Annotated in this window: 38 protein-coding genes, 1 tRNA gene and 1 pseudogene (1 of these 40 only partly in view); 23 read left to right on the forward strand and 17 right to left on the reverse strand. The window is 63.7% G+C overall.

Features of this window, described 5'->3' with window-relative positions; genetic code table 11:
- From ACYVG8_RS07020 to ACYVG8_RS07030, 3 genes are all read right to left on the reverse strand, one after another.
- Nucleotides 1-19, reverse strand: the start of a protein-coding gene (locus ACYVG8_RS07020; protein WP_028499702.1) for an ECs_2282 family putative zinc-binding protein. 176 nt of this gene lie to the left of the window's left edge; 19 of the gene's 195 nt are visible here — the first part of the coding sequence; it begins with the start codon at nucleotides 17-19; its stop codon lies off the left edge, out of view.
- Nucleotides 20-170: 151 nt separating this feature from the next.
- A complete protein-coding gene (locus ACYVG8_RS07025) occupies nucleotides 171-383 on the reverse strand; it encodes a hypothetical protein (RefSeq protein WP_028499701.1) in 213 nt (70 codons plus the stop codon).
- Nucleotides 384-464: 81 nt separating this feature from the next.
- Nucleotides 465-1442: a cation diffusion facilitator family transporter gene (locus ACYVG8_RS07030; RefSeq protein WP_460745269.1), complete on the reverse strand. Its 978-nt coding sequence runs from the start codon at nucleotides 1440-1442 to the stop codon at nucleotides 465-467.
- A 280-nt stretch (nucleotides 1443-1722) separates the two neighbouring features.
- Between ACYVG8_RS07030 and ACYVG8_RS07035 the strand changes: the two genes are divergently transcribed.
- The 13 genes from ACYVG8_RS07035 (at nucleotide 1723) to ACYVG8_RS07095 (ending at nucleotide 13235) form a co-directional block, all read left to right on the forward strand.
- The gene (locus ACYVG8_RS07035; protein WP_028499699.1) at nucleotides 1723-1980 is read left to right on the forward strand and encodes a hypothetical protein; all 258 of its coding nucleotides are present in this window, start codon (nucleotides 1723-1725) and stop codon (nucleotides 1978-1980) included.
- Between the two features lie 550 nt (nucleotides 1981-2530).
- Complete coding sequence (locus tag ACYVG8_RS07040; RefSeq protein ID WP_028499698.1) at nucleotides 2531-3100, forward strand: aminodeoxychorismate/anthranilate synthase component II; 570 nt, start codon at nucleotides 2531-2533, stop codon at nucleotides 3098-3100.
- Nucleotides 3100-3507: a hypothetical protein gene (locus tag ACYVG8_RS07045; RefSeq protein ID WP_460745270.1), complete on the forward strand. Its 408-nt coding sequence runs from the start codon at nucleotides 3100-3102 to the stop codon at nucleotides 3505-3507. Before ACYVG8_RS07040 ends, ACYVG8_RS07045 begins: the two co-directional genes overlap by 1 nt.
- Nucleotides 3508-3521: 14 nt before the next feature.
- Nucleotides 3522-4550: an anthranilate phosphoribosyltransferase gene (trpD, locus tag ACYVG8_RS07050; RefSeq protein WP_028499696.1), complete on the forward strand. Its 1029-nt coding sequence runs from the start codon at nucleotides 3522-3524 to the stop codon at nucleotides 4548-4550.
- A gap of 32 nt (nucleotides 4551-4582) precedes the next feature.
- Entirely contained in the window at nucleotides 4583-5959 is a 1377-nt protein-coding gene (locus ACYVG8_RS07055) for a phosphomannomutase/phosphoglucomutase (RefSeq protein ID WP_028499695.1), read from the forward strand.
- A 183-nt stretch (nucleotides 5960-6142) separates the two neighbouring features.
- Nucleotides 6143-8200: a TonB-dependent receptor gene (locus tag ACYVG8_RS07060; protein ID WP_460745271.1), complete on the forward strand. Its 2058-nt coding sequence runs from the start codon at nucleotides 6143-6145 to the stop codon at nucleotides 8198-8200.
- Nucleotides 8197-9219, forward strand: coding sequence for an ABC transporter substrate-binding protein (locus tag ACYVG8_RS07065; protein WP_460745272.1), 1023 nt, complete (start codon nucleotides 8197-8199; stop codon nucleotides 9217-9219). The genes ACYVG8_RS07060 and ACYVG8_RS07065 overlap by 4 nt, the downstream gene beginning before the upstream one ends.
- A complete protein-coding gene (locus ACYVG8_RS07070) occupies nucleotides 9206-10237 on the forward strand; it encodes a FecCD family ABC transporter permease (RefSeq protein WP_051528932.1) in 1032 nt (343 codons plus the stop codon). The genes ACYVG8_RS07065 and ACYVG8_RS07070 overlap by 14 nt, the downstream gene beginning before the upstream one ends.
- Nucleotide 10238: 1 nt before the next feature.
- Nucleotides 10239-11039 carry an ABC transporter ATP-binding protein gene (locus tag ACYVG8_RS07075; protein ID WP_460745273.1) on the forward strand — a complete coding sequence of 267 codons (801 nt, stop codon included), beginning with the start codon at nucleotides 10239-10241 and terminating at the stop codon, nucleotides 11037-11039.
- A complete protein-coding gene (locus ACYVG8_RS07080; RefSeq protein ID WP_051528931.1) occupies nucleotides 11036-11653 on the forward strand; it encodes a hypothetical protein in 618 nt (205 codons plus the stop codon). The genes ACYVG8_RS07075 and ACYVG8_RS07080 overlap by 4 nt, the downstream gene beginning before the upstream one ends.
- Entirely contained in the window at nucleotides 11650-12279 is a 630-nt protein-coding gene (locus ACYVG8_RS07085; RefSeq protein WP_028499693.1) for a hypothetical protein, read from the forward strand. The genes ACYVG8_RS07080 and ACYVG8_RS07085 overlap by 4 nt, the downstream gene beginning before the upstream one ends.
- A 35-nt stretch (nucleotides 12280-12314) precedes the next feature.
- Nucleotides 12315-12388, forward strand: a tRNA-Gly gene (locus tag ACYVG8_RS07090).
- Nucleotides 12389-12794: 406 nt separating this feature from the next.
- Nucleotides 12795-13235, forward strand: coding sequence for a hypothetical protein (locus tag ACYVG8_RS07095; protein ID WP_460745274.1), 441 nt, complete (start codon nucleotides 12795-12797; stop codon nucleotides 13233-13235).
- A gap of 284 nt (nucleotides 13236-13519) precedes the next feature.
- Here the strand turns inward: ACYVG8_RS07095 and ACYVG8_RS07100 are convergent, their stop codons facing one another.
- Both ACYVG8_RS07100 and ACYVG8_RS07105 read right to left on the reverse strand, forming a co-directional pair.
- Nucleotides 13520-14227 carry a sulfite exporter TauE/SafE family protein gene (locus tag ACYVG8_RS07100; protein ID WP_460745275.1) on the reverse strand — a complete coding sequence of 236 codons (708 nt, stop codon included), beginning with the start codon at nucleotides 14225-14227 and terminating at the stop codon, nucleotides 13520-13522.
- A 23-nt stretch (nucleotides 14228-14250) separates the two neighbouring features.
- Complete coding sequence (locus ACYVG8_RS07105; protein WP_460745276.1) at nucleotides 14251-14970, reverse strand: GNAT family N-acetyltransferase; 720 nt, start codon at nucleotides 14968-14970, stop codon at nucleotides 14251-14253.
- On the opposite strand from ACYVG8_RS07105, the gene pdxR reads away from it, so the two are divergent.
- Nucleotides 14963-16624 (forward strand): MocR-like pyridoxine biosynthesis transcription factor PdxR, encoded by a 1662-nt coding sequence (gene pdxR, locus ACYVG8_RS07110; RefSeq protein ID WP_460745277.1) that lies wholly within the window; start codon nucleotides 14963-14965, stop codon nucleotides 16622-16624. The two genes, ACYVG8_RS07105 and pdxR, sit on opposite strands and share 8 nt — an antisense overlap.
- An 84-nt stretch (nucleotides 16625-16708) precedes the next feature.
- Here the strand turns inward: pdxR and ACYVG8_RS07115 are convergent, their stop codons facing one another.
- The 7 genes and pseudogenes from ACYVG8_RS07115 to ACYVG8_RS07145 all read right to left on the reverse strand — a co-directional run bounded on the left by ACYVG8_RS07115 (nucleotide 16709) and on the right by ACYVG8_RS07145 (nucleotide 22624).
- The gene (locus ACYVG8_RS07115; RefSeq protein WP_028499690.1) at nucleotides 16709-18319 is read right to left on the reverse strand and encodes a methyl-accepting chemotaxis protein; all 1611 of its coding nucleotides are present in this window, start codon (nucleotides 18317-18319) and stop codon (nucleotides 16709-16711) included.
- 176 nt (nucleotides 18320-18495) lie between these two features.
- Nucleotides 18496-18765, reverse strand: a pseudogene (locus tag ACYVG8_RS07120) (autotransporter domain-containing protein); the annotation flags it as partial.
- Nucleotides 18766-18891: 126 nt separating this feature from the next.
- Nucleotides 18892-19056 carry an ESPR-type extended signal peptide-containing protein gene (locus tag ACYVG8_RS07125; protein ID WP_084300139.1) on the reverse strand — a complete coding sequence of 55 codons (165 nt, stop codon included), beginning with the start codon at nucleotides 19054-19056 and terminating at the stop codon, nucleotides 18892-18894.
- 82 nt (nucleotides 19057-19138) lie between these two features.
- Entirely contained in the window at nucleotides 19139-19987 is an 849-nt protein-coding gene (locus tag ACYVG8_RS07130; RefSeq protein ID WP_028499688.1) for a zinc ribbon domain-containing protein, read from the reverse strand.
- Between the two features lie 5 nt (nucleotides 19988-19992).
- Complete coding sequence (locus tag ACYVG8_RS07135) at nucleotides 19993-21159, reverse strand: hypothetical protein (protein ID WP_028499687.1); 1167 nt, start codon at nucleotides 21157-21159, stop codon at nucleotides 19993-19995.
- 32 nt (nucleotides 21160-21191) lie between these two features.
- Nucleotides 21192-22043, reverse strand: coding sequence for a zinc ribbon domain-containing protein (locus ACYVG8_RS07140; RefSeq protein WP_028499686.1), 852 nt, complete (start codon nucleotides 22041-22043; stop codon nucleotides 21192-21194).
- Between the two features lie 47 nt (nucleotides 22044-22090).
- Nucleotides 22091-22624 carry an OmpA family protein gene (locus tag ACYVG8_RS07145; protein WP_158537457.1) on the reverse strand — a complete coding sequence of 178 codons (534 nt, stop codon included), beginning with the start codon at nucleotides 22622-22624 and terminating at the stop codon, nucleotides 22091-22093.
- Between the two features lie 189 nt (nucleotides 22625-22813).
- Between ACYVG8_RS07145 and ACYVG8_RS07150 the strand changes: the two genes are divergently transcribed.
- Nucleotides 22814-24595, forward strand: coding sequence for a sensor histidine kinase (locus tag ACYVG8_RS07150; RefSeq protein WP_107889934.1), 1782 nt, complete (start codon nucleotides 22814-22816; stop codon nucleotides 24593-24595).
- Complete coding sequence (locus tag ACYVG8_RS07155; protein WP_028499685.1) at nucleotides 24592-25200, forward strand: response regulator transcription factor; 609 nt, start codon at nucleotides 24592-24594, stop codon at nucleotides 25198-25200. Before ACYVG8_RS07150 ends, ACYVG8_RS07155 begins: the two co-directional genes overlap by 4 nt.
- 1 nt (nucleotide 25201) lies before the next feature.
- Here the strand turns inward: ACYVG8_RS07155 and ACYVG8_RS07160 are convergent, their stop codons facing one another.
- Both ACYVG8_RS07160 and ACYVG8_RS07165 read right to left on the reverse strand, forming a co-directional pair.
- A complete protein-coding gene (locus ACYVG8_RS07160; protein ID WP_028499684.1) occupies nucleotides 25202-26362 on the reverse strand; it encodes a porin in 1161 nt (386 codons plus the stop codon).
- 221 nt (nucleotides 26363-26583) lie between these two features.
- On the reverse strand, nucleotides 26584-28962 hold the full coding sequence (locus tag ACYVG8_RS07165) for a hypothetical protein (RefSeq protein WP_460745278.1): 2379 nt from the start codon (nucleotides 28960-28962) through the stop codon (nucleotides 26584-26586).
- Nucleotides 28963-29224: 262 nt separating this feature from the next.
- Here ACYVG8_RS07165 and ACYVG8_RS07170 point away from each other — a divergent pair, with 262 nt between their 5' ends.
- Nucleotides 29225-31384 (forward strand): AsmA family protein, encoded by a 2160-nt coding sequence (locus tag ACYVG8_RS07170; protein WP_112692666.1) that lies wholly within the window; start codon nucleotides 29225-29227, stop codon nucleotides 31382-31384.
- 5 nt (nucleotides 31385-31389) lie between these two features.
- Here ACYVG8_RS07170 and ACYVG8_RS07175 read toward each other — a convergent pair whose 3' ends face one another.
- Nucleotides 31390-33786: a hypothetical protein gene (locus ACYVG8_RS07175; RefSeq protein WP_460745279.1), complete on the reverse strand. Its 2397-nt coding sequence runs from the start codon at nucleotides 33784-33786 to the stop codon at nucleotides 31390-31392.
- 364 nt (nucleotides 33787-34150) lie between these two features.
- Here ACYVG8_RS07175 and ACYVG8_RS07180 point away from each other — a divergent pair, with 364 nt between their 5' ends.
- The 3 genes from ACYVG8_RS07180 to ACYVG8_RS07190 all read left to right on the forward strand — a co-directional run bounded on the left by ACYVG8_RS07180 (nucleotide 34151) and on the right by ACYVG8_RS07190 (nucleotide 36141).
- Nucleotides 34151-34711: a peptidylprolyl isomerase gene (locus ACYVG8_RS07180; protein WP_028499680.1), complete on the forward strand. Its 561-nt coding sequence runs from the start codon at nucleotides 34151-34153 to the stop codon at nucleotides 34709-34711.
- 21 nt (nucleotides 34712-34732) lie between these two features.
- Nucleotides 34733-35239 (forward strand): peptidylprolyl isomerase, encoded by a 507-nt coding sequence (locus ACYVG8_RS07185; protein WP_028499679.1) that lies wholly within the window; start codon nucleotides 34733-34735, stop codon nucleotides 35237-35239.
- A 149-nt stretch (nucleotides 35240-35388) separates the two neighbouring features.
- Nucleotides 35389-36141: a UDP-2,3-diacylglucosamine diphosphatase gene (locus ACYVG8_RS07190; RefSeq protein WP_028499678.1), complete on the forward strand. Its 753-nt coding sequence runs from the start codon at nucleotides 35389-35391 to the stop codon at nucleotides 36139-36141.
- Here the strand turns inward: ACYVG8_RS07190 and ACYVG8_RS07195 are convergent.
- Together ACYVG8_RS07195 and ACYVG8_RS07200 are read right to left on the reverse strand one after the other, a co-directional pair.
- Complete coding sequence (locus ACYVG8_RS07195; protein ID WP_460745281.1) at nucleotides 36125-37564, reverse strand: protein adenylyltransferase SelO; 1440 nt, start codon at nucleotides 37562-37564, stop codon at nucleotides 36125-36127. The genes ACYVG8_RS07190 and ACYVG8_RS07195 overlap by 17 nt on opposite strands.
- Nucleotides 37565-37638: 74 nt before the next feature.
- The gene (locus ACYVG8_RS07200; RefSeq protein ID WP_107889939.1) at nucleotides 37639-38547 is read right to left on the reverse strand and encodes a LysR family transcriptional regulator; all 909 of its coding nucleotides are present in this window, start codon (nucleotides 38545-38547) and stop codon (nucleotides 37639-37641) included.
- 321 nt (nucleotides 38548-38868) lie between these two features.
- Between ACYVG8_RS07200 and ACYVG8_RS07205 the strand changes: the two genes are divergently transcribed.
- From ACYVG8_RS07205 to ACYVG8_RS07215, 3 genes are all read left to right on the forward strand, one after another.
- Entirely contained in the window at nucleotides 38869-39183 is a 315-nt protein-coding gene (locus ACYVG8_RS07205) for a DUF485 domain-containing protein (protein WP_028499675.1), read from the forward strand.
- Nucleotides 39180-40856 (forward strand): cation acetate symporter, encoded by a 1677-nt coding sequence (locus tag ACYVG8_RS07210; protein WP_028499674.1) that lies wholly within the window; start codon nucleotides 39180-39182, stop codon nucleotides 40854-40856. The genes ACYVG8_RS07205 and ACYVG8_RS07210 overlap by 4 nt, the downstream gene beginning before the upstream one ends.
- Before the next feature lie 129 nt (nucleotides 40857-40985).
- Nucleotides 40986-42103, forward strand: a 1118-nt coding sequence (locus tag ACYVG8_RS07215; protein WP_460745282.1) for an AMP-binding protein, incomplete at its 3' end; no start/stop codon positions are given.

Genomic DNA, 42103 nt, shown 5'->3' on the forward strand with positions numbered 1-42103 from the left:
TATTGGGCTGGGTAGCCATGGACATTCCTTTCAGAGAGGGATAGTCGTATGTCATCTACAGTCTATGCCATCCATGAAAATTTTTTCCCGCTTTTTGCCGCAATGCGAAATGTTTTTCCATGGCGATGCTGAAATGGTGCCGGCGCCGGACCCGACACGCGCCCGGCCCCTCATTTTGTGCTTCTGAACAGCCGTTCCCGCAGTGAAACCGGGCGGGCCTCAAGGTCGCATTCGTCGACGATAACCCTGGCCCCATAGCTGTCCTGCGCTGCGCACAGAACCGGGCAGGAAAACCCTTCGATCGCGATGGCGTTTTCCAGATAGACCAGTTCGGCACCCGACTCCACATGCACGACCCGCTCACCTTGTCTGAAGCGCCTCATTCCCGCACCTGATTCCTTGCTGATGACACAGCCCTATGGCACTTACAATTGATAGTCAATTTACATAAGCAGTACAATATTCTATTCCGTTGTCATGACCGGATCGGGGTGGCCTGGCGTCCGTTCCACGTCCGGCGGAGAGGCAGGCCGCCATGGGTCCACATGGGTCATCACGTTCAATACCGGATGGCGTTGCAGCACGCGCTGCCTGGCAAGCACGGCAATGTCGTGCCCTTCGGCCACGCTCTTGCCGGCATCGACTTCGATGTGGACGTCCACGACAATCATGTCGCCCATCTTCCGGGTACGGACATCATGGATATCGTGCACACCGGGCGTTCCGGTCAGCGTCTGCCGGATGGCCTGCAATTCCTGCTCGTCCACCGCATGGTCCATGAGGTCGTGCAGCGCGCTCCAGCCGAACGTCCATCCCATCCTGGCGACCATCAGCCCGACGATCAGGGCGGCAATCGGGTCCAGAATCGGGTAACCGGCCAGATTGCCGATAATGCCGATGCCAACCACCAGTGAAGACGCCGCATCGGAGCGGGCATGCCAGGCGTTGGCCACCAGCATGCTGGACTTCACTTTCCTCGCAGCCGCCAGCATGTAGCGGAACAGCAGCTCCTTCGCCAGCAACGCCCCTCCGGCGGCATACAGTGCAATGATGTGCACCTGGGCCACGGTTTCCGGCGCCTCCAGCTTGCGCACGGCCGACCACAGCATGCCCACGCCCACCGCCAGCAGCAGCAGGCCAAGGACCAGGGAGGCCGCAGTCTCGAAGCGCTGATGACCATAGGGATGCCCTTCGTCCGCCTCCTTCTTGCTGTGGTGACTGGCAAACAGCACCACGAAGTCGGCAACCAGGTCCGACAGCGAGTGAATCCCGTCGGCAATCAGCCCCTGCGACCTGGCCAGGATGCCCACGCCGACTTGCGCGAGCGTCAGGCACAGATTGACGACGACGCTGACCCAGGTGCTCCTGGATGCCACGCGGGCCCGTTCGATCAGCAGCCCGGGGGAAACTTCGGTGTCATCGCGGATATTTTCAAAATGCATGGTCTGTATTCTGTTTGATATTCAGTTAAAAATGGCATGGGGCATTTCCAAGTCTATCCAGCCAATACTGAAAGCAGAATGAATGGTTTATTCGATCCATTCACGGTAATTGATAATGAAATTCGATTTGCAGCGCTATGTCATGGAAAATTCGTCAGGTGATAATCATTCACGGCCATAAACACACTCATTCTCACCTTTGATCCGCGATTCCCGTTTGCCCGATGCTGAACCCGGAGCGCAATATTGACGGCGAGATCATGCAGAAAGGCGGTTTGGCATGCCGATGACCGTAGCCCGGCTTCACCAGATACTTGGAGACCTGATCGCCGCGGGCCACGGCCAGCGGCCGGTATGCATCAACAAAGCCACGTTCCGCCCCCCGGGCGGGCAGGAAGGCTCCGTCATTCTCGATGTCGGCAGCGCAAGCGGCCCGGAGTGGGTGCCGACCAGAGACGATAGTGACTGCAATCCGTGGCGGCAGGACAGCAATGAAGCCGGCCGCCGTGTCGTGGTGCTGAGGGGGCTGCATGAATAAGCGGCGGACCGTGCACAAACAAAACGGGAAGGCCTCGAACTGCACAGCTCGCAGTCGAGGCCTTCCCGGTCCCCACGGATGCGTTTTCAACGCGGGGGCACTCCCAATATAGCAGGGTTCCGGCCTGATTCAAGAAATGTCAGCCCTGCTGCCGGAGAATGTCGCGCGAATGTTTTCTCCGGGATGGATGCCCGGTTTTATCCGGTCCCGGATGGCCCGCGCAGCAAGACGCGACAACCGTCGGCAAACAGCCTGACGATGCCCCGCGGCTCAGAGCGGGCCGACAGCGACGGGAGCACGCAAGTCGACGAGCCGCTGCGCTCCGACGCAGCCCGGGCACGCCCGACCGGTGCGGAGCGGTCAGCCGCCACGCCGACTTGACGGGGCCGTCGACAAATGGATAGTGGAGACTGCATCGGCATATAACGCAATGGTATGCTGGCGGTGATCTTCCACCGGCATCCGGCCCGGTTCGCGGCAGAACGGGCAGCCCACAGGACGGGCGGCATGCCGGCGCAACACTAGACAGAATAAGGCTTTGGTACTGCATATGCTTCTGATGATCGACAACTACGACAGCTTTACCTTCAACCTCGTCCAGTACTTTGGCGAGCTGGGGCAAGAGGTCGAGGTGCATCGCAACGACGAGATCTCGCTGGACGAGATCGCGGCGAAAAAACCACAGTTCCTGGTCGTGTCGCCAGGTCCCTGCTCTCCGTCCGAAGCCGGCATTTCCGTGGCGGCAATCCAGCGCTTTGCCGGAGAGATCCCGATCATGGGCGTCTGCCTCGGTCACCAGAGCATCGGCCAGGCGTATGGCGGTCGCGTGGTCCACGCGCAGACGCTGATGCACGGCAAGACCTCGCCGGTGCATCACCACGACGTCGGCATGTTCCGGGGCCTGCCGAATCCGGTGACCTGCACCCGCTACCACAGCCTGGTCATCGAACGCGACACCCTGCCCGACTGCCTCGAAATCACGGCCTGGACCGATGACGGCGAAATCATGGGCGTACGGCACAAGACGCTGCCGATCGAAGGCGTGCAGTTCCATCCGGAATCGATCCTGACCGAGCACGGCCATGCGATGCTGCGCAACTTCCTTGAGACCTTCGGCTGATGCGCGCCCTCCTGTCCGCCCTGGTGCTGGTACTCGGCGCACCACCGGCCCTGGCCTCCGCCTGCCCGTCCGGCGAGCTGCATGACCCGGTTAGCGGGCATTGCGTCAGGCTGCAGCTGGACCCTGCCCCCGCTGCCGTGGCGGCGCCGGACACGGCCTCGCCACTGAGCCGCAGCCTGGATGCGCTGTCGGCCCCGCACACGGCCGCCGATGCACCGGCCGACTGCAACCCGCATACGCCGCAGGGCCGGGCTGCCTGCGCCGGCCAGCCGGGCTACAGCCCGCTGATACGCAGCGCCCCGCCCGGTGATGACAATCGCCCGGCCATTGCCAACTGCCTGAACGACCTTGAAAAAGCCAGCGGCCGCCCCGACGCCAATGCGTTGCGGCTGGCGTGCGGTCACTGAACCCTGGATTCCCGATGATTACCCACCAGCAAGCGCTGAACCGTCTGATCGACGGCAATGAACTGTTCTTTGATGAAATGGTCGACCTGACCCGCCAGATCATGCGTGGCGAACTGACGCCGCCGCAGATCGCCGCCATTCTGGTCGGGCTGCGGGTCAAGGTCGAAAGCGTGTCCGAGATTGCCGCAGCGGCCACGGTCATGCGCGAATTCGCGCTCAAGGTGCCGGTCACCGATCGCGAACACCTGATCGACATTGTCGGTACCGGTGGCGACGGTGCCCACACGTTCAATATCTCCACCACCTCGACCTTCGTCGCCGCCGCCGCCGGTGCACGCGTGGCCAAGCATGGTGGCCGTTCGGTGTCGTCCAGCTCCGGCAGTGCCGACGTGATCGAGGCGCTTGGCGTCAACCTGCAGCTGCCGGCGGAAATGGTCGGCCGCTGCATCGACGAAATCGGCATCGGTTTCATGTTTGCGCCGAACCACCACACGGCGATGAAATATGTCGCGCCGATCCGCCGCGAACTCGGTGTTCGCACCATTTTCAACATCCTCGGCCCGCTGACCAACCCGGCCGGCGCACAGAACCAGCTGATGGGCGTGTTCCACCCGGATCTGGTCGGTATCCAGGCCCGGGTGCTGGCCCAGCTTGGCGCCGAGCATGCACTGGTGGTCTACGGCCAGGACCGGCTGGACGAGATCAGCCTGGTGGCGCCGACGCAGATCGCCGAGCTCAAAAACGGCTGGATCCGCGAATACGTGTTCGATCCGCGTGAACACGGTTTCCAGCTGTGCGAAGCGGAAGCGCTGCGCGCCGACAGTGCCGCCGCCTCGAAGGAAATCCTGCTGCGCGTCCTGGACAACGAAGCCGGTCCGGCGCGCGATATTGTCTGCCTGAATGCCGGTGCGGCCATCTACACCGCCGGCGTTGCCGACTCGTTCGATACCGGCATCGAACTGGCGCGCGAAGCACTGGCCAGCGGCGCAGCCCGGGAAAAACTTGACCAACTCGTCCGGCGCAGCCATGAATTAGCGGCATAATGGGCGGCTGTTAACGCACTTCCTGGACTCCCATGCCTCGTAAAATCCACAAGGAAATCTTCAAGGCCTACGACATCCGCGGCATTGTCGGCAAATCACTGACAGTGGAAATGGCAGAACAGATCGGGCAGGCAATTGGCTCGGAAGCTCGCGCCCGTGATGTCGCCGCCGTCTGTGTCGGCCGCGATGGTCGCCTGTCCGGCCCCGAGCTGTCCGATGCGCTGGCCCGCGGCCTGCGTGCGGCGGGCGTCGACGTCATCGACGTCGGCCGCGTGGCCACGCCGATGCTGTACTTTGCCGCGCACGAGCTCGGCACGCTGTCCGGCGTCATGGTGACCGGCAGCCACAATCCCCCCGAATACAATGGCTTCAAGATGATGCTGGCCGGTGACACGCTGGCCGGCGATGACATCCAGAAGCTGCTGAAGCGCATCGAGAGCGGCGACGTCGAAACGGGTGAAGGCAGCTACCGCACCCACGACATCGTCGAGGCCTATCTCGACCGCATTACCGGCGACATCAAGCTGTCGCGGCCGATGAATATCGTGGTTGACTGCGGCAATGGTGTCGCCGGCGCGTTCGCGCCGACGCTGTATCGCCGCCTGGACTGCCGCGTTCGCGAACTGTTCTGCGACGTCGACGGCACCTTCCCGAACCACCATCCCGACCCGGCCAAACCCGAGAACCTGCAGGACGTGATCCATGCCCTGGCCTCGACCGATGCCGAACTTGGCCTGGCCTTCGACGGCGACGGCGACCGGCTGGGCGTGGTCACCAAGGACGGCAACATCATTTACCCGGACCGCCAGTTGATGCTGTTCGCCGGCGACGTGCTGTCGCGCAATCCCGGCGCCCAGGTCATCTATGACGTCAAGTCGACCCGCAAGCTTGCGCCATGGATCCGCGAGATGCACGGCAAGCCGCTGATGAGCCGCACCGGCCACAGCTTCATCAAGAGCAAGATGAAGGAAACCGGCGCGCTGCTGGCCGGCGAGATGAGCGGTCACGTGTTCTTCAAGGAACGCTGGTACGGCTTCGACGACGGCCTGTATGCCGGCGCCCGGCTGCTGGAGATCCTGTCCGAGGTCGACGATCCCAGCGCGGTGCTGAACAACCTGCCGAACAGCATCAGCACGCCCGAACTGAACATGAAGATGCGCGAGGGCGAGCACTACGCGCTGATCGAGCAACTGCAGAAAACCGCAACCTTTACCGGTGCCGACGAGGTCATCACCATCGACGGGCTGCGGGTCGAATACCCGGACGGCTTCGGGCTGGCGCGCGCCTCGAACACCACGCCGGTGATCGTGCTGCGCTTCGAGGCCGACACCGTTGAAGGGCTGGAACGCATCAAGGCGGACTTCCGCCGCGTGCTGAGCCAGGCCACCGACGTCGAGCTGCCGTTCTGACCCGACTCAGCACTGGCGGCGCAATTTGGGACAGCTCTGATTCCTGACGCCATGGCGTCATGACACGCTGGACGGAATAACTTCTTCCTTCCGTCCGGTGCTGCCATGACGCTGTCTGCTTCCTCTCCGTTTCCTGCCTCTTTCCGCTTTTTTCGCCGGCTCCCCGGATGCTGGCTGCCTGTCGTGCTCGCCGCACTGAGCGGCGCCACGGCCGCAACCACGCTGTCCCCGGTCGTGGTCAGCGTTACCCGCGATGCGCGCAGTGCGGACCGCAGCACGATACCGATCAGCGTGCTGACCCGAGCCGATATCGAACAGGCACCAGCCGGGCAGATCCAGTCACTGCTGGCGACCCTGCCCGGCATCAGCCATTCGCGGGCAGGCGGGCTGGGTGGCCAGCTGGTCATGCGCGGCATGAACTCCAACGATCCGCGCATGGTTCTGGTGCTGGATGGCGACCGCTTCCGTGGCCGCAACACGCTGGAATACAACCTGCTCGACCCGTCCGGCATCGAGCGCATCGAGGTCATTCGCGGGCCGGCATCGGCACTGTACGGCGCCGATGCCATGAACGGCGTGGTCAATGTCATCACCCGTCGCGCCCGGGGCGATGCCTCACGGGATGGCTTCACGCTGATACCACGACTGGCATCGCTCGCCTATGCCTCGGCGGAGAACCTCCGGGCCGGCCGCGCCGAGCTGGAAGGCGTAGGCAACGGCATCGACCTGCTGCTCGGGCTCGGCATCCGCCATGCCGGCGACTTCCGCAGCCCGGCCGGTCCCATCGCAAACAGCGACTTCCGCACGGCCGAGTTCACTGCCCGCGCCGGTTATGCACCGGACGCGCAGCAGCGCTGGGAACTGAGCGCCAGGCTGGCCCGGGTCGAAGCCGGCCGCCCCGGCGGCATTGGCGGCGCCCCGGGCCTGCCGTGGAGCGAGGTACGCGAATCCCCGATCCGCGAAAACCATTTCCGGATCGGCTACCAGCACCATCAGGCCGTGCCATGGGCCGACCGGATCGAGCTGTCGCTGTATCGCCGCTCGCTGGACACCGCCCGGACCGGCACCACGCGCCGTGCCGGCAACGACCGCTATGCCCGCAACCACAGCTTTGTCATCGGCCCGGTGGTATGGGGCGGCAAGCTGCTGGTCGGCACGCCGTGGACGCAAGGCCGCAGCCACTGGGGAATGGATTTCTACCACGAGGCGCGCGAGGGCAGCGAACTCGCAAGCTGGCGCGGGCATGGCCATGCACCGCCGACCTCATCGACACCGCGCACCCGGATCAGCCGTGCCGCCTCCCAGCTCAATGCCGGCCTGTTCTTCCACCATGACCAGCCGCTGTTCTCCGCGCACCAACTGTCACTGGGGGCCCGCTACGACTGGATCCGCACCCGGACCGGATCCACGCCGGCGCCGGATGAGGATGCGCGCACGCGTGCGGCCTTTGCCGGTCGAACGGCGGCCAGCGACCGGGCGCTGACCGCCAGCGGCGGGCTGATCCTGCAACCGCTATCCAGCCTGCAGCTGGTCGGCAATCTGGCCACGGCTTTTCGCGCCCCCGCCACGTTCGAGAAATTCGGTGCCAGCCGGGTCGGCACCCGCATCACCGAACCGAACCCGGCGCTGGCGCCGGAGCGCAGCATCACGGCCGAGGCCGGGCTGCGCCTGCGGTGGCCGACGCTGCAGGGAAATCTGACCGCCTTCGACAGCCGCTATCGGCAGCTGATTGCGCTGGCCGACAGCGGCCCGCAGGTCTGGCAGCGGCAGAACATCGCCCGGGCCGGCATGCGCGGCCTGGAGCTCGACGGCATCTGGCAGATCCAGACGCCACTGTCTCTGCGGTTCAATGCCTCTCGTGCCCGCGGTGCCCGGCATGATACCGGCCAGCCGCTGCCGCATGTACCGCCATTGAACGGCCTGCTGTCACTGCGCCACCAGTCCGCCGGCTACTCGCTGGAAGCGCGCCTGAAGTGGTCACTGGCGAAGCGCCGCATCGATCCGGCACGGGAAACGCGCAGCGCAGGCTACGGCATCGTGTCGCTGTATGGCGGGCTGGAACTCGCCCGGGTCCATCCGGCACTGAAGCCGTTCCGGCTGGTGCTCGGTATCGAGAACCTTGCCGACAAACGCTACGCTCACCCGGCCACCGTCGCCGATCTGCGCTACCCGGCCAGTCCATCCAATCCGCTGCTGGAGCCCGGGCGCTCGCTGGTACTCAATCTGGTGGGCACGCCATGAACCTGCGCCACGGACTGATCGCCCTGCTGTCGGGCTGCGCGCCACTGCTGGCCGCCACGCCGCAGCGCATTGTCACCATTCCGATCCCGGCCGCCAGCATGATCACGGCCCTCGATGCCGGACCGCAGCGGCTGGTCGGTATCCACCCGGGGGCATTGCCGGGCATTCGCGACCGTTTTCTCGGCCAGCGTTTCCCCGCGCTGCTGACCCTGCGCACCGACATCGTGGCCGGCGGTCGTTTCACGCCGAACATCGAAACCCTGCTGACCCTGCGCCCCGACCTGGTCCTGCAATGGACCCATCTGCCGACCGCCTCCCTGCATACGCTGGAGCGCGCCGGCCTGCGCACGCTGGGCATGCGCTACGGCAGCCAGGCGGATCTGGAAGCGGCGCTGACCGCCATCGGTGCAGCGACCGGCACCGAGGCCCGTACCGGGGCCCTGCTACGCCATCAGCGCAACACCCGGCGGGCACTGGCTGGCCCGTCCGGCCCGCGCCCGCGCGTCGTCTATCTGCGCAGTCTCGCGCACGGGCTGAAGGCCGGTGGCAACGGCTCGTACATGACCCACGTCATCGAGCTGGCCGGGGGCGTCAATCTCGCCACGGCCGTCAATGGTTCGATGGCCGATGTCACGTTTGAACAACTGCTGGGCTGGGCGCCGGACATCCTGCTGCTTGGCGGTTTCGATGACAACGTACCGGCACGGCTGTATGCCGATCCGAAGTGGCGGGCAGTCAAGGCAGTGCGCGAGCGGCGGGTGTACAAGATGCCGCTCGGCGGTATCTGGTGGGAAGTGCCGAGCCACGAGTCCGCACTCGGCTGGATCTGGCTGCACGCACTGCTCAATCACTCGCCAGCCAGTGCCGCACGGCTGCTGGCCGACATGCGCAGCCAGTATCGGCTGCTGTACCGGCACACGCTGACCCGTGACGAGATCGACCGCATTCTGCACCGCAATGCCAATGCCGGCTCCGCCGGCTACACCCTGTTCGGGGAGGCCGCCAATGTCGGGCAATGAATGCCTGCCCGGCCGCTGGCTGTGGCCGGGGCTGGTGCTGGCACTGCTAGGCACGCTCGGCGTGTCACTCGGCATCGGTCGCTTCCCGGTACCGTGGTCACAGGCCGCCGCCGCCCTGTTCGGTCTCGACCCCGGCTTCGGCATTCACTGGCATGACACCCAGCAGATCGTCGTCCGTACCGTGCGCCTGCCGCGCGTGCTGTCCGCCGCCTGCGCCGGGGGCGGGCTGGCACTGGCCGGTGCGGCGCTGCAGGGGATATTCCGTAACCCGCTGGTCGGTCCGCACGTGATTGGCCTGTCATCCGGCGCCAGCCTTGGCGGCGCGCTGGCCATCCTGTGTGGCTGGTCGACCCTGCTGATGATCGTCGCCTCCGGTCTGAGTGCAGCGCTGGCGCTGGCCGTGGTCCTGCTGCTGGCCCGGGTCCGCGGTCAGACGCCGGTACTGATGCTGGTTCTGGCCGGCATCGTCACCGGTGCGCTGTTTGCCGCGCTGACCAGCATGACCGTCTTCCTGGCCGATCCCGACCGCAGCCTGCCCGGCATCGTGTTCTGGCTGATGGGCAGTTATGCGAGCAGCGACTGGACCACGCTGGCGGTGCTGGCCACCTGCCTGCTGGTCTGCGCACTCCTGCTGCTGCCGCTGGGCTGGCGCATCAACATCCTGTCGCTCGGCGATGACGACGCCCGTCTGCACGGCATGCCGGTCGAGTCGCTGCGGCTGCTGATTCTTGCCGCCTGCTGCGTGATGATCGCCGGTCAGGTGTCGGTCAGCGGCATCGTCGGCTGGATCGGACTGGTCGTCCCTCATCTGGCACGCATGATGGTCGGTGCCGACCATCGACGCCTGCTGCCGGCCGCCCTGCTGCTCGGCGCCACCTTCAGCGTGCTGGCCGACGACATCGCCCGCACCCTGACCGCGGCCGAGATTCCGCTCGGCATCGTCACCGCCCTGCTCGGTGCACCGGTTTTTGCCCTGATTCTGCGTCGTCGCGCCCGGCGCGGCTGGAGCGAGGACTGACATGCCGACCGGACTGATCGAAAACGACGTCGTTGCGCTGCGCCATGCCGGCATCCGTCTGCCGGACGGCACCTGGCTGTTTCGCGACCTGAACCTGCGCATCGCACCGGGACAGCGACTGTGCCTGCTCGGCGGCAATGGCCGGGGCAAAACCACACTGCTGCGCGCCATCGCCGGCCTGACGCCGCTGGACGAAGGCAGCGTGTGCGTGACCCCGGCGCTGGCTTACCTGCCGCAGCGCTTCCATTGCCTGTTCGACTATGGGGTCGTCGACATGGTGCTGATGGGACGCTGCCGTCATCTCGGTCTGTGGCGTCAGCCTGGCGCAACGGATCATGCACGGGCACTGGACGCGCTGCAGACCGTCGGCATGCAACGACTGGCTGCCCGCAGCTTCCGCACCCTGTCCGGTGGAGAGCGACAGCTGGTGCTGCTGGCCCGGGCGCTGGTCTCCGAACCCCGCTGCATCGTGCTTGATGAGCCGGCATCGGCGCTCGACCTCGCCAACCAGTCGCTGCTGCTGGCGCTGCTGGCCCGGCTCGCGCACCAGCAAGGCATCAGCACGCTGTTCAGTTCCCATCATCCGCAGCACGCGCTGGACAGTGACTGCCAGGTACTGGTGATGCGGGCGGATGATCTTCCCCTGCACGGCGATGCCCGAACGGTCCTGACCGAACCGGTGCTGTCCGCGCTGTACGGCCTGCCGGTGCGGCGGATCGACATCCACGACCCGCCGCATCACCATACCGGCATCGTGCCGCTGTTTCCGTCCGCTACCCTCCAGCAGGAACCCTGCCCTTGACCCGCTCCATTGCCGTCATCACCACCGGCGACCCGCCCCCACCGGCACTGTTCGCCCGCCCCGAGCTCGCTGCCCGGCTGACCGCCATCGACATCTATGCACTGAAACGGCAGTCGCTAGCCTCATTCAGCGCGCTGTTTATTGCCGCCGGCAGCGACCAGCGCGAACTGCTGGAGCAGAAACCGGCGCTGACCCGCTATCTGCATGCCGGTGGCGTGCTGGTCTGCAACGGCCATGTCGTCGATCCCTATGTCGACGGACTGACGCCGTTCCGGCCGCTGCCGGCCTTTGACGTCGAGCAGTTGACCGTCCACCGGCTGCGATCGCATCCGGTCCATGATGGCATCGACATGCGCGACCTGACCTTCCGCCATGGCGTGGCCGGTTTCTACGGTCGTGGCTGCAATCCGCCGCCAGATGGCGCCGTGCCGGTCACCGGCCTCGGACCGGCGCGGCTGCCGGTCGACTGGGAATGGTCGCCCCCGGGAGGCGGCAGGCTGTTCATGCATGCCGGCAACGACCTGTGGGGCTGCGGCGACAGCGGCGCCCGCTGCCTGCCGGTGCAACTGGTCGCATGGGCACTGTCCGTGTCCGCCATCGGCAGGCCGGCATGAGCACACCCCGCCTCGCCGCCCTCGACAATGGCAGTCATTTCCACCGCCGCGCGCTGTACCACCCGCGTTTCCGGCGCTATTTCGACCGGCTGATCGAACTGCGCCAGCTGGCGGACACCGATCTGGACGACATCGACGTGCTGGTCGTCACCGATCGCTGCCACCCGGGGCTGCTGTGCGCGGCACAGCCCCGGCTGCACGCGCTGCTCGCCGCCGGCAAAACTGTGGTCGCCATGGCCGGCACCCGGCCCGAACTGTGGTTGCCCGCTGTCGTCTGGCGGGACGAACCGGTCAATTTCTGGTGGTGGAAAACCCCGGGAGCCACGCTGGGGCTGTATACGCCGACACCCCGCCACACGCTGTTCGACCATATCGGCCTGGATGACGCCAGCTGGCATTTTCACGGCGTGCTGAGCCCGCCGCCCGGCGTCAGCGCACTGATCGGCTTTCACCACCGCGACGGCTGCCTGCTGTACGAGGACTGCCACAGCACGCCCGGGCGACTGATCGTCTGCACACTGGACCCGTTCTACCATTTCGGCTCCTGGTTCATGCCGGTTACCGGGCGTTTTCTGGATGGTTTCCTGCGCTACCTGCGCACTCTCCGGCCTTGCCAAGGCGATTGAAAATGGCTATATTCTGCCTCCTCGCGCAACGCGTCGCGGGTGTAGCTCAATGGTAGAGCAGAAGCTTCCCAAGCTTACGACGAGGGTTCGATTCCCTTCACCCGCTCCACAGTCACTGTCCACCGGCTTCCAGCGGTACCAGGCAATGGCGTTTCCGCTACGCGCGGGAGCAAATCTTCCGCGTGCTCAAAAAAGACGTATGTCTTGTCCGTCACAGAGAAACTGCGATCCTGGCTTCGGCTGCTCGGCCATTGCATTCATTTATGACAAAGTTGTAAGATGACCGCTTGTAGCTACGAGTGGCACTGACCGTTCACCCGTGTAGCAGATATTCGTTAGCATCTTCATGCAAACGTGCTCTCCGGCTGCTTTTGATACCTCTTTTGCCGCTATACCCTTTAAGTCAACATCATCGAGTTACCTCAGCCGTGCCGATTTTTGTTGATATGGCAGTTCGAAATGAGGGTGACAGGGGCCGAAGTTTCAGCGCAGAATGACTCTCTAAAAAATTAGCCATGACCACCGTATTCCCGCTCAACCGCAACCACTTGGCCTTCATCGCCAGTACCGTCTTGCTTTCGACGGTCATGGTTATCTGGGTAGATCTCTTCACCTTCTCCAAAGTGTTCCACATACCAGAATGGGCAAAGGCCCTTTCTGCCCCAGAAAAAATCCCAGCCTATTTGGCATTCGCCTGCCTTGTTCCGGCGGCATTCTTGACGGATAACATTTCCAGAGCCTGCCAGGTTGTCGCGAAGACGGTTCTGCTTTCACCGCTTCCTGCCATCTCGGTATACGCTTTCAACCTGAAAAGCCAGGATTTTTCTCTCTTGTTCAACACTATATTCAGCTACGTCTGGATAGTTTTATTTCACTGCTTCATACCGGCCACCATTCTGCTTGTTGCACGTTTTGCAATCCAGCGCCTACTGAATAATATCCGTGAGCAACCCTGATCTCAACTGAAAAAACCCCTCCTTTCGACCCTGCTGTTGTGCCCCCAATTTTGGCGATCGCCTGAAGATCATGATCTTGGGTATAAAAAAATGGTCTCGCAGTAAAAAGAAAATCAAAGCAAGGCGTATTTATTCTTGAAGGAAATTGAAGCCATGACCAAACTTTATTGTGCCTGGGGGTATGGAACCAAGCCGGAAATTAACAGAACGCTGCTCTCCTCCCCTTTTGTAGATCATTGACGCGATATCGCGTCCCCACTGAGTCTGCACCAGATGCCGGGCACTCACCGCAGCGCCATCAGCATCGCCACGCCAGACAGCATCAGAACGACCAGCACCATTTTTCTGAACATCACCTGACTCAGCCGGGAATACAGCCGGATGCCGAGCAGAACGGGAAACAGCAGGGCAAGGAACACCACCGGCAGCAAGGGCAGCATCTCCTTGCTTACCAGCCCGGTTGCCAGATAGGCCAGCATGGTGACGGACAGGGTCACGAGATTGAAGCTCTGGATGATTGCCCGCTGGTGTTCCTTTTCCAGTCCCCGGAGGGTGCTCCACAATGTCGGAATCACGCCGGTCAATCCGCCGATCCCCCCCATGAATCCGCCCACCGCCCCCGCCAGTCCATCAGCGATGCGGCCGCCGGCAGTGATCGCAGGCAGGCGTGACGAGACAAGCATCAGCGGGCACCAGATCACGAGGACCAGACCAAGCCCGAGCTTGAATGCGTCCGGATTCAGACAGGGCAAGACGAATACGCCGACCGGGATGCCAATGAGTCCTCCGGCCAGGTAGGGGCCGATGGCATCGACCCGGAACCGGCGTCCGGTGCTCACGGCCGCCACCACCTGACCGGACAGCGAGCCGAAGACGGCCATGACCGATGCCAGTTTCGGGTCCAGCCCCCATGCCCAGAATGACATGGCGACCATGGAGAACGCGAAGCCGGAAAGCCCCTGGACCAAGCCGGCGACGGCGGCGCCGACCACCAGCAGAAGGAGATCTGCCGGCATTACCGGCGCACGGGAGAAATCCGGTCCTGCATCGCGTCCAGCGGCTGGATCTGCCGTCCCTGTTCATCAAAGTTCCCGGGGGCAAGCCAGCGCTCAAGGGCTGCGCGGCGGGCAGGCCATTCACTGTCAATCAGGGAATGCCACGCCGTGTCGCGGCTGCGCCCCTTGTAGACGATGGCCTGGCGGAAAATTCCTTCAAAGGTAAAGCCGAGGCGCGCAGCACTGCGGCGGGAACGCGCATTGAGGCTGTCGCACTTCCATTCGTAGCGGCGGTAGCCGAGTTCGTCGAAGACATGCTTCATCAGCAGGTAGTGCGCTTCGGTCGCCGCCACCGTGCGTTGCAGCAACGGTGAAAAAGCCACGTGTCCGACCTCGACCACACCATTTCCCGGGTCGATGCGCATCAGCGCCAGGCTGCCGACGGCGCGCCCGCTCGTCCGGTCGATCACCGCGTAGTGGCACGGATCCTGGCTGGCGGACGCCTGGTCGATATAGGCCTGGTAACACGCCCGGTCCGGAAACGGCCCGCTGCTCATATAGGTCCAGTCGCGGTCATCCGGCGCAAGGTGGTAGGCAGCGTAAAGATCGTCCGCATGCAGCGAAGCATCGAGGGGCTCCAGACGGCAGTGATCTCCCTCCATTGGCCCACGGCCAGGCCATGGACGTGCGCTCCATCCGGGCATGGCCGGGCCGATTTCCTGCGAATAGGCATTGTGCATCGTCAGTTCCAGTGGTGTGTGTTTGCAAAGCCGGACAGGCTGGCTGGTCGGGTTTTACAATAGCGGCCTCGTGGCACCAGAAAAAGTGCCACAAAATGGATATTTATTGGTGCCACAAAAAAAACAGGCTGCCATGACGCCAGAAGAACCGAAGTCCGCAACGCAGCGCCTGCTGGAAGAACCACTGCTCAGGGAGCGGTGCTTCGGCTCCATGCAGCATCAGCTGTATCTTCGTCTCAAGGCAGCCATCCTTGATGGTCGGTTGCTGCCGGGCAGTCGGCTGCCGGGGGCGCGGGCATTGGCCGAGTCGCTGTCGGTCTCGCGCAATACGGTAACCGCCGCTTACGACGGGCTGGCCGCAGAGGGCTATGTGCAGCCGGATCGACGGGGTACCCGGGTGGCCAATCTGTCACCGGCCCCTGCGGCTTCGCTGCAGGGAGGCTGGCCGCTGCCATCCGGCGGTCCCGTCGCCGTGCCCGGGCCATTCTCGGTCACCAGACCCAGGGCCGGCAGTGCATTCAGGCCTGGCGATCCGGCCTTGTCCCACTTCCCGCTGGCAGCCTGGCGCCGTGCCGTCGACCACGCCATGCGCGATGCCGGCCCATCCGCACTGGGCTACGGTCCTCCGGGCGGGGAACCGGCCCTGCGCATGGCCATCGCTCACCATCTGTCGGTCTCGCGCGGGGTGCGCTGCCGGCCGGAGCAGGTCTTTGTCACCGGCGGAACGCAACAGGCGCTGGCCCTGTGCGTGCGCCTGTTGTCCACGCCGGGTGACACCGCCTGGGTGGAAGATCCCGGATACCGGGGCGCCCGGGCAGCCATGCGGGCCGGGGGACTCAGGATCAGGCCCATCCGGACCGATGCAGAAGGCATGGCAGTGAGTCGTGACGACTATGCGTCCCCTGCCCCGCGCCTGATCTATGCCACGCCTTCGCATCAATACCCGACCGGCGCGGTGCTGACAGTGGCAAGTCGCCTCGAACTGATTGAATACGCACGCAGCAACAAGACATGGATCATCGAGGACGATTATGACAGCGAGTTCCGCCATGCCGGCGCCCCGGTCGGTGCCATGCAGGGGCTGGTGGATGACGCCCCCGTACTTTATATCGGTACTTTCAGCAAAACCCTGTTTCCGTCACTGGGCATGGGGTTTCTGGTGCTTCCGGCCCGGCTGATGATAACGGACGTGCCTGCCCTGCTTGAAGAATTGCTGCGCGGCAGTCAACGGCACCAGCAACTGGCATTGGCCGACTTTATGGAAACGGGGCAATTCAGTCGCCACCTCCGGCGCATGAGAAGACTGTACCGCGACCGACAGCAGGCATTGCGTGAAGCCCTGTCCCGGGAAATGACCGTTCCCTGCGAGGTGGCCGGCGGGCACGGCGGGATGCATTTGCTCGTCCGGCTGCCCGGGTGCTACCCGGATCAGCAAATCGTTGAAGCGGCCTGGCGTTATCACATCGCCCCCGCTGCACTTTCAGCCAATACCCTCCATCCCCGGCCAGGAGACAATGGCCTGATACTGGGCTACGGGAACACGCCCGAGGACAGGTTCGTGCCCCTGATCCAGCGTCTGTCGATGCTGGCGGCAGGCCTGCAAACCGGCCTGCCGGCCGGGACACCCTCTGCCATTCATGAAGATTTTTCATAAGTGAATGCCGGTTTTACCGCCTGGTCGAACAATAACCGGAGCACTACCTTATCGGCACCGGCATGACCGGCTGCGTCACGGTGCTCAGACCGAGAAGCGCGAGACCGACTGGTGCAGTTCATCCGACAGCTGCTCCAGTTGCGCAGCGGCATCGCGGGTGAATTTCACCGCCGACTGGGTTTCCTCGACCACGCCGACCACCCGCTCGACGTCCCCGGCCAGGTTCGCACCGGCCTGGCTCTGTTCGGACATGGCATAGGCCACGTTGCGGAAGCGCTCCAGCGTGATGCCCATGCGGTCGTCGATCTCCCCGAGCGAAGCTGCCAGCTGGTTGACCCGGGTCACGCCGGCCTCGACCAGCGGATTGATGTGATCCATCGCCACCGAGACCTCGGCCGTTTCCCTGACCACGGTCTGGATGATGGTCGCGATTTCATTGGTCGCCAGTGCCGTGCGCTCGGCCAGCTTGCGCACCTCGTCCGCCACCACGGCGAAACCCCGGCCGGCCTCGCCGGCGCGCGCCGCCTCGATCGCTGCATTCAGCGCCAGCAGATTGGTCTGGTCGGCAATGTCGCGAATGGTGTCAGCGATGCCGCTGATATTGCGCGTCCGCTCGGCCAGCGACACGACCTGGGTCGATGCCGTGCCGATTTCGCCGGAAATGGAGCGGATGTCCGTTGCCACCTCTCCGGCAACCGCCCGGCCCTGCTGCGCCAGCTCTGCCACACCGCGCGAATCAACTTCGGTTTCCCGGGCATTTTCCGACACATGGTCGATGCTGACCGACAGCTGCTCGATCGCGGCCGCCGCCGACGACGTCGACGCATTGGCCGCGCCCGAGGCGGCATCGAGCTTCTGCATCTGTTCAGCCATGCGGTGTGCCGTATCGGCCAGCTGGCTGGACGACTGGCCGATCTGCTCGATCATCGCCCGCAGATTGCCCTGCATGGTGCGCATCACCGCCAGCAGGCTGTGCGGCTTGCCCCGGGTGTGGATTTCGCTGCGCAGATTGCCGGCGGCAATGGCCTCGACCACCTGCACCGCATAGGCCGGCTCGCCACCGAGCGCGCCGACGATCTGCCGCGACATCGCCATCGCCAGCCCTGCGACGGCCAGCAGCACGACCAGCCCGATCCCCATCAGCACCGTGGCGCTGCGCCAGAAAGTCCGCGCAATGTCATCGGTAAAGATGCCGGTGCCCACCATCCAGCCCCATGGTTCGAAGCGATAGACGCCATTGAGCTTCGGTACTTCCTCGCCGCCGCTGGTGCGCGACGTCTGGATCACCGTCAGTCCGTAAGTGGCCGTTTTCAGTGCATCGTTATAGGCATCGAGCGTGGTGCGGCCATCCGGCAACCTGCTGCCGGTGTCGGGCTTGCCGACCCGCTCCGGCTTCGGATGGACAACCAGGATGTTGTCCTTGTTGCGCGCAAAGAAATAGAAATCGTCGTACTTCATCATGGCCAGGGCGCCGGCGGCCTGCGCCTGTGCCTGTGCCAGCGTCAGACGGCCCTGCTTTTCCTCGTCGGCATAGTGTCTGAGGATGCTCTCGGCCACTTTCAGCTGGCCGGTAATGAAGGTTTCCTTCTCCTGCTGCAGCACGCTGCGAAGCCCGTACAGGGAAACGCCTGCGACCAGCAACAGGCCGAGAAAACTGGTCAGAATGATGATTATCAGTCGGGTTGAAACGCGCATTAATTGTCCTGAAGCAAAAACGATGATTTGGGTCCAAACACACAGTCATTAATGACTATCGGTTTAAATCACTACATTCTTGACCGCCGACAACATAATTACCCACTCAGCATGCTATGCGGCAAGAGAAAAGCACGCCAGCGTCGATACCGTCATGCCTTTCCTGCCGCATGCATTCAGAAGCGCCAGACCGCTTCCGCACGCAGTGAATGGTCGCTCACCTGCCCGGCAAACTGCCCGGCGTAGTACAGCCCCAGTGAAGCGGAGCGATTCAGGGTGATATCCGCTCCAAGCTCGACCTGCAGCACATCCCGCGCCACCGGCAAGCCCGCCGGTGCAAAGTTGCCACCGCCGGCAAAGGCCATCGCGCCGACCGGGCGGAGATCGCCATCGGCATGCAGCCAGCCCAGCTGGCCGCGCGCCCGCACGTCGTCACGCCCAGATACACATGCTGCGCCAGCCCGATAAACGGCAGATTCCGGGCCAGGCCGGCAAAACTGCCGCCACCACCACCATTGGCATCACCGCCATTGCCGCCAAGCAGGGGGCCGCCTGCTGCTGCCGCGCGATTCTCAGGCCAGCGCCGGCGCTGCCAGCAGCGACAGTGCCAGCATCAGGGCCGGGGAACCGGCACGGCGGTGAGCGCCACCGGACGCGGCATGACGACGGCTCAACTCCGATGTCACTCTCCATATGCCCTGCGCAGGGCTCCATACCAGGCGGTACACGTGATTCATGATGATTCATTGCCGAACGGATAAAATCGGTCAAACGGCATAATTGGCAAGAAAAGATGATGAAAAAAGAGCGCAGTAATCGTTACCGCGCCGGGAGGAGCTGCTGGAACCAGTGGATGACGGCGGCGACCAGGCCCCGGCGCTGGACTTCCTCGCGGGCAAGATCGACCCCGGCCGCGCCGAGTTCACGGATGAACAGCGCCTGACTCAGGGCCTGCCGCTCGCTGGCTGATGCCACTTTCCACTTGCCGTCGATGCGGGCCAGGGCGACCTTCCCGCCCGGACCGCTCTCGCCATGGAACAGCTCGCGCCGGATCGGCTCGCTGAGCCAGGCTGCCGGCCGGTCCAGCCGGTAACGCACGCTGGCTTCGGTCACCAGGACGCCATTCAGCGTCTCCGGCGGCGTGAACGCGGTCACGGCCTCGACCCGCAGACCGTCAGCCACGCACAACCGGCCATCACGAACCGCCGCACGGCCCGTTTCGGTCTGCACATACTGGAACTGGCTGAAAAGACCGCCGTTCAGCTCACGGGGAGGCTGGTACAGACCCGCTTTGACCAGCTCGGCCAGCCAATTGTTGGTCGCACTGTCAAAACGGCTGGTGTTGACCGGGCTTCGACCGTAATCGAAGTTGCCCAGGCACACCGTTCTGCGCTGTGCGACGCGATCGGCCGCCAGCGACTGGTCGATGGCGGCAGCAAATACCGCCTCCGATGCGGATTGCGGCAACAGCGCCCAGGTCGCGGCACCGCCGGCCACAAGCAACGCAACGGCGATGCCCGCCACCCGGCGCCGGTTCAGCCACGGGCGCACGGCAGCGGGAGCAACGGCGGCAGCCGGTGCCTTGATTTTCATCGGGGCGCCACACTGGCCGCAGAAGCGGGCAGCATCATCGTCCGGATGACCACAGCGGGTACAGAATCGGCGCATGACAGTCAGGCGATCCGCTGACCGCAGTGCCCGCAGAACACGTCGTCAGGTTCGACCGGCATCCGGCACGCCGGACAAGCGGCAGCCGCCGCCGGCGCAACGGGCGCGGACGTCTCGACGGCCGGCACTGCCGATGCCGCCGGTGCAGAAGGGGAAACCGGCGTTTCCACTGCGGCCGGCGTGACCGGGCGCCGTGCCTGTGCTTCTACCTTCTCGCGTGCTTCCCGCATTTTTTCCTGCGTTTTCTGCAAAGTGGCTGCCAGCACACGCCGGGCATCACCGGAATCAAGGCCTTCGAGCGACGACAGGTAGATCTGGCAAAAGCCCTGCAGCGCGATCAGCCCCGGCACGATGCCGGCCAGTGCCAGCAGCAAGGTGGTACCGAGCCCGCCGGCCAGCACATAGCCCCCGCCGCCGCCCAGCCCGCCCATCCCCATGCTGCCCATTCCCATCGCCATCATGCCCAGCGACTGCAGCCCGCCTTCGCCTCCGCCGACAATGCCGGCCGACATCATGGTGGTCAGACCCAGCCCGGAGAACACGATGCCAAGCAGGATCAGGGCGACAAAAAACACGATCAGCATCAGCACCACTTCCTGCAGCACGACGGCCACCAGGCGCTTGCGGGCAATGGCCAGCAGATTGCCGGCCGCCTCCATGACCGTGGCGCCGGACCAGATGGCCGAGGCGGCAAGCGGGTAGAACACATAGGCCAGGGTGAACAGCGTCAGGCCGAGCAGCAGTGCGCTCAGCGGCATGACCACGGCAAACAGCAGCGGACCGATCACCGGAAGCTTGCACAGCAGCAACAGGATGGCGACACCGATCAGCAGCGCCAGCAGACCGGCGAAGGCCAGCAGCCCGACCAGCAGCAGCCGGTGACTGGTCAGCAACGAGGCCGCCACCGCCTGCATCGGCGTGCGGGACTCGCCGTCGCGGGTTGCATCCATCAGCATGATGCCGACCGCATTGACACCATAGAAGGCCAGCAACCAGCCCAGCACGGCACCAAGCAGCACGCCGGCTGCACTCTGCGTTGCCACCAGCAGGCCGAAGACCAGCACGGCCGCCACCGTGCTCGCGGCGAACAGTGCCAGCGCGCGCCAGTTGCCGATCGCCGAGGTGGCGTCCAGCAGGGAGCCGCTGCGCTTCAGTTGGTCGGACATTTTCATCAACATTCCCTTGTGTCGGGTTGAACAGCCGGTCACATGCCAAGCTGTTGTTTCAGCGCCTCTTTCTGGCGCAGGATTTCGTCATGCTGATTCGTTGCCTTCGGCCTGGCTTCGGGCTTCTTTTCCGCCCTGGGCTTCGGTCTGTCCGGAACATCGGCCTCCGGCGCCGCCATGCTGGCAGGGGCATCGGGCACCATCACTTTGGGCGCGGCGCGGACCGGCTCATCCGGTTGCATGTCCTGCGGCGCCGGCACCGGCGCCACCGGGGCCGGTTCCGGCGTGACGGCGGGCATGGCCGGTGCCGCCGGGTCCACTGACACAGCCGGCTTGTCGGTCAGTTTCATATCCGGTGCCAGTTCCACCGTGCCCGGTTCGGCGGGTGCGGCCGCTGCCGGCAACTGACCGGGCGCAGGCTGCGACAGGAACCAGGCGCCAGCCACGGCGACAACGGCCAGCACGATCACCCCGAGCAGCAGCCACCCTTTCCAGCGGCCGGAACGGGCCGGTGCGGCGGGCCTGGCAGGACGCGCCCCGGGCTGACCGTCAGCCTTTTTCGGGCGCGCATCAGTCAGCGGCACATCCCCGGCCGGCGCCGGCCGGACCGGTTCGGGTGCAACCGGCGGCAGGCCTGGCCTGGCCTTTTCCTCCGGGACGGGGGCGGGGCGCAGAGCGTCAGCCGGCTTGCTGGTGACCGGCGCTGCAGACATGTCGTGTCCGCAGGCGCGGCAGAAACGCTGCCCCGGGGGATGCGGTGCGCCACAGGCGGTGCAGGCCGCTTCGGCGTCGGCTGCAGCCGGCGTCGCGGCTGTCAGCGGCTTGCCGCAGCCCCGGCAAAAGCGCGCGTCATCGTTATTGCGGGTATGGCACGCAGTACATTCCGCCATGGTGTGGCTACTCCTTGATTACGGTCCGGGCGGACCCGCTCGTGAACTCAGTTGAAAATGCGCTTGCTGAAGTCGACGACGCTCTTGACCAGGTCCCCCAGCGGGTCCTTGCCCATGTTTTCCTGCTTTTCGCCCACGATGATGATGTCGGTACGGCGGTTCAGCCGACGGCCTTCCGCGCTGCCGTTGTCGGCAATCGGGCGGCTCATGCCATAACCAACCGCCTTGATGCGGTTTTTGGCTACGCCGCGGTCGACCAGTCCCTTCATCACCGACAGCGCACGGACATCGGACAGATCCTGGTTCAGTTGCCGGCTGCCGGTATTGTCGGTATGCCCTTCGATGATCACGTTGTTGCGGGTACGGGTATTCAGCAGATTGGCGACCTTGTCCAGGAATACTGCACCGCCGGGCTTGATCTCGAATTTGCCCGGTTCAAACAGGATCGAATCGGACGAGCGGATTTCCACTCCCCGGCTGGTCTGGGAAATATTGACATCATTGCCGTTGCCGGCCGGCGTGGCGCAAGCGGCAAGTAACGCGATACCCAGGCTGCACAGCACGAGTCTGATCAGGGGCATGCCCATTCCTTATGACAAATAAATTTTTATGAAAAAATCGTACCAAGTTTATGGCCAGCCCCTGATTATGGTCAATGTCATCGCCATGTTCTGCAGCACGATCCATGGCACATTCCGTGCAGACCTCACCCCGCGCAGCCCGCGCAGGGTCCCCTATATACTGGTCGCCTTCCCACCGCCCCGTCGTCCATGCGCCATTCCCTTTTCCCCCGGTTTTCCGTTTTCGCATCGGTCCTGCTGCTGACCGCGCTCGGCTGCCAGGCTGCCGCACCGCTGCGGATCGGCCTGCTCGATCCGCTGGGTGAACGCAGCGGACTGGGCGGCTCTGCCGCGGCAATTCGCAATCTGCTGCGCCACAGCAACGGCAGCGAGCTGCGCATCATCAGCCATGACATCGCCGGGCTGCGCCAGGCCGTGGCCGACCGCACCGTCGACTTCGTCATCACCAACAGCGGCCAGTACATCACGCTGGAGCACGAATTCGGCATCAGCCGCATTGCCACCCTGGCCGCGCCACGGGGCACGCCGGACCGGGCCATCGGTTCGGCCGTGCTGGTCCGGACATCGCGCCAGGATCTGCAGGCGTTATCCGATCTGCCCGGCCACAGTCTGATGGCCGTGTCGCCGGACGCCTTTGGCGGCTGGCAGACGGCATGGCGCGAGCTGCATGCGCTGGGCATCAGCCCTGACGATCTGTCCGCGCTGCGCTTTGCCGGGTTTCCGCTGCAGGGCATTGTCGATGCGGTGCGCCGGGGCGATATCGATGCCGGGGTGGTGCAGACCTGTCTGCTGGAAGACCTGATCGCCGCCGGGCGGGTGCCGGCCGGGGAATTGCGCGTACTGTCGCCGCACCACGGCGACGGCATGTCATGCCGGCATTCGACCCGCCTGTACCCGGACTGGCCGGTCGCCGCCCTGCGGTCGACCCCGCCAGAAACAGCGCGCCGGCTGGCCATCCAGCTGCTGTCGACACCGACGACGGTCGACGGTTATGGCTGGAGCATTGCCACCGACTACGGCCCGGTGTCGGCCCTGATGCAGGAACTCGAAATCGGCCCCTATCTCTATCTGCGCGAGACCTCGCCGCGAGGCCTCGCGCTGCGCTACTGGCCGGTCCTGCTCGGACTGGCCCTGTTGCTGTTGCTGTGGGGACTGCACAGCCTGCGGGTCGAACGCCAGGTGCAGCGCCGCACGGCAGAATTGCGCCAGGCCATCGTCGAGCGCGAACAGGCCGAGCAGGATGCACAGGCCCAGCGTGAACAGTTGCAGCATGCCGCCCGCCTGTCGGCCCTCGGCGAAATGTCGACGACGCTGGTCCACGAGCTGGCCCAGCCACTGGCCGCCATCCGCAATTACGCACACGGTCTGTTGCGCCGGCTCGACCGCACGCCGCTCGACCCGGCTGCACTGGCCGAGGCCGGCCATGGCGTGGTTGAACAGGTCGAACGTACCGAGGCCATCATTGACCGCGTTCGCCATCTGGCGCGAAAACGTCCGACGGACCGCGAGCGCCGTCAGGCCGGCCCCTTGCTGGCCGGCGCAGTCGAGCTGTTCCGCTGCGTGCAGCCGTCGGCCGCCGCCGTGCTGAAACTGGATATCGACGCCGACGCGGCCTCGCGCATGCTGAATGTCGACCCGCTGCAGATCGAGCAGGTCATGCTGAATCTGCTGCAGAACGCCGTCGAGGCAACCCGGCGCAGCGCGGAACCGGCGATTCGCATCCATGTCCGCGCCGAGGCAGACTGGCTGAGCATTGCGGTGCGGGACAACGGCCCCGGCGCCAGCGAGGCCACCCTGACCCGGCTGTTCGAACCGTTCTACACCACACGCGAGCAGGGACTCGGGCTCGGGCTGTCGATCTGCCATTCGATCATCGAGCGCCACGGCGGCCGCGTCCAGGCACAGCTGGCCGTCGACGGCCCCGGTCTGATCATCACCTTCACCCTGCCCTGCACCCCGGATCCCGCATGAATACCGATACCCTGATCTATATCGTCGATGATGACGCCGGCCTGCGCCGCTCGCTGGCCTATCTGCTCGACTCGGTCGGCTGGAAAAGGGAAGCCTTCGACAGTAGCGAGGCCTTTCTCGCCGGCTGGCAACCGCAGCGTCCCGCCTGCCTGCTGCTCGATGTCCGCATGCCGGGTATCAGCGGGCTTGAGCTGCAGCGCCGCCTGCGGCGTGATGGCCACCAGTTGCCGATCGTGTTCATGACCGGTCATGGCGACATCCCGATGGCCGTGGAGGCGATGCGCGCCGGCGCAGTCGACTTTATCGAAAAGCCGTTCCGCGACCAGGCCCTGCTTGATGCGCTGGAGCGCGCCTTGCACAAGGTGCCGGCGGCCATGCGCATGCTGTCGCTGCGCGACAAGTATGCAACGCTGACGGCGCGCGAACGCATGGTGGCGGAACAGGTCGCCGCCGGCATGCCGAACAAGCGCATCGCCCAGCGACTGGACATCAGCGAGCGCACGGTGCAGGTCCATCGCCAGAATGCGCTGGACAAGATGGGCGCAGCGTCGGCGGCGGAACTCGCCGCCGCGCTGCTGCGGCTGGAGGACGGAAGCGCGCCCTGATTCAGAATGAATGTGTCAGACCGAAACCGAGGGTCTGTTCCGTCGACGCCTTTTCCATGGCACTGGTCACCAGCCCATAGGACACATGGGCCAGCGTACGTTTCGTTAACGCATAATCAAGACCAACCACATACTGGGCAATTTTTTCATCTATCGAGGCTTCCTTTGTTTCTTCATTAGGCATTTCATCACGTATACCCCAGATTCTGGCATATGAAATTCGTGGCGTAAACGCACCAAAAGTATAAGCAACCGTTATTGCAGCTTCAGTAGTGCTGAGCGAATTTTCAGGGTCAAACACTCCATCTCTTTCCTGAGGATCCCTGAATTTTTTCATCAGATTTTGACTGGGGTTGTATATTTTATTTTGCCCGTAAGCTAATGCCAGTGCCAATTTTCCGTTATCGTAGCCGGTCTCCAGTCGCCAGTAATGGCTGGATTTTTTCCCGCTTCCCGCCATGCCCACACTTTCCAGGGAAGGTTCCAGATTGGCACTGCCAAATTTCACATAACCCGCATCAATGAAAAATCCCTTGTGCTCAAAACCCAGCCCCAGACTGCTTGTGCTCTGGTTCGTGCGCCGCGTTCCCGCTGCTGCATAGTGACGAACCTCGTCGACCCCGTACAGTGCAGTCAGTTTGAAACCCGCCAGTTCCGGGCTGTCATAACGGATGGCATTGCGGACATAGTCGTCCAGCCAGTTGGTCGACAGGATGGACAGGCCGTTGACCCCGTCACCATAGGCCCAGGGGTCGACTTTCTGCATGTCGTCCTTCAGGTAGGTGCCGAGATTGCCAAGCCGCAGCGTGCCGAAGCCACCGGACAGGCCGACAAAGCTGTTGCGGGTCGCCCACTTCGCTCCGTCACCATCAGCACTGCCATCCAGCCGCAGTTTCTGCTCGACCTGCCAGATCGCCTTCAGGCCATTGCCCAGACTCTCGTTGCCCTTGAAGCCGATAAAGGAACCATTATCCCCTACCAGCATGCCGGCCTTGTATTGTTCATAAAACAGTTCGTCACTGGTTGCTTTCGGGTCTGTCTGAAAGGAATAGTCGGCAGCCTTCCCGTACTCGACTCCGACCGCCAGTTTTCCATACAGCGTTGCATCGGCCATTGCAGCCGCAGGCAGCAGTGTCAGCGCCAGTAATGTGCATTTTTTCATAGCAAATAGCTCATAATTTGATTGAGGGAGAGACAGGAATTAATTTCCCGCGCACAGCAACATTGCCTCCATGCAGAGACCATAACCAATATCGACCCGCCGTGTGATTAACTCACACGACCACCTTAATATCATCAATACGGCGCAGGCAAATTACAAACCGCAAACAACTTCATCGTGTGGTTTTTTTATCGCAACGGGTCCGCGCTGTGCGGGAATACTCACAGATCGTCCAGCAGGCGGAAGCCCAGTCCCGCATGCAGGCTGGCGGATGGCGGCGTGACGGCGTGGGCGGCGAGGGTCCGGACCCCTCTGGCCATGCACAAGCGGATGAATTCGGTCAGCGCCCGCCGGCCGGCACCGCGCACACTGTATGCCGTATAAGGCGGCAATACGCTGTCTGGCCGGGACAACACGTATTCGACCGTGGCCTGCCCGCCGTTCAGCGTCCCCTGCACGAGTGATGCCAGGCGGTCCTGGTAGTACACCGCCACCAGCACCCTGCCGGGGGCAAGGGGCGGCCTCATTTCCAGCAACAGGTTAGACGTCAGCGAGCTGCCCCAGTGCGCCAGCCGAGAGGTCGCCATCCCCGGGGGGCGCCCCGCCGCCCCTTCTTCCTCGCTGTCCGAATCGTCGCTGAGGGCGCTGCCTGCGGCGCCATAGGCCGCCAGCCACCCTTCCAGCGTCGAAGTCACTTCGCGATAGGCCGGATCCTGCAGCCTGCTTTGGTCGAAAACCGCCACGCGGAAATCGGCCGGCGCTTCGACCCAGTTGCCTTGTCGCCACAGCCGGGGAGAATCAGGCAGGGGGGTGAAACGGGTTACATCGAGTTCATAGCGGCCAATGGCGGCAGGGGTGTCCGGCGTAACCACGATCGGCTGGAACTGGTCAGTCACATTCCCGGAGGGGAAGTCGTCAGGAATCAGCCTTCCGTACGAGGACGAATAGAACAGTGATGCCGCCACGTCATGAGCATGTCTGACCTGGGCCAGCCGTTCGCGCTGGGTGGCGTACAGGTTCTGCACCCGCTCGATCAAGCGGGCAATCTCGGCCGGATTCATGCCGGTGTGTTGTTCCACCGTGCCATGCCGGATGATGCGATCGATCACGCCATTGAAGAACGCCACATCCCACCGGGCTCCGTAGAGGCGATGAAATACGGTCAGGATGTCCAGCGTCCAGTACGCGCACGCGGCAGGATCGCCGTCGAGGCCGCGCCGCATGAAGCGCCTCGGCATCAGGATGCGCTCCACCGTGATTCCGCACGCGCGCGACGTACCGTACAGCAGGAAGGGGTCCTGCCGGTCGGTGAAGAGTTCCCGGACCCGGGTCAGCGGGGGGATGACCGGCTGCACGTGGTTGCTGCGGCCGGGCGGCGAGAGGTCGCCGGCGACGTGCAGCAGCATGGCGTTGCGCGGCGGCATGTCACCCTTCATATAGCGATGGATCGCTTCGGGCTGGTTGCACTTCCCCTGCACCACGTAGTTGAAGATGGCCAGCAGCGGATTGGCATAGCACAGCGCCAGGCCATAGGAACGGTAGGCCCTTTTCGGCCCGGTTCCCACGGCGAATGACAGGCTCGCCAGCCGGACGTCAGGGCTGTGCGACAGGATGGTGAAGGTTTCTGGCACGACCCCGTCCGGCTTTGTGCCGTTGAACAGCTCGGCCAGTGGCGAGGCACGCAGCAGCTGCCGGTTCGCGCCGAGTTCCAGGACCTGATAGCGCAGGGCCCGTTCCCCTTCGCGCTCGAAAGCCAGGGTCAGGAAGCGGGTTGCCGGATCGAGTGCGTGCGGCTGGCCGACGGGGGGCGAGAGCGAGCCGTGGCCCCGGCCGAGTCGCCCGCGATCAAGGCTGAAACGGAGCGGGAAGCGCCCGGCATGGGTGATTTCCATCCAGGATGTCGGGCGGCGGATGCTGAACGTGAACTGAAAGGTCTTGATGTCGAAGAACGCGTGGTTCCAGAGTTCGCCGTAAATGGCATCTATCGCATAGCTGTCGGTTTCGCCGAGCGGGCACTCGCGATGGCAGCCGATCCTTGTCCGGGCCACGTCGAACTGGCGCAGGCCAGGCCGTGCCGGCACGGCCAGATCCGCCCCCGGCGGGTTGAAGACGATGCTGCCGCGTGCCGGATCGCGGCCGGATGCGTAGACCCTCAGTCCCTGGGGAATGCTGACCGAGGCGATCTTCCCGCCGGACCCCGCCGTCAGCGCCAGCGGACTGCCGGGCTCGCGACACTGTGCCGGCCCGACCGACTTCGGCTGTGCGTAGAAGCAGGCTTGCGGTACCAGAAAGGCGGAAGCGACCCTGCCCGACACAGCCAGTTCGCCATTGCGGGTCAGGATCCGGTATGGCGGCTGGTACAGCCGGTTCGGCGACAGGTACAGTTTGGCATTCCCGCCGACGTGGAGGTGGTTGACCACGCCGGCAGTCCATTGCCACCGGCCCCGTGCCGCCTCCAGGTCGAACAGTGGGTCCTCCTCCGTCACGCAGCGACCGGCACTGGCGCCCAGCAGGCAGGCAAACGGCTCGCCGGCGCCGGCGCCGGGGGCCACCATGATCAATGCAATAATGGTTTTCCATTCAGCCAGAAAATGCCGCATGCCCAGCCTCCATCACGGTTTTCACCTCGATGGCATGACGCTATGGCAAGCGCGCCGGCAGGACAAATTCGCGTGCCATCCCGCGCGTTCCTGTGGTTTCGGTGGCCTGCCCGGGCTGCCCGGCATGCATGGGCAGGCCCGGATCTGTTAGAATCGCGGCTTGCCGTTGGCTGCCCTGGCGCGCCGACTCTTTCGGCCCAGCGCCCATCGGGACCGGACCGGATTTCCCACTGACCCACACTGACCGCAATTGCGACACCTGATGAATTTCAACTCTGGTCGCTTCTGGCTGAAAACCGCGGTTTATGCGCTGCTGACAACTGTTATCGCCGGCCTGGCGGTTTTCCTGCTGCTGCTGTGGCAATTCGACAGCGATGCCGCTCGCCGCGAGCTTGAACACGCCTTTGCCGCCCAGGGCCGCACGCTGAAGGTCAGCGGCCCGGTTTCCCCGCTGTTCTGGCCGCGTCCCGGGATCGCGGTCGACAATGTGTCGCTGAGCGAGGCGGACGGCCACAGCGACTTTGCCGCCATGCGCCGGATCGAGCTGCGCTTCGCCTGGCTGCCCTTGCTGCAAAAGCACTATCTGGTCAGGCAGGTGCGCCTGCTCGGCGTCGATGCGACCGTCATCCGGCGCCCGGACGGCACGATGAACATTGCCGACCTGTTCGATGCCCGGCAGCAGAACGAACGCGTGCACGTCAAGCTGGACGATCTGTCCATTGCCGATGGCGACATCAGCTGGCGCGACGAGATTTCCGGACGCAAGGGCCGGCTGACCGCCCTGCGTCTTGATGCAGGCAATATGGAAGACAGCGGCGAGATCGAGGTGTCGACGCAACTGGCCTGGGACGGCCGCCAGTTCGATCTGCATGGCAAGCTGCCGGTCTCGATCGCCGACGACCAGGTCCGCGTCGACGGTTTCGCGCTCGATGCCAGAACCCACCTGCCCCGCATGCAGGTGCTGTCGGCACAGCTGACCGGCAGCCTGATGCTGAACCAGGCAAGGGGACTGCTTGAGGCCAGCCAGCTGGAACTCAAGCTGGAAACCGCCAAACCCGCCGCCACCGCCGTCATCCGCGCGCCGAAACTGGACCTGTCCGCCGACGGCATCTTTGCGCCGTCGGTGCGCTTTGCGCTGAACCTGGGCGACCAGGAAACCCACTATCTGCTGGACGGCCAGGCCAGCAATGTCCGCTCGGCCAACGGCCGGAGCCAGGCGCAGAATATTGCCGGCAACTTCCAGTGGGAAAACGGCAAGAACCGGCTGAAGGTCGAGTATTCGGCACCGGCCGTGATGGACGGTCTGTCGTCGCTCCGGCTGCAACCGGCCGGTGTGCGCGCCGCGCTGAGCACGCCCTACCTGCCGCGCGGCGTGATCCGCACCGAGCTGACCGGCCAGATTGACGCCGACCTGCAGGCGGAAACGCTGCAGTCCCGCCTCAGCGGTCTGTTCGACGGGGCCCGGCTCGATCTGGACATCCGCCAGAAGAGCTTTACCAGGCCGCATCACGACGTCTCGCTGACGCTGGCCCGGCTCGACCTGAACCGCTACCTGCCGGCGCAGGACGGGCCGCTGGCCCCGCTGCTGCGTTCCAGCCAGAAGATCAACCTCGACTGGCTGTCCGATGTCGATCTGAACGGCCGGGTCGCCATCGGCCAGTTCGACGTCGGCCGTTTCTCGGTGCAGCAGGTCGACATGGATGTCAGGGCGAGCAGCACCGGCGTCGACATCAACCGCTTTACCGCCCAGATCTACCAGGGGGTGCTGGCCGGTACGCTGAGCATCAGCAACGACGCCACGCCGTCGCTGCACATCGACCAGAAGCTGTCGCACATGAATGTGCATCCTCTGCTGAAGGACCTGTTCGACTTCAGCCGCATCGAAGGGCGCGGCAACGGTGCCGCCGACCTGACGGCCAGCGGACGCACGTTCGACGAGCTGCGCAGCACGCTGGGCGGCACACTGTCGGTCAGCCTGTCCGAGGGTGCGCTGACCGGCATCAATCTGGTCGAAGCGCTGAAGAACCTGCCGGCCGAGCTGTCGCAATGGGGTACGCAGACCATCGCCAGCGACCTGAAGCAGAAGACGCCGTTCCAGCGGCTGTCGGCAAGCTTTGCCTTCGACAAGGGCGTCGGTCGCAACCATGACCTGAAGCTGGCCTCACCGCTGATCGACCTCAATGGCCAGGGCAAGCTCGATCTGAGCCAGAACATCGTCGACTATGCATTCAATGTGCGCGCCAATCCGGTAGAGTTCCCGAAACTCAAGGGACTGAATGTACCGATCAAGATCACCGGTGCCCTGCCCGCCCCGACCTACGCGCTGGACTTCAATGCCCTGGTCAAGGACAAGAAAACCGATGCAGAAAAGCAGCAGGTCCTGAAGGACCAGCTGACGCGCCCGCTGCAGGTGTTGAAATAAGCCGCCTACAGTTCATCTGCCAGCCGGAAACCAAGCCGGGCATGCATTGTGGCTGACGGTGGCGTGACGGCACGGGCGGCAATGCTTCTGACATTGCGTTCCCGGCACAGCGCAATGAATGCCTCCAGCGCCCGGCTGCCACCGCCACGCAGGCTGCTTTCGGTGTACGGCTTGAGCACGCTTTGCGGGTGGGAGACGATCGAGATGACCTCGCCAACGCCTTCCCTGATTTCCCCAAGCAGCATGCTGACCAGGCGGCCACGGAAATAGACGGCCACGACATGGGATCCCAGCCTGAAGCCCTGCGTGGCTTCCTGGACAAACGTCGTTGACAACGCATACCCCCAGCGTCGCAATGAGATAGGCAGCTGTGATGGCACGGCAGCCATCCCCACGGTGGCATTATCGTCAAACCGGGAAGCCCAGGACTGCAGTTCGACATAGAGCGCAGCAAAGGCCGGGTTGTTGCGCCTTGCCTGCGAGGCCGGAAACACGGTCGTGGTGAAATCCTGATCGGTCGCAACCCAGTGCCTGCCCTGCCACCGCCTCGGAGGGATCGTCCTGGCCACACTGCGCTGGAGGTCCAGCCGGTACTCGCCAAGCGGAGCATGTACCATCTCGGCATCTGACGGGGCCATGTCCGGCGCCTCCCCGCCCGGGTCGGGCACGTCCTCCGGATTCAAGACCTGAAGCGCCGAGGCATAGTACAGGGAGGCCGCGCTGGAATAAGCCAGGATGGCAGTCCCTATGGTATCCACATCCTGCTGCCGTGCTGATGCCAGTACCAGGCGGACCAGATGCTGCTCTGCCTGCGGCTCACTGCTCGCATGACCGGTAGAGCCGGTTTCGATGATGTTGGCGATCACCCTGTTGAACAGGGAGGCATCCCGGGTATCACCGAACACCCGGTTGAAGGCACTCAGGATATCTTGCGTCCGGACAAGGCAATGGTGGTCCGTGCCGCGTTTCACCGCGCGGCCCGCATCGCGTGATACCAGCACGATTTCCATCGGCAGTCTGCATGCCCGCGCTATGCCGTAGGCCTGGAATTGATTGCGCCCGTTCATCAGGAGTTCGTTGATTTTGCTGAAAGCCGGCATGCCATACCGAGCGAACGTGTCTCTCGGCTTCGCATCGGCATCGCCGGCCACATGAAGCATCAGCGCTTTCCGGGGAATGACCATGCCTTTCAGATAGCGATACAGCCGATCCGGCTGATTGCACACCCCGCTGGTCACATAATTGTAAATAGCCAGAACAGGCATGAGGTAGCACATGGCCAGGCCGGCAGCAGAGCGTTTTTTGTCCTTTTCCGGTTTCACCATTACCGCAAAAGTCAGATTTTCAATCTGCACATCCTGACTTCTTGATTTGATGGTAAAGGTGCTCCTTTTTAACGGATCATTCTTTATTTCTCCGCCCAGCGGTGCGTAATTCGGGAATTTTGAAAAAATGGGCGACACACCCAGCATTTTCTTGCTGTGGTCAAGCCCAATAACCTGATAGCGAATATATTCATTGGTAATCAGTTCAATCGCAAGCGACAGATACCGGACATCACTGGCGATGGATACCGAGGAAAATTGTGCACGATTCGCACCTGCGTGATAAATGTACAGCACACCGCCATGCAGCACGAAACTGACGCCGCCATGGCCATCCAGCGAGACCTCGAACATGGAGCCTCGCCCGGTCCTGAAGGTGAACTGGAATGTTTTTCTGTCAAAAAGCGGGCCATTCCACATGTCGCCAAAAATGGCATCGAGTGCATAGCTGTCCGAAACCCCGATGGGGCAGCCGCGATCGCAGCCAACGCGGGTCCGGGCCACTTTTATTTTCCGGATACTGTCCTGCTGCCCGTTCGCGGCCAGGGTTGCCATGTCCACATCGCTGTCGTCGTATGCATACCAGCGCTCCGCCCGCGTACCTATCCGGTCATACGATGCATAAACCCGGATTCCCTTTGGGATACGGATCGAGGATGTTTTTCTGTCCATACTGGACGGCATGGCCATATCTGCACCCGGCTCGCTGCAAAGGCTGAGTCCCTGCTGCCGTTCATGCTGAAAAAAGCAGGCGCGGGGCACCATGTAGAAGGACAGCGCTTTCCTTGCCAGGCTATCCCGCTTCGTGACGTATGTACTGCTGTCGATGGCCGCCAATGGCTGCATGAATCGGCCCTGGCCATACAGATAGACTTTGGCATCACCATTGACAATCAGCCGTTTTTCCTTTTCCTTTCCCTTGAAATGGCGGGCCAGAACAGGATTGGATACCAGATCCAGCGTTGGACTTTCTCCTGCGATGCAGATATTTGAATCTGCAGTGGCCAGACAGGCACTCTGCATTGTGCCTGCGCTGGCGATCGCCGGCAGGCAGGCTGCGGCCATGACGCCAGTCATGATTCGGCAAATCATATCGGATACCTTGTAGGTGGCCTACATCATTGCCTGCGCAGGATTTTCAATGAGAGGTGACACAAATGGAAATTCAGGCGCCACTTGAACCTGCAGCGATGACTGAACAGGCAAACGCAGCCCCCGAATTTATCCTTGGCCTTCGGAAAAGACCCTACTCCGCGAAAAACGGCATGGCAAATGACTCAGCCATTACTGTGGTTTTTATGATCTGCCGCCGCCGGCCGTCATCCACCCCGGCAGTGGCCGGCCAGTGATTTTGTCGCGAAAACCCCGCGCGGCCGACAGGAAGAAAAGGGCCAACGTGCTAGAATTCGGCACTCAAGTACAACGCCAGCAAGGACTCTTGATGAAAACCACGCTTGTCGCGCTCGCGCTGGGCCTGTGCTCACTGACGGCGCTGGCCGCCAACCCGCATGTTGCGTTGAAGACCAGCCAGGGTACGGTCGAAGTCGAGCTCTATCCGGAGCAGGCGCCGAAGACTGTCGCCAACTTTACCCAGTATGTGAAAGACGGCTTCTATGACGGCACGCAGTTTCATCGCGTGATCGACGGTTTCATGGTCCAGGGCGGCGGCTTTGACCGCACGTTCAAGGAAAAGCCGACCCGTGCACCGATTCCGAACGAAGCCAATAATGGCCTGAAGAACGAGCTCGGCACGCTGGCCATGGCCCGCACTTCGGACCCGAACTCGGCCAGCGCCCAGTTCTTCATCAATGTGGCTGACAACGCCTTTCTCAACTACCGGGCACCGACCACGCAAGGCTATGGCTATGCCGTGTTCGGCCGCGTGGTCAAGGGCATGGATGTCGTGAACCGCATCGCCAAAAGCAGGACGACCCGGCAGGGCATGTATCAGGATGTGCCGGCCACGCCGGTCCTGATCGAAAAAGCCACGCTGCTTCCGTAATTTCTCCCAGGAAAGACTGTAATGATCAAGCTGACCACCAACTTCGGCGTCATCACTCTGCAACTGTTCGCCGACAAAGCGCCGAAGACCGTTGCCAACTTCGAGCAGTATGTGCGCGACGGCCATTTCGATGGCACCGTGTTCCATCGCATCATCAACGGCTTCATGATCCAGGGCGGCGGTTTCGCTGCCGGCATGGTGCAGAAGCCGACCCGCGAACCGATCGAGAACGAGGCCGCCAACGGTCTGTCGAACAAGATCTACACCGTGGCCATGGCCCGCACCAGCGCCCCGCACTCGGCGTCGGCGCAGTTCTTCATCAATGTGGCCGACAACGATTTCCTCGACTTCAAGAGCGCGGATGCACAGGGTTTCGGCTACTGCGTGTTCGGTGAAGTGGTCGATGGCAAGGACGTGGTCGACAATATCAAGACGGTCAAGACCGGCCGCCGCGGCATGCACCAGGATGTGCCGCTGGAAGACGTCGTGGTCGAAAAGGCCGAAGTGGTCGAAGCCGCCGCGGCCTGATCCGCCCGGCCGGAACGGCGCAGGCGTCTGGCCCGCACCGTTCCGGCTGCTGATGAAGGCGGGTACCGACGGCTGCCATGGCGCCGGTGCCTGCCCGCTGCGCCCGCTCTTCCAACCCGCATGGCACTCCTTGCCGGACCGCACCCTACGTGGCCACCCTTTTCCTGTCCGACCTGCACCTGTCTGCCGATACTCCGGCCTTCAATGACCGTTTCACCGCCCTGCTCGGCGAAGCCAGCGGGCGCATCGACGCGCTCTACCTGCTTGGCGACCTGTTCGATGCCTGGCTGGGCGACGACGACGACACGCCCTTCTCCAGTGACCTGCAGGCACGTCTGGCCGCCTTTACCGCCATCACGCCGGTCCGGGTCATGAACGGCAACCGCGATTTCCTGATCGGCCGGCGCTTTGCCGCCCGGACCGGGGTCAGCCTGCTCGACGATCCGGCCACCGTCACCCTGTACGACCGCCGCTACCTGCTCAGCCACGGCGACAGCCTGTGCACCGATGATGTCGCCTACCAGCGCTACCGTGCCGCCATCCGCCGTCCTGCCCGGCGCTGGTTGCTGGAACACCTGCCGTTGTCCATTCGTCGCGCCATCGCCCGTGCGCTGCGCGCACGCAGCCAGGCCGACAAGGCAGACAAGCCGGCCGCAATCATGGACGTCAATGCCGGCGCCGTGGCCAGCCTGCTGGCAGCGCATCCCGGGGCCACGCTGATCCATGGCCATACCCATCGCCCGGGTCACCACTATCACCGTGTCGGACGCGACCAGCGCGAGCGCTGGGTGCTGCCGGACTGGCGTCCCGGTCAGATGGGCGGTTTGTGGGTCGATGCCGGCGGCCCGCGCTTCAGCGCTGACCCGCTCGCCGATCTGGCCGCACTCAGCTCGAACAACTGACGGACAGCCCGTCGGCCCAGTCCGGCGGCAGACCGGCCCAGGCCTCGTCGCCGATGCCGTCGGCGTACGGCCGGGCCAGCGCGGCAGCCAGTGCCGCCATCAGCGAGAAATCTTCCTGTTCCGCCGCCCGGATCGCCGCCTCGGCCATCCAGTTGCGCAGCACGATGCGCGGGTTGACCGCCTGCATCGCCCGGCCGCGTGCGGCCGCGTCACCGTGCAGGCGGCGGCGATAGCCGGCGGCCCAGCGATCAAAGCGCTCGCGATCGACAAACAGGTCACGAACCGCCTCATTGCGCTGCGCGGCAAAATCACCCAGCCGGCGCCAGAACAGCGTCCAGTCGGTCCGCTCGGCATTCATCTGTTCGAGCAGCGCCGTCAGCAGCGGCCAGTCCCGCTCGTCCTGCCAGTCGGCAAGACCCAGCTTGGCGGCAAAGCGCGCGGCCAGTGCGGTCTCGAACAGCCCGGTATAGCGTGCCAGCGCGGCTTCCAGCCCGGCCTGCCCGGTCAGCGGCAGCAGGGCGCTGGCCAGGCAGGCCAGGTTCCACTGGCCGATGCCGGGCTGGCGGTCCCACGCATAGCGGCCGGACGGATCGGAGTGGTTGCAGATGTGGCCGGCATCGAAACCATCCAGAAAGCCGAACGGTCCATAGTCGAGCGTCAGGCCGAGGATGGACATATTGTCGGTATTCATCACCCCGTGACAGAAGCCGACCACCTGCCAGTCGGCCATCAGCGTCGCCGTGCGGGCCACCACCTCGTCGAACAGCGCCAGCACCGGGTCGGCATGGGCGCGGCAGGCAGGGAAATGGCGGTCGATCACGTAGTCGGCCAGCGCACGCAGGGCCTCCAGCCGGCCGTGGTGGGCAAAGAACTCGAAGTGGCCGAAGCGGATGAAACTCGGTGACACCCGGGCCACCACCGCCGTCGTTTCCATCTGCTCGCGCCGCACCCTGGCCGGCGAGGTCACCATGCTCAGCGCCCGCGTGGTCGGAATGCCCAGCCCGTGCATCGCTTCGGAACACAGGTATTCGCGGATTGACGAACGCAGCACGGCACGGCCGTCACCCATGCGCGAATACGGCGTCTGCCCGGCTCCTTTCAGCTGGATTTCCTGCGGGCCGTCCGCACTGTCGATCTCGCCGAGCAGCAAGGCACGGCCATCGCCAAGCTGCGGCACCCACACACCGAACTGATGACCGGCGTAGACCGTGGCCGCCGCTTCTCCGCCAGCATTGCCGGCCAGCAGGGCGACCGTATCCACCGCGTCGGCCGTCGGCGCGTCGATGCCGAGCGACGCGGCCAGTGCGGTGTTGACGATCGCCAGCCGTGGCGACGGCAGCGGGGTCGGCAATACCCGGCGGGCGAATTCGGCATGCACCGCGGCATGGCGGGAAGGAAGCAGGCGCTGTTGCAGGGTCGGCATGGCGATAACGGCTGAGGGAAAGCGGCCAGCATACGGCCTGCGCTGCCGGGGCGAAATTCACACCGCCAGCAGGGTTATGGCTGCGCCCCGGGAGCAGGCACGCCCAGACCGCGCCATTCGCTGGCCAGTTCGACGCGCAACGCATCGATGACCGGATCGCCATCGCGATCAGCCGGATAGATGAACTGCAGTTCGGCAGTCTTGACCACATCGGGCACCAGATAGCCCATGCCGTCGGCGTCGGCGCGAATGGCATCGTCCTCGCGCATCAGCACTGCACCGATACCGACCGACATCAGCGTCGCCATGATCGGGACATGGTCGACGTCGATCAGTTTTTTCGGGGCGATATTGAGTTCGCGCCACAATTCGCTACAGAGCTTGTTGAAACTCGACAGCGACGACATGCCGACCCACGGAATCTTGCCCAGCGCCTTCGGCCCGCCACTTTCGATCCGTTCGCGCCAGCCGTTCGGCACCATGACCCGGAAGCGGATGTCGGCCAGGTGCACGGTATTGACGTTCACATACGGGTTCTTGCCGATATAGAAGCCGGCGTCGATTTCCTTCTTGCGCACCTGGTTCAGAATGACGCCGGTCACGTTGTGACGGATCTGGATATCCAGCAGCGGGTATTTTTCCACCAGCGACGCAATCCACGGCCCGATATGCAGCATTTCCGGCGTGGTGATGGTGCCGATGATGGCCCGTCCCGCCAACTGGCCTTTCAGCCCGCGCGCGTGGTTCAGCAGATCGCGGCTGGACGTCAGGATCGACTGGGCCCGCGGCAGCAATTCCTCGCCGGCCCGCGTCAGCCGGACACCACCGGCGCTGCGGTCGAACAGCGGCATGCCCATGTCTTCTTCCAGCGCCTTGATCTGTGCGGTAACGGCTGGCTGGCTCAGGTGCAGCAGTTCGGCGGCCTGGGTCAGGTGTCCCTGCTGGGCCACGGTGACAAAGGTGCGCAATTGATAGAGTTCCATCTACTCCTCCTGGTCTGGCTGGCCGCCGCCCACGTCACCAGGGCGACGAAAAGCGACGCTCATTCCCAATTATTGACCTTGATTCTACAGGGGTCATGACAAGCGACAGCAGTAAATTAGAGCAAAAGTTCCAATTTTTCTCGCACTTCCCAGTGTCATTAACAGCCCGCAAAGCCTTGCCAGTACTGGGTTTGTGCACCACAGCATCAGTCTGCGTGATTTTCTGCATCAAAAATTGCGATTGGAGGCTGACGTCAACGTCAACGTACATTCCATTGCGTGCCGGACCTTCGCTGTCCGCGCCACCCAAAGGAGGAAACGATGAACAACGACGAAGTCCTAAAACGGGTACAACAAAACCCGAAGTTCGCAGAGCTGGTGCACAAGAAAACCAGCTTCGGCTGGGCGCTCTCGATCGCCATGCTGGTCATTTACTACGGCTTCATCCTGATTCTGGCTTTTTCGCCGCATACGCTCGGCACGCCCATCAGCAGCAGCGGCGTGACCACCTGGGGCATCCCGGTGGGTATCGGCATCATTCTGTCGGCTTTCGTCCTGACCGGCATCTATGTGCGCCGGGCGAATACCGAGTTCGACCAGCTCAATCAGCAAATTGTCGATGAGGTGAACGCATGAAACAACGCTGGCTTTCCATTCTGGGAGGGGGTGCCATCGCCCTGCTCCCGCTCGCCGCGCTTGCCGCCGGCGCGATCGAAGGTGACGTGAAGCAGCAACCGCTGAACATGCACGCCATCATCATGTTCTTCGTGTTTGTCGCGTTCACGCTGGGCATCACCTACTGGGCTGCCCGCCGCACGCGTTCTGCGTCCGACTTCTATGCAGCCGGTGGCGGCATCACCGGCTTCCAGAACGGACTCGCCATCGCTGGCGACTACATGTCCGCCGCGTCCTTCCTCGGCATTTCCGCCATGGTGTACACCTCCGGCTATGACGGCCTGATCTACTCGATGGGCTTCCTGGTCGGCTGGCCGGTGATTCTGTTCCTGATCGCGGAGCGGCTGCGCAACCTCGGCAAATACACGTTTGCCGACGTCGCCAGCTACCGCCTGCAGCAGACCCCGGTCCGCTCGCTGGCCGCGACCGGCACGCTGATCGTGGTGTCGATCTACCTGATCGCGCAGATGGTCGGTGCCGGCAAGCTGATCCAGTTGCTGTTCGGCATGAACTACTCGTCGGCCGTGGTCATGGTCGGCGTGCTGATGGTCCTGTACGTGACCTTCGGCGGCATGCTGGCCACCACCTGGGTGCAGATCATCAAGGCGATCATGCTGCTGTCCGGTGCAACCTTCATGGCGGTCATGGTGCTGGCCTACGTCGGCTTCAGCCCCGAGGCGCTGTTCGCCAAGTCGGTCGAAGTCCACAGCAAGCATCTGGCGATCATGGAACCGGGCCAGCTGGTGTCCAACCCGATCGACGCGATCTCGCTCGGCATCGCCCTGATGTTCGGTACCGCAGGCCTGCCGCACATCCTGATGCGCTTCTTCACGGTGAAGAACGCCAAGGAAGCGCGCAAGTCGGTGTTCTACGCGACGGGCTTCATCGGCTACTTCTACATCCTGACCTTCATCATCGGCTTCGGCGCGATCCTGCTGGTCGGCACCAACCCGAACTTCTTCGAAGGCGGCAATCTGGGCGGCAAGCTGCTGGGCGGTGCGAACATGGCGGCGGTCCACCTGGCCGATGCCGTGGGCGGCGACCTGTTCCTCGGCTTCATCTCGGCGGTGGCATTCGCGACGATTCTTGCGGTAGTGTCGGGTCTGGCCCTGTCCGGTGCGTCGGCGGTGTCGCATGACCTGTACGCCAGCGTGTTCAAGAAGGGCAAGGCCAACGAAGCGGACGAAATCCGTGTGTCGAAGATCACCACCCTGGTGCTCGGCGTGCTGTCGATCATCCTCGGCATCGCCTTCGAAACGCAGAACGTCGCCTTCATGGTCGGCCTGGCCTTCTCGGTCGCCGCATCGGCCAACTTCCCGATCCTGTTCCTGTCCATGTTCTGGAAGGGCCTGACCACCCGCGGTGCCGTGCTCGGCGGTGCCATCGGTCTGGTCTCGGCCGTGGTCATGATCCTGCTCGGGCCGACGGTCTGGGTCGATGTGCTGAAGCATGACGCCCCGCTGTTCCCGTTCAAGAACCCGGCCCTGTTCTCGATGACCCTGGCGTTCCTGAGCACCTGGCTCATCTCGGTCCTCGACAACTCGCGTACCGCGAACGAAGAACGTGCCAGGTTTGACGCCCAGTTCGTGCGGGCCATGACCGGCATCGGCGCCACCGGCGCATCCAAGCACTAAAGCAAGTCACCCGCCCGGAAACGGGCGGGGCCTTCCCGGCCACCACCGGGGAGGCGGCAGTCCGGGTCGGGGAAGCCCCAACCCGGACTGCCCCACACCAGTCTCACAGATGTCCAAGGAGAATCAGCCATGTCCACCATCGAATCCGTACTCAAGGAAACCCGCAGTTTCGCGCCGATCGACGCTTTCCGTCAGAACGCCACCCTGTCCGGCATGGAGGCATACAACACCGTCTGCGAACGCGCGAACAACGATTACGAAGGCTTCTGGGCCGACCTGGCCCGCGAGCTGCTGAGCTGGCACAAGCCGTTCACCCGCACCTTCGACGGCAGCAATGCCCCGTTCTTCAAATGGTTCGACGATGGCCTGCTGAACGTCTCCTACAATTGCCTTGACCGTCACCTCGACCAGCATGGCGACAAGACCGCCATCATTTTCGAGTCCGATGACGGCCAGTCCACCCCGATCAGCTACCGCAGCCTGTATGAACAGGTGTGCCAGTTTGCCAACGGCCTGAAAAAGCTCGGCGTGGAAAAGGGTGACCGCGTGGTCATCTACATGCCGATGACGGTGCAGGCCGTCATTGCCATGCAGGCTTGCGCCCGCATCGGCGCCATTCACTCGGTGGTGTTCGGCGGCTTCTCCGCCGGCGCGCTGCGCGACCGCATCATCGATGCCGGCGCCAAAATCGTCATTACCGCCAACGAAGGCATGCGCGGCGGCAAGACCGTGCCGCTGAAGGCAACCGTCGACGAAGCGCTGGACGCCGGCGGTTGCGACAGCATCGAGAAGGTTATCGTGCAGAAGCGTACCGCCGGCAATACGCCGATGGGTGCGCGCGACATCGGCTGGGACGAGCTGACCGCCGGCCTGCCGCTCGACTGCGAACCGACCTGGGTCGAAGCCGACCACCCGCTGTTTATCCTGTACACCTCCGGTTCGACCGGCAAGCCGAAGGGCATCCAGCATTCGAGCGCCGGCTACCTGCTCGGCGCCGCCAACAGCTTCCGCTGGGCGTTCGACTACAAGCCGGACGACGTGTTCTGGTGCACGGCCGACGTCGGCTGGATCACCGGCCACACCTACATCTGCTACGGCCCGCTGGCGATGGGCGCGACCCAGGTCGTGTTCGAAGGCGTGCCGACCTACCCGGACGCCAGCCGCTTCTGGAGCATGATCGAACGCCACAAGGTCACCACCTTCTACACCGCCCCGACGGCGATCCGTTCGCTGATCAAGCTCGGCGC

Source organism: Microvirgula curvata (assembly GCF_054781615.1).

Excerpts from the sequence above, each read along its gene's own strand:
- ACYVG8_RS07025 (WP_028499701.1), bottom strand. The coding sequence starts at position 383 with ATGAGGCGCTTCAGACAAGGTGAGCGGGTCGTGCATGTGGAGTCGGGT.
- ACYVG8_RS07030 (WP_460745269.1), bottom strand. The coding sequence starts at position 1,442 with ATGCATTTTGAAAATATCCGCGATGACACCGAAGTTTCCCCCGGGCTG.
- ACYVG8_RS07035 (WP_028499699.1), top strand. The coding sequence starts at position 1,723 with ATGCCGATGACCGTAGCCCGGCTTCACCAGATACTTGGAGACCTGATC.
- ACYVG8_RS07040 (WP_028499698.1), top strand. The coding sequence starts at position 2,531 with ATGCTTCTGATGATCGACAACTACGACAGCTTTACCTTCAACCTCGTC.
- ACYVG8_RS07045 (WP_460745270.1), top strand. The coding sequence starts at position 3,100 with ATGCGCGCCCTCCTGTCCGCCCTGGTGCTGGTACTCGGCGCACCACCG.
- trpD (WP_028499696.1), top strand. The coding sequence starts at position 3,522 with ATGATTACCCACCAGCAAGCGCTGAACCGTCTGATCGACGGCAATGAA.
- ACYVG8_RS07055 (WP_028499695.1), top strand. The coding sequence starts at position 4,583 with ATGCCTCGTAAAATCCACAAGGAAATCTTCAAGGCCTACGACATCCGC.
- ACYVG8_RS07065 (WP_460745272.1), top strand. The coding sequence starts at position 8,197 with ATGAACCTGCGCCACGGACTGATCGCCCTGCTGTCGGGCTGCGCGCCA.
- ACYVG8_RS07070 (WP_051528932.1), top strand. The coding sequence starts at position 9,206 with ATGTCGGGCAATGAATGCCTGCCCGGCCGCTGGCTGTGGCCGGGGCTG.
- ACYVG8_RS07075 (WP_460745273.1), top strand. The coding sequence starts at position 10,239 with ATGCCGACCGGACTGATCGAAAACGACGTCGTTGCGCTGCGCCATGCC.
- ACYVG8_RS07085 (WP_028499693.1), top strand. The coding sequence starts at position 11,650 with ATGAGCACACCCCGCCTCGCCGCCCTCGACAATGGCAGTCATTTCCAC.
- ACYVG8_RS07095 (WP_460745274.1), top strand. The coding sequence starts at position 12,795 with ATGACCACCGTATTCCCGCTCAACCGCAACCACTTGGCCTTCATCGCC.
- ACYVG8_RS07105 (WP_460745276.1), bottom strand. The coding sequence starts at position 14,970 with ATGCACAATGCCTATTCGCAGGAAATCGGCCCGGCCATGCCCGGATGG.
- ACYVG8_RS07115 (WP_028499690.1), bottom strand. The coding sequence starts at position 18,319 with ATGCGCGTTTCAACCCGACTGATAATCATCATTCTGACCAGTTTTCTC.
- ACYVG8_RS07125 (WP_084300139.1), bottom strand. The coding sequence starts at position 19,056 with ATGAATCACGTGTACCGCCTGGTATGGAGCCCTGCGCAGGGCATATGG.
- ACYVG8_RS07130 (WP_028499688.1), bottom strand. The coding sequence starts at position 19,987 with ATGCGCCGATTCTGTACCCGCTGTGGTCATCCGGACGATGATGCTGCC.
- ACYVG8_RS07135 (WP_028499687.1), bottom strand. The coding sequence starts at position 21,159 with ATGAAAATGTCCGACCAACTGAAGCGCAGCGGCTCCCTGCTGGACGCC.
- ACYVG8_RS07140 (WP_028499686.1), bottom strand. The coding sequence starts at position 22,043 with ATGGCGGAATGTACTGCGTGCCATACCCGCAATAACGATGACGCGCGC.
- ACYVG8_RS07145 (WP_158537457.1), bottom strand. The coding sequence starts at position 22,624 with ATGCCCCTGATCAGACTCGTGCTGTGCAGCCTGGGTATCGCGTTACTT.
- ACYVG8_RS07150 (WP_107889934.1), top strand. The coding sequence starts at position 22,814 with ATGCGCCATTCCCTTTTCCCCCGGTTTTCCGTTTTCGCATCGGTCCTG.
- ACYVG8_RS07155 (WP_028499685.1), top strand. The coding sequence starts at position 24,592 with ATGAATACCGATACCCTGATCTATATCGTCGATGATGACGCCGGCCTG.
- ACYVG8_RS07160 (WP_028499684.1), bottom strand. The coding sequence starts at position 26,362 with ATGAAAAAATGCACATTACTGGCGCTGACACTGCTGCCTGCGGCTGCA.
- ACYVG8_RS07165 (WP_460745278.1), bottom strand. The coding sequence starts at position 28,962 with ATGCGGCATTTTCTGGCTGAATGGAAAACCATTATTGCATTGATCATG.
- ACYVG8_RS07170 (WP_112692666.1), top strand. The coding sequence starts at position 29,225 with ATGAATTTCAACTCTGGTCGCTTCTGGCTGAAAACCGCGGTTTATGCG.
- ACYVG8_RS07175 (WP_460745279.1), bottom strand. The coding sequence starts at position 33,786 with ATGACTGGCGTCATGGCCGCAGCCTGCCTGCCGGCGATCGCCAGCGCA.
- ACYVG8_RS07180 (WP_028499680.1), top strand. The coding sequence starts at position 34,151 with ATGAAAACCACGCTTGTCGCGCTCGCGCTGGGCCTGTGCTCACTGACG.
- ACYVG8_RS07185 (WP_028499679.1), top strand. The coding sequence starts at position 34,733 with ATGATCAAGCTGACCACCAACTTCGGCGTCATCACTCTGCAACTGTTC.
- ACYVG8_RS07195 (WP_460745281.1), bottom strand. The coding sequence starts at position 37,564 with ATGCCGACCCTGCAACAGCGCCTGCTTCCTTCCCGCCATGCCGCGGTG.
- ACYVG8_RS07200 (WP_107889939.1), bottom strand. The coding sequence starts at position 38,547 with ATGGAACTCTATCAATTGCGCACCTTTGTCACCGTGGCCCAGCAGGGA.
- ACYVG8_RS07205 (WP_028499675.1), top strand. The coding sequence starts at position 38,869 with ATGAACAACGACGAAGTCCTAAAACGGGTACAACAAAACCCGAAGTTC.
- ACYVG8_RS07210 (WP_028499674.1), top strand. The coding sequence starts at position 39,180 with ATGAAACAACGCTGGCTTTCCATTCTGGGAGGGGGTGCCATCGCCCTG.